This window comes from Caballeronia sp. BR00000012568055 (assembly GCF_029439455.1).
Lineage (GTDB): Bacteria > Pseudomonadota > Gammaproteobacteria > Burkholderiales > Burkholderiaceae > Caballeronia.
Genome location: NZ_JAQFVG010000237.1, coordinates 1 through 56,327, shown reverse-complemented (window position 1 = coordinate 56,327; position 56,327 = coordinate 1). Strand labels below are relative to the sequence as shown.

Annotated in this window: 55 protein-coding genes (1 of these 55 running past the window's edge); 36 read left to right on the top strand and 19 right to left on the bottom strand. The window is 61.0% G+C overall.

The annotated features are described in order from the left end of the window. Window positions 1-716, top strand: partial view of an AAA family ATPase gene (locus P7F28_RS10905; RefSeq protein WP_277184493.1) — the 3' portion only. Its footprint begins 292 nt before the window's first position; 716 of the gene's 1,008 nt are visible here — the last part of the coding sequence; the start codon falls outside the window, past its left edge; it ends in the stop codon at window positions 714-716. A gap of 119 nt (window positions 717-835) precedes the next feature. Then, window positions 836-1,411: a VWA domain-containing protein gene (locus P7F28_RS10900; RefSeq protein ID WP_277184492.1), complete on the top strand. Its 576-nt coding sequence runs from the start codon at window positions 836-838 to the stop codon at window positions 1,409-1,411. Here P7F28_RS10900 and cobJ read toward each other — a convergent pair. Genes cobJ through cobG form a run of 4 tightly spaced genes read right to left on the bottom strand, consistent with a single transcriptional unit; the run spans window position 1,387 to window position 5,579 of the window. Then, complete coding sequence (cobJ, locus tag P7F28_RS10895) at window positions 1,387-2,997, bottom strand: precorrin-3B C(17)-methyltransferase (protein ID WP_277184506.1); 1,611 nt, start codon at window positions 2,995-2,997, stop codon at window positions 1,387-1,389. The genes P7F28_RS10900 and cobJ overlap by 25 nt on opposite strands. Further along, window positions 2,994-3,722, bottom strand: coding sequence for a precorrin-2 C(20)-methyltransferase (locus P7F28_RS10890; RefSeq protein ID WP_277184491.1), 729 nt, complete (start codon window positions 3,720-3,722; stop codon window positions 2,994-2,996). Before P7F28_RS10890 ends, cobJ begins: the two co-directional genes overlap by 4 nt. Further along, window positions 3,719-4,345 carry a precorrin-8X methylmutase gene (locus P7F28_RS10885; RefSeq protein WP_277184490.1) on the bottom strand — a complete coding sequence of 209 codons (627 nt, stop codon included), beginning with the start codon at window positions 4,343-4,345 and terminating at the stop codon, window positions 3,719-3,721. Before P7F28_RS10885 ends, P7F28_RS10890 begins: the two co-directional genes overlap by 4 nt. Then, window positions 4,338-5,579: a precorrin-3B synthase gene (cobG, locus tag P7F28_RS10880; protein WP_277184489.1), complete on the bottom strand. Its 1,242-nt coding sequence runs from the start codon at window positions 5,577-5,579 to the stop codon at window positions 4,338-4,340. The genes P7F28_RS10885 and cobG overlap by 8 nt, the downstream gene beginning before the upstream one ends. A gap of 240 nt (window positions 5,580-5,819) precedes the next feature. On the opposite strand from cobG, the gene cbiE reads away from it, so the two are divergent. From cbiE to P7F28_RS10850, 6 genes are all read left to right on the top strand, one after another. Beyond that, a complete protein-coding gene (gene cbiE, locus P7F28_RS10875) occupies window positions 5,820-7,031 on the top strand; it encodes a precorrin-6y C5,15-methyltransferase (decarboxylating) subunit CbiE (RefSeq protein ID WP_277184488.1) in 1,212 nt (403 codons plus the stop codon). Next, the gene (locus P7F28_RS10870; RefSeq protein WP_277184487.1) at window positions 7,028-7,750 is read left to right on the top strand and encodes a cobalt-precorrin-6A reductase; all 723 of its coding nucleotides are present in this window, start codon (window positions 7,028-7,030) and stop codon (window positions 7,748-7,750) included. The genes cbiE and P7F28_RS10870 overlap by 4 nt, the downstream gene beginning before the upstream one ends. Further along, a complete protein-coding gene (cobM, locus tag P7F28_RS10865; protein ID WP_277184486.1) occupies window positions 7,747-8,505 on the top strand; it encodes a precorrin-4 C(11)-methyltransferase in 759 nt (252 codons plus the stop codon). Before P7F28_RS10870 ends, cobM begins: the two co-directional genes overlap by 4 nt. Window positions 8,506-8,627: 122 nt before the next feature. Then, window positions 8,628-9,755, top strand: coding sequence for an OpgC domain-containing protein (locus P7F28_RS10860; RefSeq protein ID WP_277184485.1), 1,128 nt, complete (start codon window positions 8,628-8,630; stop codon window positions 9,753-9,755). A 141-nt stretch (window positions 9,756-9,896) separates the two neighbouring features. Further along, entirely contained in the window at window positions 9,897-10,070 is a 174-nt protein-coding gene (locus tag P7F28_RS10855) for a DUF1328 domain-containing protein (protein WP_277184484.1), read from the top strand. Between the two features lie 149 nt (window positions 10,071-10,219). Next, window positions 10,220-12,049, top strand: coding sequence for a sigma-54-dependent Fis family transcriptional regulator (locus tag P7F28_RS10850; protein WP_277184483.1), 1,830 nt, complete (start codon window positions 10,220-10,222; stop codon window positions 12,047-12,049). A 5-nt stretch (window positions 12,050-12,054) separates the two neighbouring features. Here the strand turns inward: P7F28_RS10850 and eutC are convergent, their stop codons facing one another. Next, window positions 12,055-12,816: an ethanolamine ammonia-lyase subunit EutC gene (gene eutC, locus P7F28_RS10845; protein ID WP_277184482.1), complete on the bottom strand. Its 762-nt coding sequence runs from the start codon at window positions 12,814-12,816 to the stop codon at window positions 12,055-12,057. Continuing rightward, window positions 12,813-14,189 (bottom strand): ethanolamine ammonia-lyase subunit EutB, encoded by a 1,377-nt coding sequence (locus tag P7F28_RS10840; protein WP_277184481.1) that lies wholly within the window; start codon window positions 14,187-14,189, stop codon window positions 12,813-12,815. The genes eutC and P7F28_RS10840 overlap by 4 nt, the downstream gene beginning before the upstream one ends. A gap of 130 nt (window positions 14,190-14,319) precedes the next feature. Here P7F28_RS10840 and mnmH point away from each other — a divergent pair, with 130 nt between their 5' ends. Then, on the top strand, window positions 14,320-15,387 hold the full coding sequence (gene mnmH / locus P7F28_RS10835) for a tRNA 2-selenouridine(34) synthase MnmH (RefSeq protein WP_277184480.1): 1,068 nt from the start codon (window positions 14,320-14,322) through the stop codon (window positions 15,385-15,387). Between the two features lie 25 nt (window positions 15,388-15,412). Continuing rightward, window positions 15,413-16,465, top strand: coding sequence for a permease (locus tag P7F28_RS10830; RefSeq protein WP_277184479.1), 1,053 nt, complete (start codon window positions 15,413-15,415; stop codon window positions 16,463-16,465). Here the strand turns inward: P7F28_RS10830 and P7F28_RS10825 are convergent. From P7F28_RS10825 to P7F28_RS10815, 3 genes are read right to left on the bottom strand one after another with little or no spacing between them, the layout of a single operon-like run. Continuing rightward, window positions 16,462-16,599 (bottom strand): hypothetical protein, encoded by a 138-nt coding sequence (locus tag P7F28_RS10825; protein WP_277184478.1) that lies wholly within the window; start codon window positions 16,597-16,599, stop codon window positions 16,462-16,464. The genes P7F28_RS10830 and P7F28_RS10825 overlap by 4 nt on opposite strands. Continuing rightward, window positions 16,577-17,578, bottom strand: coding sequence for a cytochrome d ubiquinol oxidase subunit II (gene cydB, locus P7F28_RS10820; RefSeq protein ID WP_277184477.1), 1,002 nt, complete (start codon window positions 17,576-17,578; stop codon window positions 16,577-16,579). Before cydB ends, P7F28_RS10825 begins: the two co-directional genes overlap by 23 nt. Window positions 17,579-17,582: 4 nt before the next feature. After that, window positions 17,583-18,989 carry a cytochrome ubiquinol oxidase subunit I gene (locus tag P7F28_RS10815; protein WP_277184476.1) on the bottom strand — a complete coding sequence of 469 codons (1,407 nt, stop codon included), beginning with the start codon at window positions 18,987-18,989 and terminating at the stop codon, window positions 17,583-17,585. 364 nt (window positions 18,990-19,353) lie between these two features. On the opposite strand from P7F28_RS10815, the gene P7F28_RS10810 reads away from it, so the two are divergent. From P7F28_RS10810 to P7F28_RS10800, 3 genes are all read left to right on the top strand, one after another. Then, complete coding sequence (locus tag P7F28_RS10810) at window positions 19,354-20,229, top strand: neutral zinc metallopeptidase (RefSeq protein ID WP_277184475.1); 876 nt, start codon at window positions 19,354-19,356, stop codon at window positions 20,227-20,229. A 154-nt stretch (window positions 20,230-20,383) separates the two neighbouring features. After that, window positions 20,384-21,376, top strand: a complete 993-nt coding sequence (gene waaC, locus P7F28_RS10805; RefSeq protein WP_277184474.1) for a lipopolysaccharide heptosyltransferase I — start codon at window positions 20,384-20,386, stop codon at window positions 21,374-21,376. A 250-nt stretch (window positions 21,377-21,626) separates the two neighbouring features. Continuing rightward, entirely contained in the window at window positions 21,627-22,463 is an 837-nt protein-coding gene (locus tag P7F28_RS10800; protein WP_277184473.1) for a flagellar brake protein, read from the top strand. 16 nt (window positions 22,464-22,479) lie between these two features. On the opposite strand, the gene P7F28_RS10795 is transcribed toward P7F28_RS10800, so the two are convergent. Beyond that, entirely contained in the window at window positions 22,480-23,133 is a 654-nt protein-coding gene (locus tag P7F28_RS10795) for a DsbA family protein (protein WP_277184472.1), read from the bottom strand. A 320-nt stretch (window positions 23,134-23,453) separates the two neighbouring features. On the opposite strand from P7F28_RS10795, the gene P7F28_RS10790 reads away from it, so the two are divergent. Further along, window positions 23,454-23,885: an OsmC family protein gene (locus P7F28_RS10790; RefSeq protein WP_062255086.1), complete on the top strand. Its 432-nt coding sequence runs from the start codon at window positions 23,454-23,456 to the stop codon at window positions 23,883-23,885. A gap of 63 nt (window positions 23,886-23,948) precedes the next feature. On the opposite strand, the gene P7F28_RS10785 is transcribed toward P7F28_RS10790, so the two are convergent. After that, entirely contained in the window at window positions 23,949-24,929 is a 981-nt protein-coding gene (locus P7F28_RS10785; protein ID WP_277184471.1) for a sensor domain-containing diguanylate cyclase, read from the bottom strand. 263 nt (window positions 24,930-25,192) lie between these two features. On the opposite strand from P7F28_RS10785, the gene P7F28_RS10780 reads away from it, so the two are divergent. The 5 genes from P7F28_RS10780 (at window position 25,193) to P7F28_RS10760 (ending at window position 29,197) form a co-directional block, all read left to right on the top strand. Then, entirely contained in the window at window positions 25,193-26,293 is a 1,101-nt protein-coding gene (locus P7F28_RS10780) for a calcium:proton antiporter (protein ID WP_277184470.1), read from the top strand. Window positions 26,294-26,416: 123 nt separating this feature from the next. Beyond that, window positions 26,417-27,205, top strand: a complete 789-nt coding sequence (locus P7F28_RS10775; RefSeq protein WP_277184469.1) for an ABC transporter substrate-binding protein — start codon at window positions 26,417-26,419, stop codon at window positions 27,203-27,205. Between the two features lie 88 nt (window positions 27,206-27,293). Then, window positions 27,294-28,415, top strand: a complete 1,122-nt coding sequence (locus P7F28_RS10770) for a succinylglutamate desuccinylase/aspartoacylase family protein (RefSeq protein WP_277184468.1) — start codon at window positions 27,294-27,296, stop codon at window positions 28,413-28,415. 55 nt (window positions 28,416-28,470) lie between these two features. Next, window positions 28,471-28,938, top strand: a complete 468-nt coding sequence (locus P7F28_RS10765; RefSeq protein WP_277184467.1) for an RbsD/FucU family protein — start codon at window positions 28,471-28,473, stop codon at window positions 28,936-28,938. A 109-nt stretch (window positions 28,939-29,047) separates the two neighbouring features. Next, window positions 29,048-29,197: a hypothetical protein gene (locus tag P7F28_RS10760; RefSeq protein ID WP_277184466.1), complete on the top strand. Its 150-nt coding sequence runs from the start codon at window positions 29,048-29,050 to the stop codon at window positions 29,195-29,197. A 91-nt stretch (window positions 29,198-29,288) separates the two neighbouring features. Here the strand turns inward: P7F28_RS10760 and P7F28_RS10755 are convergent, their stop codons facing one another. Beyond that, entirely contained in the window at window positions 29,289-30,704 is a 1,416-nt protein-coding gene (locus tag P7F28_RS10755; RefSeq protein WP_277184465.1) for a hypothetical protein, read from the bottom strand. 512 nt (window positions 30,705-31,216) lie between these two features. On the opposite strand from P7F28_RS10755, the gene P7F28_RS10750 reads away from it, so the two are divergent. Then, entirely contained in the window at window positions 31,217-31,555 is a 339-nt protein-coding gene (locus P7F28_RS10750) for a helix-turn-helix transcriptional regulator (protein WP_277184464.1), read from the top strand. Next, entirely contained in the window at window positions 31,548-31,985 is a 438-nt protein-coding gene (locus P7F28_RS10745; protein WP_277184463.1) for an SRPBCC family protein, read from the top strand. The genes P7F28_RS10750 and P7F28_RS10745 overlap by 8 nt, the downstream gene beginning before the upstream one ends. Window positions 31,986-32,047: 62 nt before the next feature. On the opposite strand, the gene P7F28_RS10740 is transcribed toward P7F28_RS10745, so the two are convergent. Both P7F28_RS10740 and ggt read right to left on the bottom strand, forming a co-directional pair. Further along, window positions 32,048-33,421: an NCS2 family permease gene (locus tag P7F28_RS10740; protein WP_370467292.1), complete on the bottom strand. Its 1,374-nt coding sequence runs from the start codon at window positions 33,419-33,421 to the stop codon at window positions 32,048-32,050. Window positions 33,422-33,801: 380 nt separating this feature from the next. Then, window positions 33,802-35,469 carry a gamma-glutamyltransferase gene (gene ggt, locus P7F28_RS10735; protein ID WP_370467291.1) on the bottom strand — a complete coding sequence of 556 codons (1,668 nt, stop codon included), beginning with the start codon at window positions 35,467-35,469 and terminating at the stop codon, window positions 33,802-33,804. Between the two features lie 265 nt (window positions 35,470-35,734). On the opposite strand from ggt, the gene P7F28_RS10730 reads away from it, so the two are divergent. Next, window positions 35,735-36,202, top strand: coding sequence for a VOC family protein (locus P7F28_RS10730; protein ID WP_277184460.1), 468 nt, complete (start codon window positions 35,735-35,737; stop codon window positions 36,200-36,202). A gap of 8 nt (window positions 36,203-36,210) precedes the next feature. Here P7F28_RS10730 and P7F28_RS10725 read toward each other — a convergent pair whose 3' ends face one another. Then, a complete protein-coding gene (locus tag P7F28_RS10725; protein ID WP_277184459.1) occupies window positions 36,211-37,113 on the bottom strand; it encodes a LysR substrate-binding domain-containing protein in 903 nt (300 codons plus the stop codon). A gap of 429 nt (window positions 37,114-37,542) precedes the next feature. Between P7F28_RS10725 and P7F28_RS10720 the strand changes: the two genes are divergently transcribed. From P7F28_RS10720 to P7F28_RS10695, 6 genes are all read left to right on the top strand, one after another. Beyond that, window positions 37,543-39,210 carry a peptide ABC transporter substrate-binding protein gene (locus P7F28_RS10720; protein ID WP_277184458.1) on the top strand — a complete coding sequence of 556 codons (1,668 nt, stop codon included), beginning with the start codon at window positions 37,543-37,545 and terminating at the stop codon, window positions 39,208-39,210. Between the two features lie 21 nt (window positions 39,211-39,231). Beyond that, a complete protein-coding gene (gene oppB / locus P7F28_RS10715; RefSeq protein ID WP_277184457.1) occupies window positions 39,232-40,152 on the top strand; it encodes an oligopeptide ABC transporter permease OppB in 921 nt (306 codons plus the stop codon). A gap of 12 nt (window positions 40,153-40,164) precedes the next feature. Further along, entirely contained in the window at window positions 40,165-41,055 is an 891-nt protein-coding gene (locus P7F28_RS10710) for an ABC transporter permease subunit (RefSeq protein ID WP_370467290.1), read from the top strand. A gap of 1 nt (window position 41,056) precedes the next feature. Beyond that, window positions 41,057-42,061, top strand: coding sequence for an ABC transporter ATP-binding protein (locus P7F28_RS10705; protein ID WP_277184456.1), 1,005 nt, complete (start codon window positions 41,057-41,059; stop codon window positions 42,059-42,061). Beyond that, complete coding sequence (oppF, locus tag P7F28_RS10700; protein ID WP_277184455.1) at window positions 42,054-43,037, top strand: murein tripeptide/oligopeptide ABC transporter ATP binding protein OppF; 984 nt, start codon at window positions 42,054-42,056, stop codon at window positions 43,035-43,037. Before P7F28_RS10705 ends, oppF begins: the two co-directional genes overlap by 8 nt. Before the next feature lie 205 nt (window positions 43,038-43,242). Next, window positions 43,243-44,688: an OprD family outer membrane porin gene (locus tag P7F28_RS10695; protein WP_277184454.1), complete on the top strand. Its 1,446-nt coding sequence runs from the start codon at window positions 43,243-43,245 to the stop codon at window positions 44,686-44,688. 397 nt (window positions 44,689-45,085) lie between these two features. Here the strand turns inward: P7F28_RS10695 and P7F28_RS10690 are convergent, their stop codons facing one another. The 4 genes from P7F28_RS10690 to hmpA form a co-directional block, all read right to left on the bottom strand. Beyond that, entirely contained in the window at window positions 45,086-45,226 is a 141-nt protein-coding gene (locus tag P7F28_RS10690) for a hypothetical protein (RefSeq protein ID WP_277184453.1), read from the bottom strand. 74 nt (window positions 45,227-45,300) lie between these two features. Then, window positions 45,301-45,687, bottom strand: a complete 387-nt coding sequence (locus P7F28_RS10685) for a cupin domain-containing protein (protein ID WP_370467288.1) — start codon at window positions 45,685-45,687, stop codon at window positions 45,301-45,303. A 10-nt stretch (window positions 45,688-45,697) separates the two neighbouring features. Continuing rightward, entirely contained in the window at window positions 45,698-46,135 is a 438-nt protein-coding gene (locus tag P7F28_RS10680) for a carboxymuconolactone decarboxylase family protein (protein WP_277184452.1), read from the bottom strand. Window positions 46,136-46,282: 147 nt separating this feature from the next. Then, entirely contained in the window at window positions 46,283-47,470 is a 1,188-nt protein-coding gene (gene hmpA / locus P7F28_RS10675) for an NO-inducible flavohemoprotein (RefSeq protein ID WP_277184451.1), read from the bottom strand. Window positions 47,471-47,584: 114 nt separating this feature from the next. On the opposite strand from hmpA, the gene norR reads away from it, so the two are divergent. From norR to P7F28_RS10635, 8 genes are all read left to right on the top strand, one after another. Next, complete coding sequence (gene norR / locus P7F28_RS10670) at window positions 47,585-49,162, top strand: nitric oxide reductase transcriptional regulator NorR (protein ID WP_277184450.1); 1,578 nt, start codon at window positions 47,585-47,587, stop codon at window positions 49,160-49,162. Window positions 49,163-49,615: 453 nt separating this feature from the next. Continuing rightward, window positions 49,616-50,227 (top strand): c-type cytochrome, encoded by a 612-nt coding sequence (locus P7F28_RS10665; protein WP_277184503.1) that lies wholly within the window; start codon window positions 49,616-49,618, stop codon window positions 50,225-50,227. Between the two features lie 59 nt (window positions 50,228-50,286). Then, on the top strand, window positions 50,287-51,510 hold the full coding sequence (locus P7F28_RS10660; RefSeq protein WP_277184502.1) for a cytochrome c: 1,224 nt from the start codon (window positions 50,287-50,289) through the stop codon (window positions 51,508-51,510). A gap of 14 nt (window positions 51,511-51,524) precedes the next feature. Continuing rightward, on the top strand, window positions 51,525-51,683 hold the full coding sequence (locus P7F28_RS10655; RefSeq protein WP_277184449.1) for a hypothetical protein: 159 nt from the start codon (window positions 51,525-51,527) through the stop codon (window positions 51,681-51,683). 6 nt (window positions 51,684-51,689) lie between these two features. Beyond that, entirely contained in the window at window positions 51,690-52,256 is a 567-nt protein-coding gene (locus P7F28_RS10650; RefSeq protein ID WP_277184448.1) for a cytochrome C oxidase subunit II, read from the top strand. Continuing rightward, entirely contained in the window at window positions 52,246-53,871 is a 1,626-nt protein-coding gene (locus tag P7F28_RS10645) for a b(o/a)3-type cytochrome-c oxidase subunit 1 (protein ID WP_277184447.1), read from the top strand. Before P7F28_RS10650 ends, P7F28_RS10645 begins: the two co-directional genes overlap by 11 nt. Beyond that, on the top strand, window positions 53,868-54,674 hold the full coding sequence (locus P7F28_RS10640; protein ID WP_277184446.1) for a cytochrome c: 807 nt from the start codon (window positions 53,868-53,870) through the stop codon (window positions 54,672-54,674). The genes P7F28_RS10645 and P7F28_RS10640 overlap by 4 nt, the downstream gene beginning before the upstream one ends. 74 nt (window positions 54,675-54,748) lie before the next feature. Beyond that, complete coding sequence (locus P7F28_RS10635) at window positions 54,749-55,771, top strand: NAD(P)/FAD-dependent oxidoreductase (protein ID WP_277184501.1); 1,023 nt, start codon at window positions 54,749-54,751, stop codon at window positions 55,769-55,771. Window positions 55,772-56,327: the final 556 nt, after the last annotated feature.

The following is a 56,327-nucleotide window of genomic DNA, read 5'->3' as shown; positions in this document are numbered from 1 at the left end:
CCAAGGCGCATCTCGGCGTGCTGTATGTCGATGAAGTGAATCTGCTTCCCAATCCGCTCGTCGATCAATTACTCGATGTGGCGGCGAGTGGCGTGAATATCGTCGAACGTGATGGCATTTCGCATCGGCATGAAGCGCGATTTGTGTTGATCGGCACGATGAATCCCGAGGAAGGGGAGTTGCGTCCGCAATTGCTGGACCGCTTCGGGTTGGCGGTCGAGATCAGCAATTGTTTCGAAGCAAACGTGCGGCAGCGGATCGTGAAGGCGCGGCTTGCATTCGATACGGATGCCTTAGCATTTTGTATGCAGCATGCCACGCAGCAGCACGCGCTCGAGCAGCGTATTCATGCTGCGCGCACCTTGCTCCGAACACTCGATTTCGACGATGCCGTGCATGCACGCGTCAGCGAGCTTTGCATCGCCGCACATGTCGATGGCTTGCGCGCCGACCTCGTGATGCTGCGGGCGGCGCGTGCGCTGGCTGCGTTGGAGGCAGCTTCACGGATCGATGTATCGCATGTCGAGCGCGTGGCGGATGCGGTTTTGCTGCATCGCAGACGCGAGCATGAAGCCTCTGCGCCGCCGCATCGGGAACCGGAGAAAGAACCGCAGAAAGCAAGCCCTAACGAATCCGATTGGGGTTATCTGCCACCCGAGCCGACCGGCACCGTAAAGGTCAAACAAGTCAGGCCACTCGCCGCAAAAAAAGCCTGAACCATCGAAGAGAAAGCGCCGATGCTCAGTCAAGCGGGCATCGTCTTCGATGGAACGAAGCGCGGGCAAAGGGCCGTTTCGCTGAACGCGATGGCGAAGAAAGCACGGCCATCGACTGGATGGGTACGTTGCGTGCAAAACGCAATATGCCATTCGATGCCAAGCATCTTCGCTTTCGACGCACGCACGCAGACGCCGCAGCATTGCATTGCTTCGTGCTCGATTGCTCCGGCTCCATGCTGGCGCGCGAACGCTTGGCCCGTGCAAAAGGCCTGCTCGTTGCCTTGTTCGATCGCGCCTATCGTGAGCGTGCGGAAGTGGCGCTGGTGTGTTTCGGCGGCGGGCGCGCGGAAGTGCGACGTCAGCCGGGCGCGGCGCATTGGTGGAACGAGCGCTGGATTGCGCCGATCGGCGGCGGTGGGGGCACGCCAATTAGTTTGGGACTCCAAAGCGCGACGAATGTGCTGGAACGTGCTGCACGCCGCAAGCCCGCGCAGAAGCGCTGGCTCTGGTTATTGACCGATGGACGCACCAACGAGACGCCCGCCGTGCCGCATGGCGCGGATCGTATCGTCGTGGTGGATTTCGATGAAGGCTTCGCGCACGCAGGACGTTGTGAGACGTTCGCGCGCGCGTGGCGAGCCGAGTACGTTCACTCGAACGCACTCGCTCATTCGTACCAGCGCGGCGTATAAACCCACTCGCCGACACGCCGCGTCGTCGATGAACCGACGATCACCATCGTGCGCATATCCACGAGTTCGCTGCTCAATTCGCCGAGCGTGATGATGCGCAAGGTCTCGCCCGGACGCCCGATATCGCGGCCTAAAACCACGGGCGTGTTGGCATCGCGATGTTGCCGTACGGCTTCGATGGCGCGATCGAATTGCCACGGCCGTGCCTTCGAAAGCGGGTTATAAAAGGCCATCACCAGATCGGACTGACCCGCCAGCGCGATCCGTTTTTCGATCACGTCCCACGGCTTCAGATTGTCCGATAACGACAGCACGCAGAAGTCGTGACCCAGCGGCGCACCCGCACGCGCCGCCGTTGCCAGCGAAGCGGAAACGCCGGGGACCACCGCGAGTTTTACTGCATGCCATTCCGGATTCGATTCGAGCGCTTCGAGCACGGCGGCGGCCATCGCAAAGACGCCCGGATCGCCCGACGATACGACCACCACGCGTCGTCCCTCGCTTGCCAGTTCGAACGCATGACGCGCGCGTTGTAACTCTTCGCGATTGTCCGTCATATGCGCGCGCTGATCGGCGCGCAAGGGACCGGCCATGCGCACATAAGTCTCGTAGCCGAGGACGTCTTGCGCATCGGCGAGTGCGGCTTTTGCGGCGGGCGTCATGAGTTCCGCGCTGCCGGGACCGAGGCCGATCACGGTCAGCGTGCCGCGCGCGTGGCCGATCGTTTCGATATCGACCGGCGCATCCGATACATGTAGCGCGACACCGTGGGCATTCAAGGCCTGCGTGGTATCGAACGGTATGTTGTGTGCAAAACGCAACGGCACATTGAATACTCGCGCGGCCGTTTCCAATGATTCCGTCGATGCACGCGCCACGATTCCCGCCAGCGCAAGCGGCGCAAGTTCGAACGATCGCAACGCATCGCGCAGGCGTTCGATTACATCGGATGACGAAGCATCTTCGATCCATGCCACGATGCAGCGAGGATGAATCACGAGTCCTTCGGCATTCGCTCGCGGCGTCACGCGCACCACGCGATCGGCGTCTTCAGAGCGTGGCAAATCAGCATGATCGAGCCACGGCGCATGACCTTCTATCCGCACCGATTCACCGCTCAGCAAATCCGACACAAAACGCTTGCCGTGCTCGATATCGGCCAGTGCGTAACCTTGCGGCGGCGCAAGCAGGCACGTACCGAAGCGTAACTCACCGCTGGTTGTAATCGCAGGCGCAACATCCAGCGTTTCGCCGATTTCGCGCGCGAGTACGTTCACGCCACTCATTCCGCCGAGCAGGGGCACGACCGCGCTGCCGTCTTGCGCAACCGCGAGCACCGGCGGTTCAGCGCTCTTATCCGCCAGCGACACAGCCAAGGCGCGAATCACGATGCCCGCCGAACACAACGCAACGATAGGCGTCCCTGTGGCATAAAGCTCACGCACATGCGCGCCAAACTCTTCATACGCGATATCCGCCTGCACGCGGCTGGCAAGCGCATGCACGAGCGCTTCGGGATAGCGCGCCTGAATACGGCGCGCAGTATCGAGCGCCGCGCTTCCCAGAATGACGATCGCCAGCTTCATGCCTGCCATTTGGTCCCCGGTACGACGAGCAGCGAGAAATAGGGCGATGCCATCGGATCGACTTCATCGAGCGGCACGATACGCTGATTCGCCATCGTCGCGCGTTCCACGTAATGCGCGCGTGTGTCGAGGCCGAGTTCGGCAAGCACGCGCCGCACTTTTTCGAAGTTTCGTCCGAGTTTCATGATGACGGCGGCATCTGCAGTTTGAAGTCGCGTCTTTAGTTCGGTTTCCGAAAGAACGCCAGACAACACCGACAAACTTTGATTGCGATACACCAGCGGCAAGCCCAATACCGCGACGCCGCCCAGCATCGAACATACGCCGGGTACGACATGCGCGTCGAATTGCGTGGCAAGCCGGTCGTGCAGATACATGTACGAGCCGTAGAAGAACGGATCGCCTTCGCAGATCACGGCGACGTCGCGGCCCGCTTCCAGGTGACCGGAAAGCGTGAGCGCGGATTCATCGTAGAAATTGCTGACGATCGTCTCGTAACACAGCGGCGGTTCGAGCGCTTCGGTGGTCACGGGATAGACCAGCGGCAAGCGCGTCTGCGACTCGTCCAGATGCGATTCGATGATGCCGAACGCGTTGCCTTTCTTGCCCTTCGCAACGAAATAAGCGACCACGGGCGCGGCTTTCAGCAAGCGCAGCGCTTTTACCGTGATGAGTTCCGGATCGCCGGGGCCGACGCCGAGGCCATAGAGCCGTCCCTTGGTCATTCGGCCTCCGAAGCAAGTGCGTTCACTGCGGCAGCGGCCATCGCGCTGCCGCCGCGCCGTCCGAGCAGCGCGACGAAGGGCACGCCACGGCTATCCGCTGCGAGCATTGCTTTCGACTCCGCCGCGCCGATGAAACCGACCGGAAAGCCCAGAATCAGCGCGGGTTTCGGTGCGCCCGCGTCGAGCATATCGAGCAGATGAAACAGCGCAGTCGGTGCATTGCCGATGGACACGATCGCGCCTTCCATGTGCGGTCGCCATAGTTCGAGCGCGGCAGCGGAGCGCGTATTGTTCATGGCGCGGGCGCGTTCGGGAACGGTGGCATCGCTGAGGGTGCAGATGACGCGATTATCGGCGGGCAGGCGCGCACGCGTGATGCCTTCGGCGACCATGCGTGCATCGCACAGAATCGGCGCGCCGTGGGCGAGCGCCGCGCGACCCGCTTTTCCCGCGCCCGGCGAGAAGCGCAGATCGCCGACGATATCGACCATGCCGCACGCATGAATCAGGCGCACGGCGAGCTTTTCCAGATCGTCAGGAATACTGGATAGATCGGCTTCGGCGCGAATGGTCGCGAACGACTGGCGGTAGATTTCCGCGCCGTCGCGGATATAGTCAAGCATCGGCATGGCTCCGGGCGAGCCGTGCGGCCGCCTCTTCAATGGTGAGCGCGCGTGCTTCGAGCCGCGCGTGTTGATACAGGTCGTAACGGCCGGGCGCGACTGTGAGCAGCGTGGTTTCGACTGGGCGTGCCGCCGCGCAGGAGCGTTCGCAACCGGTTAGATGAACTTCGCAATTGTCGGGCAAAAGCGCAGCGAGTCGTTCGGCGTCAGCTTTGGTATCGGCGTGGCTTTTGATGCAGCCCGATGAACCCGCGCATGCAATGATGCGCGCGAAGGGCGCGTGCGGATCGGTGGCGAGGCCGAGTGCGTTTAGACGCGCGAGCGTGTCTTCTGAGCCTGAAGGAATAAGCACGCTCTGCCACGGCGTGACGATGATTCGATCGAAGAGACTCGCGAGCGCTTCGAGCGTGGCTGCATCGATACGGCCCAGCGGTAACTGCGCGCCGACATAGCCGTCATGCGCGCCAAGCCTGAGCGATGCATCGACAGGCGCACGCCGCCATTCGGGCGCTAGCGTGATCGAAAAAGCCAACGCTTCGACAAAAGATGTGGTGCCGATGCGTCCAAGCACATCGCGCATACGCTTTTCTTCGGGCAATGCAAAGCGAAGAAACGCATGCAGCACAGCCACGACGAACGGCACGATATCAGCCGAATCAATCACGCCCGCAGCGGGCGAATCATCGGCGCGATGCGGCATCGAGCCTGCAAAACCGAACGCGTAACGCGCGCCGTCATCCAACGATGAAAGCCACAGATCTTGCGGATGATCGAGCATCGCAAGGCGCTCGCCGCTATCGAGTTGCAACGCGAATTTCGGCGATAAGGCTTGCAATGCGATGTCGCGCTGCAATGCATCCAAGATGCAAAATGCAAGCGCGCGTGTCGTGTCGCTGGCAAGCGGACTCAGCATGAGATTGCGCAGATCATCGCCATTGACGTGCGCCGGTCCGAGGCCGGCATCGAAGGCAAGTTGAATCAGATGCGCGTGCGCATCGTCACTAATGCCGCGCAATTGCAGATTCGCGCGATTGGTCACCTCGATCACGCCCGAGCCGCATTCACGCGCCGCACGCGCCACTGCACGCGCCTGTTGCGCCGACATCTCGCCGCCCACAAGCCGCAGGCGTGCAAGACCGCCATCGCGCGCGGGCACGATACGCATCAGGCCCGGACACGCGGACGGGCGCGATGTCGTAACAGGCGAACTCGGAGCGGATGAAGTCAAAAGCATGACCCGTGGGCCGGTCGAAATCAGTGGCAGTGGAGCGAGGAATCGCTGCGTACAATTGCGGGGCAGGCACGGATTTCCGTGTTCCCTTTTAAGCGCTTGCTAGCATGTTTTCATGCCGCGAAAAGCATGAAGGGCACTGATGATCGGCTGTATTATGCCCGCTTTTATGGACCTTCAGACCGCTTCGCGTATCACGCAAATCACGCAAGCGTCCCGCAACATGTTGAAAGGAGATGGCGCATGTCCCCTTGGCTGACGGTAGTGGGAATCGGCGAGGACGGTTGGCACGGGCTTTCGCGCGAATCGCGCCGCGCGCTGCTCGACGCCCGCGCCATTCACGGCGGCGAGCGTCATCTCGCCTTGCTGCCCGCGCGTGTGGCCGCACGCCGCGTGCCGTGGCCCAAACCCTTTTCTATCGATGCCGTGCTCGCCGAACACGCGAACGGCGTCGAATCGGTCTGCGTGCTCGCAAGCGGCGACCCGATGTGCTTCGGCGTCGGCGCGACGCTCGCGCGTGAAGTCACCGCCGATGAAATGCGCGTGATTCCCGCGCCTTCTTCACTGTCGCTGGCTGCGGCGCGCTTGCATTGGGCCTTGCAGGATGCGGCGTGTGTATCGCTGGTTGGAAGGCCGGTGGCGTCGCTGTTGGCGCATATGTTTCGCGGCGCGCGGCTGCTCGTATTGAGCGCGGATGGCGGCACGCCCGCCGCGATTGCATCGATTCTGATGGCGCACGGATTCGGGCCGAGCCGCATGACCGTGTTCGAGCATCTGGGCGGCGCGAACGAACGGCGTATCGATGAACGGGCGGACGATTGGCGCGAGCCGATGGTCGCCGCGCTCAATCTGGTGGCGATCGAATGCCGCACGCATGCGGGGCACGCGGGTCCGCCGCTGACGCCCGGTTTGCCCGACGATGCGTATCGGCATGACGGTCAGTTGACCAAGCGCGATGTGCGCGCCGTGACGCTCGCGCATCTCGCGCCGCAACCGGGCGAATTGCTGTGGGACGTGGGCGCGGGATGCGGTTCCATCGGCATTGAATGGATGCGGGCGCATGTGGCGTGCCGCGCGATTGCGATCGAATCGAACGGCAGCAGGCAGCGTCTGATCGAACATAATCGCGACGCGCTCGGCGTGCCTGCATTGCAACTCGTCCGAGGTGAAGCGCCGGATGCGCTCGATGGTTTGCCCGCGCCGGACGCGGTGTTTATCGGCGGCGGCGTGACCGCGCCCGGCGTGCTCGATGCGTGCTGGTCGCGCTTGCGGCAAGGCGGCCGGCTGGTGGCGAACGCAGTGACGCTGCAAAGCGAAATGGCGCTGGTGCAATGGCGCGCGACGCATGGCGGCGAGTTGACGCGCATTGGCATTGCGCAGGCCGAACCGCTCGGCAGTTTCGATACCTGGCGTCAGGCGCTTCCGATCACGCTGCTGCACGCGAGCAAAGCGTGATGCGCATGCTCTTGCTCGGCGGCACCGGCGATGCGCTTGCCATCGCGCGCACGCTCGATATGCCGCACGTTTATAGCCTCGCGGGCCTTGCACGCGTGCCAACCGATTTGAAATGTGCGGTACATGTCGGTGGTTTCGGCGGCGTGGCGGGACTCGTGACGTATCTGCGCGAAGAAAACATCGACATCGTGATCGATGCGACGCATCCGTACGCGGCGCAAATGAGCCGCCACGCGCGTGAGGCGTGCACGATTGCATCGACAAAATTGTGGGCGGTGCGGCGTCCGGCGTGGCAGCAACAAAAGGGCGATGATTGGCGTGACGCGGCGGATTGGCACGGCATCATTGAGCAGATCAAAGCGTTTGAACGGCCGTTGTGGACGCTCGGACGCGAGCCGCTTACGCATCTGCACGAGATTCCCGAATCGCAATTCTGGACGATCCGCTGTCTCGATCCACAGCCAGGCAACGCGCGCGCGAAGATTATCGATGCGCGCGGCCCGTTCGATATCGACGGCGAACGCGCCTTATTCGATGCGGCGCGTATCGATATCGTCATCAGCAAAAACAGCGGCGGGCGCGCGACGGAAGCGAAACTCGCGGTGGCGCGCGAACGCGGCTTGCCTGTCGTGATGCTGAAACGTCCCGCATTGCCCGCCGCCGACCGCGAATTCGACGATGCCGCCAGCCTCGTCGCTCATCTTCACTCGATCTTATGACCATCTATTTCATCGGCGCCGGACCGGGCGATCCCGAACTCATCACGGTCAAAGGACAACGGCTGATTCGCACTTGTCCCGTGATTCTGTACGCCGGTTCGCTCGTGCCGGAGCAAGTGCTCGACGGACATCGCGCGCATAGCGTGGTGAACACCGCTGAACTCGATCTCGATGCAATCGTCGCGCTGTTACAGCAAGCGCATGCAAAAGGCGAAGACGTCGCGCGCGTGCATTCCGGCGGTCCGTCGCTTTACGGTGCGATCGGCGAGCAGATTCGGCGTCTGAATATGCTTGGGATTCCGTATGAAATCGTTCCCGGCGTGACGGCGACAGCGGCGTGCGCGGCCACGCTTGGGCGCGAACTGACGCTGCCGGGCATTTCGCAGACCGTCATTCTCACGCGCTACGCCACCAAAACGTCGATGCCGGAAGGCGAAGCGCTCGCGGATCTGGCGCGTCATCGCGCGACCATGGCGATTCACCTCGGCGTGCGTCATATCGAGCGGATCGTCGCGGATCTCACGCCGCATTACGGCGCGGATTGTCCGGTGGCGGTGGTGTTTCGCGCGAGTTGGCCGGATGAGGAGCGTGTGACGGGGACGCTTGAGGATATCGCCGGGAAAGTGCAGGCGTCGGGAATGGAGCGGACCGCACTGATTCTGGTCGGCACAGTGCTCGATGCTGCCGATTTCGCAGATTCGACGCTTTATGCGCCTGAGGAAACTTTACCAACCATCACCAAACCCCCGATTTGAAACGGTTATTTGCATCTTTTCAGATGCTGCAATGCGGCGATTGCGGGTAAACTCTCATTCCTCAGAGTGGTTCCCTTTTATCGTCCTGCGCGTCGCCGCCGCAGGCTTTTACCGCACGCTGCATGTCGGAAAAATCACAACGTCTCGTCGAGCTGGACTTCTTTCGTGGGCTGGTGTTGCTCATCATCGTCGTCGATCACATCGGCGGGAGCATGGTTTCGCGCTTTACGCTGCACGCGTTCGCGCTGAACGACGCAGCGGAAGTCTTCGTGTTTCTCGGCGGATTCGCCACCGCGACCGCATATCTGTCGATGGCGCGCCGCCGTTCCGAAAGCGCCGCGCGCGTGCGATTCCTGAAACGATCGTTCGAAATTTATCGTGCTTTTCTCGTCACCGCCGCGCTGATGCTGGCCGCGAGCTTCCTGCTGCGTCCGCTGTTCGGCCACGCGCCGAATCTCGCGCTCCACGATCTCGACAGTCTGATTTCCGAGCCGGTTGCGTCCATCGCGCAAATTCTGACCTTCGAGCGCCAGCCGTATCTCGCCGCCGTTCTGCCGATGTACGCGCTGTTCGCGTTGTTCGTGCCGCTGATCTTGCCGCTGGCCCGCAGCAAACCGTGGTTGCTGCTAGGCCTGAGTCTCGCGTTGTGGGCGTTCGCGCCGGGAATCGGCGAATATATGCCTTCCGTCGATGACAACCTCTGGGACTTCAACCCCGCCGCCTGGCAACTGATGTTCGTGCTCGGCGTGCTGGCCCGCGCGCAGCCGATTTATCAGCGTGTCAGTGCGCACAAGCTCGGCTGGGCAGTAAGCGCGGGTGCGGTCGCGCTGATCGCCGGGATGGCGTATTACAAGCTGCTGGTGCTGCCGCCGGCGCTGGACAGCGCGTTCAAGCGCGATCTCGCCGGCGTGCGCGTCATCAATTTTCTGGCGATTGCGTGGATCGCGACGAATCTGGCGCGCTATGGCGTGATCAAACGAATTGCATCGCGCCTGCCGTGGGTCGGCGCGGTGGGGCGCGACGGCATGGCGTGCTTCGTGATGGGAACCGTGATTTCGCTGACCGTCGATTCGATTCTGTTCACGCTGACGGACGGCCTCGTCAACGTCCCTGCGGGCCTCGCAGGTGACGCCATCGCGATTTCGCTGCTGCTCGCCGTACCGCAAGTGCGTCAACCGATGATGGGGTGGTTCGCATCGAAATGGCGTGCGCCTGCGCCGAGAGCGGTGGCTATCACGGACAACCGATAAAGACTGGCGAGAGCGATCTCGCCGTTTTTATTTCTTGAAATCGCAACTAACGGTCTGAAATTTCGGCACCGGTAAATTCGAGGCACAAAGCTTGCAATAAGCAGGGCCGGATAAGCAAAAACCAACCAAAACGGACCTGCCATGCTCAAACTTGCCATTCTTTTCGCCATTATTTCCGTCGTTGCCGGTCTGTTCGGCTTCACGCGCGTCTCGTCGGGCGCAGCGGGCATCGCGAAAATTTGCTTTGTAATCTTCCTGATTCTGTTCGTCGTGTTCCTGGTGCTCGCGATTACAGCCGGTTCGCTGGTCTTGTAACTGACTGGCAAAGCAGCCGAAACCGCGCGCTTTCTCGCATCGACCGGGATAGGCCGACGGTGCTACATTCGCAGACGGAGACGCTCACGCGACCGCCCGCCGACCGGCGCGGCGGCGCATGAGCCAAAAGTAGCGAACAGGAGAGCGCGATGCAGCATGCCATCGGCGCGGCTTTGCGGCCGGCACAGCACGACGTCATTCACGCGTCGCACGAGCGCTCGGCCACCTTTGGCCTTTTTTCGACGATGCGTCCCGATTACGCCGTCCTGAGCGGCGCGGAACTCGCCACCAAGCTCGACGAAAGCCATGCGCTGTTCGCCCACGCGCGACCGGTGATGGAAACGCTCTACGCGCAGATCGCCAATACGCACAGCATGATCGCGCTCACGGATGCGAGCGGCCTGATCCTCCATTCGCTCGGCGATGACGATTTTCTGGCGCGCGCGCAAAAAGTCGCACTGCGCGCGGGCGCGGTGTGGAGCGAGGAACATCAAGGGACGAACGCCATCGGTACGACCATCGCGGCGCGTGAAGCGGTCACCGTGCACGGCGATCAGCACTATCTGCGCGCCAATCATTTTCTGACCTGCTCGAGCGTGCCGATCCTCGATCCGCGCGGCAATCTGAGCGGCGTTATCGACGTGACGGGCGATCGGCGCGGCTATCACCAGCACACGATGGCGCTCGTGAAAATGTCCGGCCAGATGATCGAAAACCGGCTGATCGCCGCCACGTTCAGCGATGGCGTGCGCATCCACTTTCATAGTCGTCCGGAGTTTATCGGCACGTTGATGGAAGGCATCGCCGTATTCGATCTCGACGGGCGTTTGCTGTGCGCGAATCGCAGCGCGCAGTTTCAGCTTGGCGTCGAACTCGGGCCGCTGCGCGGACAAACGCTCGGCTCGCTGTTCGGCGTGAATATCGACGAGATGATTGCGCGCGCGGGCGAACCGGCGGCGCGGCTGGAATTGCATAGCGGCGTCGGCGTATTTGCGACCGTGGAATATCACGCGCGACCGGTTTTCAGCACGCCAAAACCGGCCGTCAAATCCAGTCTCGCCGAACTCTGCACCGGCGACGCGCAGATGCAGGATATCGTCGATCGTGTGCGCAAGATCATCGGCAAGAACATTCCGATTCTGATCGGCGGGGAGACGGGCGCGGGCAAGGAAATGCTCGCGCGCGCCATTCATCGCGACTCGCTGCGGCGCGCGGGGCCGTTTATCGCGGTGAATTGCGCGTCCTTGCCGGAGACGCTGATCGAATCGGAATTGTTCGGCTATGCGCAGGGCGCGTTCACGGGCGCGGCGCGGCGCGGTGCGGCGGGCAAGATCGCGCAGGCGAACGGCGGCACCTTGTTTCTCGATGAAATCGGCGATATGCCGCTCGCGCTGCAAAGCCGTCTGCTGCGTGTATTGCAGGAACGCGTGGTCGAACCGCTCGGCGGTGCGCGCGCGGTGCCGGTGGATTTCACGCTGATTTGCGCGAGCAATCGGCGGCTGCGCGATCTGGTGACGCGCGGGGAGTTTCGCGAGGATTTGTATTACCGCGTGAACGGGCTGTCGGTGACGTTGCCGCCGCTGCGCGAACGCTCGGATTTGCGCGCGGCGGTGCTCAATATGCTGCGCACCGAATGTTGCGATGAACGCGCGGTCGGTATCGACGAAGAAGTGTTTGCGCTGTTCGAGCGGCATCGCTGGCCGGGCAATTTCCGGCAGTTGAGCAACGTGCTGCGCACGGCAAGCGCGATGCTCGACGATCACGAAGCGCGTATCCGCATCGAACATTTGCCGCGTGATTTCGTGGAGGAGATGGACCACGAGGACGCATTGATGCCGATGAAACCCGACGCGCGCCTCGCCGATATCGAAGCCGATGCCGTCGCCGCCGCGATCGAAACGCATGGCGGCAACGTATCGGCGGCGGCGCGGGCGTTGGGCGTGTCGCGCACGACGATATATCGAAAGTTGCGCGTTTAGGGCAGTTAAGGCAGTTCAGGCGCGCGCGATGTCTCGTCCGGCAACGCGCCACTGTGATCTTTCAGCGCCACGCCCGTCAGCTTCACGCGACGCGCTTCGTTCAAGAGCCAATGCAGTTTGAACGCGGCCGCGTCGTAAGGCAGTCCTTCGGGCCGCACGTTCGATATGCAATTGCGCTCTGCATCGCTTCTGCCGGTGCGCGGCGCGTACGTCACGTAAAGCCCGAGACTGTCGGGCGAACTCAGGCCCGGCCGCTCGCCGATCATCACCACGACCATCTTCGCCCGCATCAATTCGCCGATGCAGTCGCCCAGCGCGACCCGCGCCTGCGTCGCGATTACGATCGGCGCGATATTCCAGCCATCGAGCTTCGTGCGCAGGCCTTTTAAAAGCGGCACCGCATGACGTTGCGCAGCGAACGCGGACAGGCCATCGGCGATAACGAAAACAACGTCTGGATCGCTGGCGTGTTGCGCCAAATGCGCGGCGCTTTCATCGCTCAGACGACGTCCCAGATCCGGGCGACGCAAGTAATGATCGCGATCCGGCGCGGCGCTCGCGGCTTGCAGCGTGTCGAAGCCCGCGTGCTTGAGCGCTTCCGACAAGGCTTGCGTATCGAGCGGTTCATGCACGGCGTCGCGCGCCTGCGCATGCGCGAGTTGGAACGCCAAAAGCGGCGCGGTCGGCAAGCTGTTGCCCGCGCGTCCGAGCGCAATGCGCGCGTTCGTGAAGCGCCTGAGCGCGTCCCACGGGTCGGCGTTCGTCATGCTTCGATCCATTCGAGCAAAGGTTGACGCGACGCGCTCAGCAGCGCGCCTTGATCGTTCGTCACGCGCATTTTTTGCAGCCACGCTTCGAATTCCGGCGCGCGTTTCAGATTCAGCACGCGGCGGATATAGAGCGCATCGTGAAAGGACGTGCTTTGGTAGTTGAGCATCACATCGTCCGCGCCGGGAATGCCCATGATGAAGTTCACGTTGGCCGCGCCCAATAGCGTGAGCAGCGTGTCCATATCGTCCTGATCGGCTTCGGCGTGATTCGTGTAGCAAATATCGCAGCCCATCGGCACGCCGAGCAGCTTGCCGCAGAAATGATCTTCGAGTCCGGCGCGAATGATTTGCCGGCCATCGTATAAATATTCCGGGCCGATAAAACCGACCACCGTATTCGTCAGCAGCGGCTTGAATCGCCGCGCGACCGCGTAGGCGCGCGCCTCGCAAGTCTGCTGATCGACACTGTGATGCGCGTTTGCCGATAGTGCGCTGCCTTGCCCCGTTTCGAAGTACATGACGTTGTCGCCGACCGTGCCGCGTTTGAGCGATTGCGCCGCGTCGTGCGCTTCTTCGAGCAGCTTGAGCGTGACGCCGAAGCTCGCGTTCGCCGCTTCCGTGCCCGCAATCGACTGAAACACCAGATCGACCGGCGCGCCCTGTTCGATGGCCGTGAGCGTATTGGTCACGTGTGTCAGTACGCAGGACTGCATCGGCACGTCGTAGCGCTGGCGGAAGTCGTCCATCATCGCCAGCAATTTGCCGATGGCGGCGGGCGAATCCGTGGCGGGATTGATGCCGATGACCGCATCGCCGCAGCCGTAGAGCAGGCCGTCGAGCATCGATGCGGCGATGCCTTTGACATCGTCGGTCGGATGATTCGGTTGCAGGCGCACGGAAAGGTGGCCGGGCAGGCCGACCGTGGTGCGAAACCGCGTGATAACCGGCCGCTTTTTGGCAGCGAGAATCAAATCCTGATTGCGCATCAGCTTGGAAACGGCGGCGGCCATTTCCGGCGTGATGCCCGAGGTCGCGGCTTCGAGCGCGGCGGTATCGGTGGTATCGGCGAGCAGCCATTCGCGGAATTCGCCGACCGTCAGATGCGCGATGGGCGCGAAGGCTTGGGCGTCGTGGGTATCGAAAATCAGGCGCGTGACTTCGTCGCTTTCGTAGGGAATGAGCGCATCGTCGAGAAAGCTGCGCAGCGGCAGGTTCGCGAGCGCCATTTTTGCGGCCACGCGCTCTTCTTCCGTCGATGCCGCCACGCCCGCGAGTTCATCGCCCGAGCGTCGCGGGCTGGCGCGTGCGAGCAAAGTCTTCAGATCATCGAAGCGGTAACGGCGCGCGCCGATCGTCTCGAACCAGGACATCGCCATTTCTCCCGTTGCGGGTCACGATTCTCATACTGTAGCCGTTTCGCCCGCGCGCCAAAAAAAGCCCGCCCACGCCGATTGACGCGCCCATGCGATAATTTTTGGCCTCTTTTGCTTCCCGCCGCCCGTGAAAAGCCTGCTCGTTTCCCTCGACCGATTGCGCGATTTCGACGATATCGTCGATGTCCGCACGCCGCTCGAATTCGCCGAAGACCACGTGCCCGGCGCAATCAATGCGCCTGTGCTCAGCAACGAGGAACGCGTGATCGTCGGCACGATGTACGCGCAGGTTTCGCCGTTCGAAGCGACGCGCGTGGGCGCGGCGATGGCGGCGCGCAATATCGCGCATCACATGGACACGATTTTTGCGGGCAAGCCGCGCAACTGGCGTCCGCTGATTTATTGCTGGCGCGGCGGCAAGCGCTCCGGTTCCATGACGGCCATGTTCAATATGGTCGGCTGGCAGGCGCGGCAGCTCGAAGGCGGCTACAAGACGTATCGGAGGGAGGTGCTGGATCGGCTGACGACTTTGCCGGCGCGTTTTCGTTATGTCGTGTTGATCGGGCATACGGGCAGCGGCAAGACGCGTTTGCTTCATGCGCTGAACGAAGCGGGCGCGCAAGTGCTCGATCTCGAAGGCATCGCGGCGCATCGCGGTTCGCTGCTGGGCGGCTTGCCGGGGCACGCGCAGCCGTCGCAGAAAGCGTTCGATTCTGCCTTGATCGGCGCGTTGAGCGCCTTCGATCCGGCCTTGCCCGTGTTCGCGGAAGCGGAAGGGCGGCGTATCGGTTCCATCACCATGCCGGATGCGATGCTCGCGAGTCTGCACGCGGCTTCGTGCGTGGAAGTGTCGGCGCGGCGTGAAGATCGCATCGCGTTTCTGTTGCAGGATTACGCGCATCTTTTCGATGACCGCGCGTTCCTCAAAGCGCAATTATCGAAGTTCATCGGGCTGCATAGCCGCGAGCGCGTGGCGCACTGGCATCGACTGATCGATGATGATGCGCGCGCCGAGCTGTCCGCTGAACTCATCGACCAACATTACGATCCGGCGTACGCTCGCAGCAGTCGCGCGCTGTACACGCATTTGCCGCACGCAAGCCGCATCCTGTTCCGCCCGAACGATGCCGACAGCATCGATCAGGCGAAAGCTTTGCTCGCGCAGCTTGCCGAGACCACGCCGGTACTGGGCTGACTTTTTTATCGACAATTCAAACGTTATGAATAACGCGCTCCCTCACTCTCGCGTCTCGCGCGGCTGGCTGGTGTTTTTGCTGATCGCCGTGGTCGGACTGTTCTACGTGAAGTGGTTTCCGTACTACAACCGCGCGTTCGTCGCGGCGAGCCAGCATTCCATCGGCAAGTCGATTCTGATGGGCACGTCTGCGACAGCGCCCGCGCCGTCGTGGCAGGCCGCGCTCGATTACGCGCTCGCCTACGGCAAGGCGATCTGGCAGGCGATGGTCTTAGGCCTTTTGCTCGGCTCGGCCGTGCAGGCGCTGATTCCGCCGCGCTGGGTCGCGCGGGCGCTGGGCGAGCACAACTTCGGCAGCGTCGTGAATGGCGGGCTGATGTCGCTGCCGGGCATGATGTGCACGTGTTGCGCGGCGCCGGTCGTTGCGGGTTTGCGTGCGCGCGAAGCTGCGCCGGGCGCGGCGATCGCGTTCTGGCTCGGCAATACGGTGCTCAATCCGGCCGCGCTGGTGTTTATGGGCTTCGTGCTCGGCTGGCAGTGGACTGGCTTGCGGCTGATTCTCGGCGCGCTGATGGTGTTCGGCCTCGGCTACGCGGTGAATCGGATGGTGGCGCCTGAGCAAGCGGCGAAATCGCGCGAGACACTTGCCAAGCTGGTCGATGAAGACGTGCCCGGCACCGCGTTCGCGCGCTGGCTGAAGATTCTCGGCCGCATGAGCGTGCGGCTGATTCCCGAATACATCGTGCTCGTGCTGTTGCTCGGCGCGGCGCGGGCGTGGCTGTTTCCGCATATCGGACCGGATATCGGCAATTCGGCGTTGTGGATCGTGGCGTTTGCCATCGCCGGCATGTTGTTCGTGATTCCGACCGCAGGCGAAGTGCCCATCATTCAGGCGATGCTGTCGCTCGGCATGGCCGCCGGTCCCGCGGGCGCGTTGCTGATGACCTTGCCACCCGTCAGTCTGCCATCGCTCGCGATGTTGGGGCGCTCGTTCTCGACGAAGGTGCTGACGTTCGTGGCGGTGTCGGTGGTGGGGTTAGGGATTGTTGCGGGCGCGCTGGCGGCCATGTTGTTCTAGTGAATCGAAGCCCCCAGCTTAATCAGCAACTTGAACGGCAGCGCGAGCAACATCGCGCCGCCGACGCCCGCCATCCACAACGCGACGAACCACGACAGCTTCCTGACTCGCTCAGTGATAGTGATGTTCACCATGTCGCACCTTCCCTCTGAAAACCCAATAGCCCAGCGTCGTATAAGCGATGATGACGGGCAATATCACCGCCGCACCGACGATCGTGAATAGCTGGCTGGAGCGCGGCGCGGCCACATCCCACAGCGAGACGCCGGGGAAAATCTCGTGCGGCGAAATGCTCAGCACCAGCCCCGTATAACCGAGGAACACGAAACCGAGCGCCATCGCGAACGGCCACGTTTCGTGCTTCGAATTGATCGATCGACGCATCAGGTAAGCACATGCGGCGACCAGAATCGGCACCGGCAACATGCGATAGAACCACGCTGTATCGAACCAGCGCGACGCGATGCCCGCGTCCTGCAACGGCGTCCAAATACTGACGACGGCAATCGTCGCGAGTTGCAGCAGCGTCAACGGCCACACCACGCGATACATCCGCCGCTGCAAATCGCCTTCGGTTTTGGCGATCAGCCAGCACGCGCCGAGCAGCGCATACGTGATGACCAGCGCCGCGCCCGTGAAGATCGCGAAGGGCGAGAACCAGCCGAAGGCATCGCCGGAAAAGCGGCCATCGGCGACGGGAATGCCATCGAGAAACGCGCCGAGCCCCACGCCCTGAAAGAACGTCGCGCCCGCCGATCCGCCGATAAAGGCAAGGTCCCACATGTGTTTCGTGCGCTGCGCCTTCGCGCGAATCTCGAACGACACGCCCCGAAAAATCAAGCACACGAGCATCAAAATGAGCGGCAGATACAGCGCGGACAGCACGGTCGAATAGACCATCGGGAACGCGGCGAACAATGCCGCGCCGCCGAGCACGAGCCACGTTTCATTGCCATCCCAGACGGGCGCGACGGTGTTCATCATCACGTCGCGGTCGTGTTGATCGGGGAAGAACGGAAACAGAATGCCGATGCCGAGATCGAAGCCATCGAGCACGACGTACATAAACAGGCCCAACGCGATGATCGCGGCCCACGCAACGGTGAGATCCATAAACTCAAGCTCCTTCGATGGATTGATGCGGCAAGCTCAGCGGACGACGCGCGTTGCCATCGTGCGAACCAGGCACTTCGGTTTGCGATCCCGGCAACGCGGGACCATGACGCAGCAGCTTCAGCAAGTAGTAGATGCCGGTGCCGAAGACGATCGAATAGACGATCACAAACGCCAGCAGCGACACGCCGACTTGTTGCGCGGTGACGGGCGAGACGGCATCGGCGGTGCGCATCACGCCGTAGACGACCCACGGCTGACGGCCCGCTTCGGTGGTGATCCAGCCCGCCAGCAGCGTAATGAAGCCGCTCGGTCCCATGAACAACACGAAGCGATGGAAACAGCGCGCATCGAATAATTTGCGTTTTCGATGCAGCAGCCACGCGGCGATCGACATCAGAATCATCAGCACGCCAAGACCCGCCATCACGCGGAAGGTCCAGAAAATCAGCGTCGAATTCGGGCGATCTTCCTTCGGGAACGTCTTCAGGCCACGTATTTCGCCATCCCAACTATGGGTGAGGATCAGGCTGCCGAGATGTGGAATTTGTACGGCATACTTAGTAGTTTCCGCTTCCATATCCGGAATGCCGAAGAGGTTCAGCGCGGTGCCGCCTTTCTCCGTTTCCCAGATACCTTCGATCGCCGCGATCTTCGCGGGCTGATACTTACGCGTGTTGAGACCGTGCGCGTCGCCGACTACAGCTTGAATGGGCGTCAGTACGAGCAGCAGCCAGAGCGCCATCGAAAAAGTCTTCTTGATGGCCGGATCGCGGCGGCCTTTCAGCAGATGCCACGCGCCGGTCGCAGCCACCACCAGCGCCGCGACGATAAACGCCGCAATTGCCATATGCGCCAGTCGATACGGAAACGACGGATTGAAGATGATCGCGAACCAGTCCACCGGCACGACATGATCGCCTTCGATGCGAAAGCCCTGCGGCGTCTGCATCCAGCTATTCGAGGCGAGAATCCAGAACGTCGAAATAAGTGTGCCGATGGCGACCATCAACGTCGCGCCGAAGTGTGCTTTCGGGCCGACTTTGTTCCAGCCGAACAGCATGATGCCGAGGAAGCCTGCTTCGAGAAAGAACGCGGTCATGACTTCGTATGTGAGCAGCGGGCCGGTGATCGGACCGGCGAAGCTGGAGAAGCCGCCCCAGTTGGTGCCGAATTCGTAGGCCATCACGACGCCCGACACTACGCCCATGCCGAACGCGACCGCGAATACTTTCGACCAGAACAGACACAGTTCCTTGTAGACGGGTTTGACGGTCTTGAGCCACGCGCCTTCGAGCACGGCAATGAAACTCGCCAGACCGATGCTCAAAGCAGGAAAGATGATATGAAACGAGACGGTGAACGCGAACTGGATGCGCGCCAGATCGAGTGCTTCGGGAGTGGAGTGCATGATGGTTTTCGATGCGTAAAACGGGCTTTGACGAGGCGCAGATTAGTCCTATTTCGAGAGATGTGTTGCGATGCGTCAGACAATGCGCAGCGCGCGAAAATGCCGCAGTTTCAGGCGGTTCTGTGCGTATCCGATTGATTGGTTTATGTTTTTGAGATTGGCGCGGAGATCTGCGCGACGATCGAGGCGCGTTTTTTGCGACAATCGACCGCACTGCGTCATGACAAGTTGCCGCACTTGGAAAGCCGGTGCGCAGAGGCAGTGAAACGAACTTTGACGCGCGATCGAGATAAGCCCATCGTCGCGCGCGAGTACCATAATGGGTTTTGTGCGCGAGCATCGCGCGAGCGGGACGGAGAACACTATGCGCCTCGATGACGAAGCAGAAAGTCAGAACGTAGAAGACCGGCGCGGCGGAGGCGGAGGCTTCCGAATGGGCGGCGGATCGATCGGTATCGGCACGATCGTGGTGGCGCTGGCAGCCTCGTATTTTTTCGGCATCAATCCGATGACCATCATCAACGGCGCGCAGGTCTTGCAGCAGAGCGCGCCTCAGCAGCAAGCGCGTCCATCGAACGCGCCGCCTGCGAACGATGCCGGCGCGGTGTTCGTGCGCCGCGTGCTCGGCAACACCGAACGCACGTGGCAGCACATTTTTCGCACGCAGTTCAATCAGGACTATCCGGCGCCCAAGCTCGTGATGTTCACGGGCGGCACGCAGACCGCCTGCGGGCGCGGCGAAACCGCGATGGGTCCGTTCTACTGTCCGGCGGATCGCAAGGTGTATATCGATCTTTCGTTCTACCGCGAATTGCGCGACCGCTTCGGCGCGAGCGGCGATTTCGCGCAGGCGTATGTGATCGCGCATGAAGTCGGGCATCACGTGCAGAACGTGCTCGGCATCATGAACAAGGTCGATGGCGCGAAGTCGCGCATGTCCGCTGCGCAGGCGAACGCGCTGTCGGTGCGCGTCGAGTTGCAGGCCGATTGCTTCGCGGGCGTGTGGGCGAATGTCGCTCAACAGGACAATGCCAAGCTGATCGAACCGGGCGATTTCGAGCAGGGTTTGAATGCGGCAGGCGCGATCGGCGATGACCGTTTGCAGCAGCAATCGCAAGGGCGCGTGGTGCCTGAAGCGTTCACGCACGGCACGAGCGCGCAGCGTCAGCGCTGGCTGCGTCGCGGTTTATCGACCGGTGATGTGCGTCAGTGCGATACCTTCTCGGCGCAATCGCTTTAAGTGCATTGAATACGCGGCGACGGATTTTCATCGACTTATTCAGCGACTTACAATCGCTGACAGCCCGTTCGCCGCGAATTCTTTAGAATCGCGGGTTTTCCGGCGCGTTGTTCGAAACATAGCGACGGCTTAACGGAGCATTCAAGCACCTTCCATGAAGCGCATTCTGATCGTCAAAGTCACGTCGCTCGGCGATATCGTCGAGACGCTGCCGGTCGTGTCCGACCTGCGGCGCGCTTTTCCCTCCGCGAAAATCGACTGGGCCGCCGACGCTGCCTTCGCCGATATCATCCGCTGGAATCCGGGCGTCGATCGCGTGCTGAGCGCGCCTTTGCGCAAGTTCAAGAAGGCGCGCAACTGGAACGATCTGAAGGATATCGCGGCGTCGATCGGCGAATTGCGCGCGGAAAAGTACGACGTCATTGTCGATATTCACGGCGTGTACAAGAGCGCGATCATCGCGTTCATTGCGCGCGGGGCGGAGCGCTTTGGTTACCTCAACAAGGATCTCGGTGAGCGCGGCGCGGCCTTCGCCTACAACCGCCGATTCGGTCCGCGTCCGCTGACGGATGCGTGGCGCGGCATGCGCGTGAGCGTCGCGGATGCGCTCGGCTATCGTTTCGATGAAACGCCCGACTACAACATTCGTTTGCCCGCGCTCGACCACGATCTGAATATCCCGCGCGGCAAACCGATCGCCATGCTGTTCCACGCGACATCGGCCGATGTGAAGAAGTGGCCGAAGGACCATTGGGCTGAAGTGGGGCGCTGGCTTGTCGAACGCGGCTATACGATCGCGCTGCCGTGGGGCACGGAATCGGAGCAGGGCGAAGCGCAGGCAATCGCCGCGCTCGTGCCTGGAGCGCTCGTGCTGCCGAAACTGACAGTCGAAGAATGCGCGAACTGGATTCAGGCGGCGGAACTCGTCGTCGGCACGGATACGGGTTTGGTGCATCTCGCGCATGCCTTGCAGCGACGCACGGTGATGCTGTTCGCGGCGACGTCGCGCGAGCATTTCGGCATCAGCGCGCCGGGGCGTTCGGTGTCGGTCGGCGATCACGATGCATCGCCGAATGTGGCGCAAGTGCTCGCGGCTATCGAACGCGTTGCGCAGACTCAGTCGGAGTCGGGCGCGATCGTTCGCTAACATCGGCTATCGCCCGATGTTTATGCGCATAAAACTTTTTATGAGATAACGCAATCGCGGGCTGAGTAAGAACGACTGTTCGCGTGAATAAAAAGGGACACTATCGTAAAAGTTGCCGTGGGGCTCTTGACGAAATTTTGTCTTTTCAGGACGATTGCAAAAAACGCTTAAAACCAAAACGCAAATGTCCGAAGATAACGTCGCTCCAGCAGGGCCGGCGCTTGTTCGCCTCGGTCCGTCAGATGTGCCCGTGAATTCACCCCTGGATTGGCCGATCCAGGCAGCAGATGGGGCACTCCTTTTCGAAGTGGGAACCGTCGTGCCCGACGAGGGTGCGCGATCGTTCCTCTTTCAGCAATTCGAGCTATATCGCCCCGCAGACGAACCTCCGCCGGCGGCGGCAAAGGACGACGGTTCGAAGGACGAGCCGATCGGACTCGATGGGATCGGCTTGATGATTGGCGGGCGCGTCGGCCTGCGCGGCACGGGCACGACCGGCTCCGCGATGTACGCGAGCCGCGTGATCGGCTTTTCGAATCCGCGCCGCAACGGCGAGCGATCACTCTTCATCACGCAACCGACAATGGCTGGCTTCGGCCCGCTCAATCTGTCGCGCGGCGAGCAGGTGGAACTGGTCGCGCTGACGGGCAAGGGCGTGTTCCGCTTCACCTGCACCGTCGATGCCACCAGCCGCGAGCCGTTCAATTACGTCGTGCTCTCCGCGCCCGGCACGATTCGCCGCTTGCGCGCCCGCAAATTCGCGCGTATGCCGACGCGGCTGGCCGCGCGCTTCGCTCCGGAAGGCGCGGCGGAAAGCGACTGGCAACTGGCACGCGTGAGCGACATCAGCCCGTACGGCATGTCGCTGACCGTCATGACCGTGACCGCGCGCGTGGGCGATCGCCTTCAGGTGTCGTTCCACTTCAACACGGACGGCATGGACGTACTCGTCGATGCTGTCGCTGTCGTGCGGCACGTCGGCGAGCCGGAGGCGGCCACGGGTTTCGTGGCCTACGGGCTGGAATTCGAAGCGCTGGAGCCGTCGCAGCGCATCGCGTTGAAGTCGTTCATGGCGGAGCACAGCTAAACGCGCAGGTTTAGATTCAGCCTTCCGGAAAGCCGTCAGGGAACAGCCGCTGAATGGCCGATTCGAAATGCTGAATCGGCGCAGCGCCGCGTAGCGCGATGGGCGGCGGCGGCTCCTGGCTGGGCGCGCCATCGCGCGAAAGTACGGCGAACGGCACGCCGCTTACGCCGAGCTTTTTCGCGAACTCTTCGTCTTCGATGACGAGATCGGTGTACGTGCCGTCATCGAGCGATTCTTCCAGCAGTTCCGGATCGATGCCGCACGTCGCAGCGATATCGAGCAGCGCGTCCGCGTCGCCGATATCGATACCTTCCTCGAAGTACGCCTTGAAGATCGCGCGATGCACGACGTCGTATCGCCCGGATTCGCGCGCGAACATGGCGGTTTCGAAGGCTTTGCGGCTGCGCGGCGCGACCGGCGGCATGCGCATCAGCAGACCGCGCTCGTCAGCGAGCGGCACCACCGAATTTTCCCAACTCGTCACGATGGACTCGCTGTTCGGATCGGGCAGCGGCGTGGGTTCCGGGCGCAGTTCGAACGCGTGCCAGCGGATTTCCACGGCTTCACCGTAGGCGTTGCGCAGTTGGTCGAGCACGGGCGTTTCGAGATAGCAGAAAGGACACGTGAAGTCGGACCAGACGTCGATGAAGAGTGTGGGGGTGGATGCCATGAAAGCCTCGGAAAACAGATGATTTGACGCGCGAAGCTATAGCCAGTGCGACTTGTGCTTGCTGCGAAAACCGATATGTTATCGCGCGCCGTTTTGTACCGCTCCGTTGAGGTCCTGCAAAATCGAAAGCGTCGCCAATGCACGCGCCCGCTGCACACCCCCGCTGCACCCCGCGACCGCTTCCGCTAGGATCTGACACGATGCGTCGCAAATCGCATCCGACAACACCATCGATCACCGCGCGCCGGCCGGCTAAAAGCAGGCACGCCGCGTGCGAAAACATTTATCGCAATTCCACTTCCCAGCTTTGGAGAACTCTCGTGCAAAAGACTGCATCGGCAAAATGGAGCGGCGGTATCAAGGACGGCAAAGGTTTTATTTCGACGCAAACCGGCGTGCTAAACGAAGCGCCGTATGGCTTCAAATCGCGCTTCGAGGAAGGTCCGGGAACGAATCCGGAAGAGTTGATCGGCGCGGCGCACGCGGGCTGTTTCACCATGGCGCTGTCGCTGCAACTGGAGATGGCCGGCATGAAGGCCGAAAGCCTGGAAACGAAATCGACCGTCACGCTCGACAAGGACGGCGAAGGCTTCACGATCACCGCCTGCCAACTCGACCTGAAGGCGAAGATTCCCGGCGCCGACAAAGCCGCGTTCGATAAAGCCGCGCAAGCCGCGAAGGAAGGCTGCCCGGTATCGAAACTGTTCGCGGGCAATGCAAAGATTACGTTGAACGCTGAATTGGTCTCTTAATCACGACAAGAGACGAAGCACAAACGCGGACGCGCATTCCACGCCGTCCGCGTTTTTTATCGCCTACGCGCCGCCCGTCCGCGTTTTCTGCGCGGCCTTGTGCGCGTACATGCCGACATCGCTTTCCACCAGCAGGTCGATCACCGTTTCGTGCCGCGTCGGATCGAATTGCGTCTGCCCGACGCTGAAGCGGATCTCATAACCACGCTGCTCGCGCGCATTGATCGATGCCAGCACATCGCGCAGCCGCTCGATCACGCGGCGGGTTTCGTCGTCGCCAGCATCGTCCAGCAGGGCGACGAATTCGTCGCCACCTAGCCGGCCGATCACATCGCTGTCGCGTAGCAGCGCGCCGCGCAAAGCTTCCGCAAACGCGGCAAGCGCGCGATCGCCTTCGGCGTGACCGAATCGATCGTTGATCTGCTTGAAGCCGTCGAGATCGAAAAACAGCAGCGATGCCTGCCGCCCGAGCCGCTTGCACACATTCAGGCCGTGCTGCGCGAGTGCTTCGAAACCGCGTCGGTTCGCCAGCAGCGTCAGTTCGTCGATGGTCGCGAGTTCGATCGCCGCGATTTCCTGCTCCGCGATCTGCGCGAGATCGCGCAACAGGCCGCGCTCTTCGGCGTCGAATTCGCGCGGGCGGGTATCGATCAGGCAAAGCGTGCCGAGCTTGCTGCCGTTCGGCACGGTGAGCGGCTGGCCCGCGTAGAAGCGAATGCCCGGCTCGCCGGTGACGAGCGGATTGTCATGAAAACGCGAATCGGCGCGCGCGTCGGGAATCATGAACACGTCGTCGTGCATGATTGCGTGGCCGCAGAAGGAAATGTCGCGCGAGGTTTGGGATACGCCCAGCCCCGCACATGATTTGAACCACTGACGGTTTTCGTCGATCAGGCTGACGAGCGCGATGGGGACATCGAACAGGCGGCGCGCGAGGCGGGTGAGCCGGTCGAAGCGCTCCTCGGCGGGGGTATCGAGCAATTTGAGCGTGCGCAGCGTGGCGATGCGTACGGGTTCATTGACGGGGATCGGTGCAGCTAGCATATATTTCCGGTTTCCTGAACGTGTCGGCGGCGACGGAACATTTCCTTATTTTGCGACAAATACGCGAATCGTTCAGCCGTTTTCCGCGTGCATCATTTAGTTGCCCGCGCGCAGCGGTTTCGACACGCTGTTTTCGCTATCATGCCGATGACTCCGCGTCCTATGCGTCTTTAAGTCACGCCGGTCTGATCGCACTCCCGGCGCGCGTCCGGGTCCGACCAACTCGACTCTCTGATCTTCAACAGCCAATAAAAGGAGCGCCGATGAAACTCAAGCTGGACTGGACCCTCATCACGCCGATCATCGCGCTCGTCGTGCTCGCCGCCACCGCGATGCTCCACAGCAATCTAATGCTGGTGCTATCCGCCGTGGCGCTGGCGTTTTCGGTGTTCGCCGCCGTGCATCACGCGGAAGTGGTCGCGCATCGCGTGGGCGAGCCGTTCGGCACGCTGGTGCTGGCAATTGCGGTGACGGTGATCGAAGTGGCGCTGATCGTCTCGGTGATGCTTTCGGGCGGACCCGAAAAAGCCGGTCTGCCGCGCGATACCGTGTTCGCCGCGATCATGATCTGTAGCGGCGCGATCGTCGGCTTATGCCTTTTGGTGGGTGGTTTGCGGCATCACGTGCAGGCGTTTCAATTGCAGGGCGCGAGCGCCGCGCTCGCCATTCTCTGCGCGCTTTCCGTGCTGACGATGGTCCTGCCGAACTTCACCAGCACGATCGAAGGGCCGACGCTTTCCACGTCGCAGCTTATTTTCGTGGGCGTCGTATCGCTCGTGCTGTACGTGACTTTCGTGTTCGTGCAGACCATCCGGCATCGCGATTATTTTTTGCCGCTCGAACCGGAGTCACTGGCCGAAGCGCGCGAAGGCGAAGACGAAAACGCCCCGCACGCGCCGCCGCCCAGCAATGGCGAAGCGTGGCTCGCGCTCGGCTTTCTGATGCTGTCTCTCGTCGCGGTCGTGGGTCTGGCGAAACTGTTGTCGCCAGCGGTGGAAGCGGGCGTGGAGGCTGCGGGTGCGCCGGAAGCGGTCGTCGGCGTGGTGATCGCGGCGCTCGTGCTGCTGCCCGAGGGACTTGCCGCCTTGCGTGCGGCGCGCATGAACCGCTTGCAGACGAGCCTGAATCTGGCGCTCGGCTCGGCGTTGGCGAGTATCGGCCTGACGATTCCGACCGTGGCCGTGGTGTCCATCGTCATTGGTCAGCCGATCAATCTCGGCCTCGCGCCGAAGGAAATCACCATGCTCGCGCTGACGCTGCTGGTGTCGGTCATTACGCTCGGCACGGGACGTTCGACCGTGCTGCAAGGCGTCTTGCATCTGGTGATTTTCGCGTCGTTCCTGTTCCTGACGGTCGTGCCCTGAGGCGGACGCGTTCCCGCAATTTGTTACCATTCGAGGCTTTCTCACGCGCGGCGTTTTCGGCTTTCAACTGGCTGAACGCGCCGCGCGGCATCAACCGTAAGTCGAAAGTCTCGAAGGAATGGCATGTCACTGAAGAAGTCCGCATCGTTCGCGATGCTCGCCGTACTCTCCGCCGCAGCGTTTTCCGCGCACGCAAAAGAAATCACCCAGATCCGCTTCGCCGTCGATCCCTCTTATCCGCCGTTCGAATCCAAACAGGCCGATGGCAAGCTCGCCGGCTTCGATATCGACCTGGGCAACGCGCTGTGCCAGCAGATGAAGGTCAAATGCGTGTGGGTCGAAAATAATTTCGACGGCATGATTCCCGGCCTCAAAGCCCGTAAATTCGATGCCGTGTTGTCCGATATGGGCATCACCGAAGAGCGTCTGAAACAGATCGATTTCACCGTGCCTTTGTACGACACGCACGCGCAGCTGGTCGCGCGCGCCGGTTCGGGCATTCTGCCGACGCCGCAAGGGCTGAAGGGCAAACGCGTGGGCGTCGAGCAGGGCACAGTGCAGGAGCGCTACGCGAAGGCGAAGTGGGAGCCGCAAGGCGTGGCCGTGGTCGCGTACGCCGATCAGGAGCAGGTCGAATCCGACCTCGTCGCAGGCCGGATCGACGCGATTTTTACCGATGCCGCGCAAGCCGCCATCGGCTTTCTGAAGAAGCCGCAGGGCAAGCCGTTCGCGCTGGTCGGTCCGATCGTCGAAGACAAGGCGATCATTGGTCCGGGAACTGCTATCGGATTGCGCAAGGGCGACACGGACTTGCAGAACGGCCTGAATCAGGCGTTCGCCGAGATCAAGAAGAACGGCACGTTCAAGCAGATCATGGCGAAGTATTTCCAGACCGATATCTCCATCCAGTGAGCGTCGGCTGACGCCCGAGCTTCGCACGCATCGCACGAAAAGGCATCGCACGCGGTGCCTTTCGCATTTTGACGAGGGAGTTTCGAAGATGCAGACACGCCACCATCCGCTGGTCGGCGCATCGCTCGGCACGGGCCGCGCGATCACGAGCTACCGTTTCGGCCCCGGCGATGAATCGCTGCCGTCGGTCTACATTCAGGCGTCGCTTCACGCCGATGAAGTGCCCGGCATGGTCGTCGCGTGGTATCTGAAGCAGTTTTTCGCGGAACTGGAGGACGAAGGGCGGCTGCGCGCGCGGATCACGCTGGTGCCGGCCGCCAATCCCGCCGGTCTGAACCAGCACTGGTTCGGCGTGCATATGGGCCGCTTCGAGATGGCGTCCGGTCACGATTTCAACCGGCGCTTTCCCTCGCTCGGCCCCGACCTGGCGATGCGCCTGCGCGACCTCCTCACCGATGACGCCGCGCACAACGCCCGCCTCATCCGCGCCGCGATGCGCGATGCGCTGGCGGCGCGCAAGCCATCGACGGAACTGGAGTCGCAGCGCGTCGAATTGATGAAACTCGCGTGCGATGCCGATCTGGTCATCGATCTGCATTGCGACTGGGAAGCCGTCGCGCATCTCTACACCACGCCCGACGCGTGGCCCGCGATCGAACCGCTTGCGCGGCTGCTCGGCAGCGACGCGCACCTGCTCGCGGATGTCTCGGGCGGCGAGCCGTTCGATGAAGCGTGCGGCGCGACATGGCGTTACCTGCGCGATGCCTTCGCCGATTATCATCCGATTCCCGCTGGCCCGACCGCGGTCACGCTCGAATTGCGCGGCGTGCGCGATGTATCGCACGAACTGGCGGCACTGGATGCGCAGGCGATCGTCGATTATCTGGCGCATTGCGGCCTGATCGACGACGAAGCGCCCGCGCTGCCCGCGTTGCGCGCGCCCGCAACGCCACTGGCTGGCTGCGGCTACGTGTACGCGCCGCATTCGGGCGTGATTCTGCATAAGCGCGAGATTGGCGAACGCGTGCGCGCGGGCGAAGTCATCGCCGAAATTCTTGATCCGTTCGAGGACCGGTTGACGCCGCTGTTCGCGGGTACGGACGGTTTGCTCTACGCGCGTCACTGGACGCGGTTTGCGACGGCGGGAATGCTGGTCGCGCGGATTGCGGGCGAAGGTGTAGCGCGCAGCGGTGATTTGCTGGTGCCCTAAGCATCGACTTGAGGCGATACTGCTCGCTCAACCAAAGGCGAAGGAGAACGAAAACATGCTGAAGAACATCGATCCGCTGCTCAACGCTGACATCCTGCACGCGCTGGCGGCCATGGGCCACGGCGACGAAGTCGTGATCTGCGACGCCAATTTCCCCGCCGATTCCGTCGCGCGCCAGACCGTGCGCGGGCACGTGCTGCGCATGGACGGCGTCGGTGCGCCGCGCGCGGTGCGGGCCGTGCTGTCGGTATTGCCGCTCGATACCTTCGTCGATGATCCCGCGTCGCGCATGGAAGTGGTCGGCGATGCATCGGCGCTGCCGGCGGTTCAGCGCGAAGCCCAACGCGAAATCGACGATGCCGAAGGCCGCAGCGTGCCGTTGGCATCCGTCGAACGATTCGCTTTCTACGAGCGCGCCAAGCAAGCCTATTGCGTGATCGCGACCGGCGAAGCGCGCGGCTATGGCTGCTTCATCTTCAAAAAGGGCGTGCAATTGGCGCCGGATGCGCCCGAGCAAAAATGACCGAGCGCGCGTGTGGTTTGTGTGTTGGGATTTTGACAATTGGTTGCAATGCAGCATGAAAAGGGTATAGTTAGGGTTATCCCCTAGCTACTTACCCTGAGAGACGTTCATGAAGACCACTGCTCAACAATCTCTGCTCGTTTCGTTTGGTTCCTTCCTGCGCTCGGCCAAGGCCACGCTGCGCCGCGAATGGAATCGCGCGCTGCAATTGCACCTGCAGAACTGCGAAATGCTCGTCGAATCGTATCGCCGTAAGTAAGTAAGGCGGTCTGCGGGTCAGAAACCCGCTTGGTCACAGAGCACGTTAAAACGCCCCGGGAACTGAATCGGTTTCCGGGGCGTTTTGGTATTTACACGGCCTGCGTCAGCCATGTCGCGACGTCGCGCATCACCGGTTGCCAGTCGCCTTCCTGACGCTGTCTGAAGACCGTCGCATTGGCGATCCACGGCGAACTCGTGCCCGTAAGGCCCCAGCGCCAGTCGCCGGACGTGTTGACGGGCACGCACGTTAGCTTGCCGATCATCGCGGCGCAGTTGGAGACGCCCGAATCGACCGAAACCACGGCGTCGAGTTGTTCGATACACGCGGCGGTGTCATCGAAATGATAGATGCCGGGGGCATACACGCTAACGTTGCCCGCGGGCACGCCGGCTTGCGATTCCAGCAAAGGGTGATGCAGGTTGACGAAGTGCACGCGTTCGGACACGGATGGGTCCTGCGTCAGCAGGTCGATCTGCGCGAGCGGGATGCTGCGGCGCGCCGCCCAGCAGCGCATCTGGCTTCCCAATTCGACGTGATGCCGCTGCTCGCAATCCCAGAACAAGCCCACCAGTTTCTTGCCCGGATGCTTTGCCCTCAGTTGCTGCGACCAACGTGCGGCGATGTCACGTTTTTCTTCCGGCGACCGGAGGTACGGCACGAACGGGCGGCCGGGCGTTCCAGCGCTATTCGCAAGCAGCGGCGCGAATAGCAGCGGCGCATGCAAATCAGGTGCGAAATCTTCGATGTCCGCGAGAAGTTCGTCGGGAAGTGCGGCATTCGCCGCCAGCGGGCGTGGCGCACTCACGACGCGGCAGTCAGGCAAGGACGCCTGCATCAGCCGATGGATCTGCAAATCGCATGTCAACATGACGGCCGCGCCTGCCGCCAGCCATTGCGCCATACACGCGCCGAGCAAAAACTGGTCACCAAAGCCGAGTTGATGCGTGATGAGCACGCGCTTGCCGCGCACATCCGATTGACCGTCCCACTGCGGTATATGTGCTGGTCGATAGCTTCCGCCTGCGCCTTCTGATTGATTGCGCCAGGTCCAATGCGCAAAGCCGCCGCCATCACCGGCTTTGAGCCAGGCTTCGCCGTAGTACTGCGTCGCGGTTGCGACGAGCGCCGCGTGCGATTGCGTCGCAAGGCGTCGTGCTTCGTCGAGTTGCGGAATGGCCCGCGCGAGGTCGCCTGCCATCATCAGGCTGTAGCCAAGCGTCAGCGCATAGAACGCGGGATGCCACGGCCGTGCCGGGAGCCGCAGCAGCGATTCGACTGCTTCCGCGTGTGCTCCAACGAGATTCAAAGCTGCGTGCCGCTGCAGCAACAGCAATTGATCGTGCGGACTGAGCGCAAGCCCGCGGGTGGCCCACGGCAGTACGGCTTCCTCGTGTTCAAGGGCAATCAGCGTTTCGCAAATGTCGCGAATTGCCGCGAGGTCGTTCGGGTCGCCTTCATAGCGGAACTGCGCTTGATGGAGCCGGTTCAGGAGTTCGTCGCTCATCGATGGATCTCAGATTCCCATGGTTGCGCGACAGATGCCAAAGCAATACATGAGTAATTGCATCATTTCGCTCGAAGTGAAAGTGCGAACATCGAGTTCGTGGATTATTTGCATAGCAGTTTTATCGTCAATATGGCTCCAGAGATGGCGCGCGCTGTGGAAACCGAAGGTAGGCTGGTCCGGAAGTTCATATTCGTAAGCGAACCGTCGCGCCACGTCAGGCGGCGCAAAACGAATGCCGAATTCCGATTCGAGCGTGGGTCGATATACACGAATCCGCCGTGCGTACCGAAACTTTTCGAAGGTCTGCGATTGACTCCGCATTACTCGGCATAACTTGACTTCTAACTTTCTTTGAAAGCGATTTTCGTCATTATCGTTGATCTATTGCGCGCGAAACGGGCTATTCGAAAAACACTTCAAACTGCCATACCGGAGCGCATTGAGCTTCTGGCTGATCTTTGCGACTCGAATAGCCTTGACATGCAACCAAATGGTTGCATAATGTCTCCATGGACGACAACGATTCGGTGTTCCGCGCATTGGCCGATGCCAGCCGCAGACAACTGCTCGATCGGCTACGCGAAGTAAATGGTCAGACGCTCGGTGATCTGTGCGAAGGACTCGGCATGACGCGGCAGGCGGTATCGAAACATCTGGGCATTCTCGAAGCCGCGAATCTGGTTTCGACGCAGCGTCACGGTCGCGAAAAATGCCACTTTCTGAACGCCGTGCCCATCCATGAAATCGCGGAACGCTGGATCAGCCAGTTCGAACGTCCACGGCTCGACGCATTGTCCGACCTCAAACGCAGGCTCGAAACAGAAGGAGATGCAGACGATCATGGCTAGCGAAACTTTTATCTATGTGACGTATATCCGCACGACGCCGGACAAGCTCTGGTCCGCGCTGACCACGCCGGAATTCCAGCGTCAGTATTGGTTCGGCATTCATCAGGAATCCGAATGGCGAGCGGGTTCATCGTGGAAAATGCTGTTCACGGATGGCCGCGTCGCGGATTCGGGTGAAGTGCTGGAAGCGGATGCGCCGCGTCGGCTCGTGCTGAAGTGGCGCAACGAGTTCCGCGAGGATTTGAAAGATGCCGGCTATTCGCGCTGCACTTACGAACTCGAGCCGCACGAAGAAGCGGTGAAACTCACGGTTACGCATGTGAGCGAAAGCCGCGCGTTTATCGAAGCCGTATCGGGCGGATGGCCGAAGATTCTGTCGAATCTCAAGTCCATGCTGGAAACGGGGCAAGTGGCGTTCGTCAACAAATAAACGCAAAAACGGCGCGCATCCGTTGAAGATGCGCGCCGTTTCTTATCGAGCGATGCAACCGATCAGATCGCCCAACCGCCGAGATAGAACACGGCGAGTACCAGCGCAATCGCCACGGTCCCGACATTCAGCTTGCGATACTCGCCAGCGATCAAACGTCCCACGACCAGCGTGCAGAACCCAAGCATAATGCCCGTCACGATATTCGCCGACAACACGATATAGACCGCGCAAACGAGGCCCGACATCGTATCGACGGTATCGTCCATGTGGAGCTTGCTGACGTTGCTGAGCATCAAGAGACCGACGTACATCAGCGCAGGCGCAGTCGCATACGAAGGCACCAGTCCCGCGAGCGGCGACATGAACATCACCACGAGGAACAGCACGCCGACCACGCTTGCTGCCAGCCCCGTCTTCGCGCCTGCCGCCACGCCCACCGACGATTCGATATACGCCGCCGCCGGCGCACCGCCGAAGCATGCCGAGAAAATCGAGCTGAGCGAATCGGCGGTCAGGGCGCGGCCGCCGTTGACGATGCGCCCGTTCTGATCGATCTGGCCTGCCTGACCGGCGACGGCGCGGATCGTGCCGGTGGCATCGAACACGGCGGTCATCACCAAGGCGAGCACGCTCGGCAACACGGCCATCGACAATGCGCCTTTGATGTCCATCGCGCCGATCAGCGATGCGTGGCCCGGCGCCGACAGCGAAGGCAACGCGAACACACCATGAAAGCGCACGGACGGATCGAAGATCAGACCGATGGCCGACAGCGCGATCACCACGAGCAGAATGCCGCCCGGCACACGACGCCGCTCAAGACCGAAGATTGCGGCAAGACCCAGCACCGACATTAGCACCGGAAACGCGGTGATATGCCCCAGCGATACCGGCATGCCCGGCGCCGGATTCTTGACGATAAGTCCGACATCGTTGGACGCAATCAGCAGCAGAAACAAGCCGATGCCGATCCCCGTGCCATGCGCCACGCCCGTCGGCAGATTGCGCAGAATCCACGAGCGCACGCCGGTGACGGAGATCGCGGTGAACACGAGGCCCATCAGGAACACCGCGCCCAAGGCAACCGCAGGCGACAATCCTTTACCGAGCACCAGACCGAAGGCCGTGAAAGCCGTCAGCGAAATCGCGCAGCCAATCGCGATCGGCAAACGTGCCCATACGCCCATCAACAACGAGCCGAACGCCGTCGTCAGACACACGGCAACGAAAACCGCGCTGGTATCGAAACCTGCTTTGCCGAGCATGCCCGGCACCACGAACACGGAATACACCATCGCGAGGAACGTCGTCACGCCCGCGATGATTTCGGTCTTCGTCGTACTGCCTGTTTTGGAAATGCCGAAGTATCGATCGAGCAGGCCGCCGCTTGCGGGCTGAACGTGCTCTTCTTGCTCGGCGGGGGAAAGGTCGATGTCGCCGATCTGTCTGGCGGAAGAATCCAACATGAGCTGCTCCTTTATCAGCACGCTGAAACGGCATTCCGTGAACGCTTTATCTGCGAAGCGCACTGCGGGTCCGTCTTCAGGGTCGTCTCGAATGTAATTCTGGTAGATGCCAGGTGTCGGCTTTCCGCGCAGTGGGTTGGCGCGTTTAGCTGCACTCGGTCAGGACAGAGACTAGGGGAACAGAGCGCATGGACCAATCCCATGAAAAACATGCCGGTCATGCCGATGTGCTTATAAGCTGCGAATCCCGCATGGGACGGGCGTCGCGCGAGGAGGCAAAAAGGCCGGACTAGGGCAAACGCCTAGGCCGGCCGACGTGCCTTCAACGTGATCAAATCATCTAAACATCACTGAATCACGCGCGATACACCGCGTCCGCGCGGATCGGACATCGGTTCAGGCTTGTCGCCGTCGATGCGAATGGCCTGGATATCGCCATTGAAACCTTGCATCGTGAATTTGTAGCCCTTTGCTTCGAGCGCCTTCACGACTTCCGGATCGAGCTGATGATACGGCTCCTGGAAGATCGTATTCGGCGGCAGCAACTGATGATGGAATCGCGTAGCTCCAACCGCTTCGGGCAGCGGCATATTGAAGTCGTACACGTTCGAAATCACCTGAAAAATCGACGTGAAAATGCGCGAGCCGCCCGGCGTGCCGATCACCATCGCTACCTTGTCGTCCTTGGTGAGAATGGTCGGCGTCATGGAAGAAAGCGGGCGCTTTTTCGGGGCGATGGCGTTGGCGTCGCTGCCGACCACGCCGAACATATTCGGCACGCCCGGCTTCGACGCGAAGTCGTCCATTTCGTCGTTGAGCACCACGCCCGTGCCTTCCGCGATCACGCCCGAACCGAAATAACCGTTGATCGTGTATGTGTTCGATACCGCGTTGCCCCACTTATCGACCACGGAGTAGTGCGTGGTCTCCGCCTTCTCGGGCATCGATGTACCGAGACCCGGCTGCACGCTCTTGGTATCCGACGGCTCGTTCGGATTGACCTCTTGCGCGCGCTTCAGGATGTAGTCGTCGTTGGTGAGCTGCGCGACCGGCACCTTGTAGAAGTCGGGATCGCCGAGATACTGCGCGCGATCCGCGAACACGCGCTTTTCGATTTCCGCGACCAGATGGATGTACTGCGCGGAGTCGAGCGGCACGCCGTCGAACTTGTCCTTCAGATCGGCCTTCATCTTCAGCAACTGCACGAGGCCGACGCCGCCCGAACTCGGCGGCGGCGCGGTAATCACGCGATAGCCGTTCCAGCTTGCGGTGATCGGCTGACGCCACACGGCCTTGTAGTCCTTCAGATCGCGCGCGGTGATGAGGCCGTGGCCTTCCATGCCCTTGGCGATCATGTCGGCGGTATCGCCTTCGTAGAAGCCTTTCGCGCCTTTATCGGAAATGCGTTGCAGCGTCTTGGCGAGGTCCGGCTGCTTGAACACTTCGCCCGACTTCATGCTGCCGAAATAGAGATCGAAATTGGTCTTGCCGCCAAACTCCTTGGCGGCGTCGTCGCGGCGCTTGACGAGTTGATCATCGACGACAAAGCCATCTTGCGCATACTTGATCGCGGGCGCGAGCACTTGCTTCCACTTGAGTTTGCCGAAGCGTTTCTGCGCTTCCCACATACCCGATACCGTGCCCGGCACGCCGACCGCGCGATAGCCATACAGACTCATACCCTTGATGACTTCGCCTTTATCGTCGAGGTACATATTGCGCGTGGCGGACATCGGCGCGCGCTCGCGATAATCCAGAAAGTACGGACGATGATCGACGTAAAGCGTCATGAATCCGCCACCGCCGATATTCCCCGCTTCCGGATACGTCACTGCCAGCGAAAACGCGATAGCAACGGCTGCATCGACGGCATTGCCGCCGAGCTTGAAGATTTGCTCGGCGGTATCGGCGGCGTATTGGTCGGCGACTGCAACGGCTGAACTGGTCAGCACTTGCGGCTGCGTGTCGGAGGTTTTGGCAAACGCGGGCGCGGTGGCGACGAAACCCGCTGCCATGAGCGCCGAAGTCAGCACGGCGTTCAGCGCGAAGCCACGGATGCGCTGCTGTTTTTTCATCGACATCGTTCTCCTCTTTCTGGTGCGAATTGGTGCGATTAAGTTAGCGCTTATACCACGAAGGCCATGCGGCGACGCAGCACGAGAAATAATTCGGCGCATTGATGCGTTGGTTCGTGCCAGCAATTTTTTGGCCACGTGCGTGTCGCGGATACGCCTTGAAAGAAGGCGCAAAATGCATGAATCGCACAATCAGGAGAGCAACATGAACGCGAAGGTCGATCCCATTCCGAAGGACCGTCAGGGCGTGATTCCGTATATCGCGGTGGCGGGCTGCGCAAGCGCCATCGAGTTCTATACGAGGGTGTTCGGCGCAACGGAGACGTTTCGCATGGAGCAGCCGGACGGGCGCGTGGGGCACGCGGAGTTGTCGATCGGCGGCAACGTGATTTATCTGTGCGATGAGTTTCCCGATTACGGCACGACTGGTCCGCTGACCGTTGGCGGCACGCCCGTGATGCTGCATCTCTACGTCACTGATGTCGATGCCGTCGCCCAACGCGCAGTGGATGAAGGCGCGACCATTCTGCGTCCCGTCGAAGACCAGTTTTACGGCGATCGCGGCGGCAAGCTGCGCGATCCGTTCGGTCATGTATGGTGGATCGGGACGCACATTGAAGATGTATCGCCCGAAGAGATGCGGGCGAGGGCGCAGAAGCTGTTTGGCGGATAAACGCTGTTTCAGTCTTCGAACGAGTAATGCTCGACCACGCGCCGCACCGACTCGCGGAACGAAGCAATCAGGTCCGAACGAATCCCGCTCGACGGATACGACAGCGCGTATTCGTATTCGATATCCGTCTCGAACTCGCGCACCACCACGCCGTGCGCGCGCCACACTTTGGCCGCGAACGGCTCGACGATCGACAAGCCAAGACCGCCCGCGACCATCGCGTAGCGCGTGTGGGCGGTATCGGTGAGCACGGTGTAACGCGGCCTTTCTTCCGTCGATGAAATCAGCGATTGCTCGGCCTCATAAGGCTGACGCGAATTCGGCAGCCAGCCGATCAACTTCTCGCCGCGCAAATCATCCGGCCTGACGATCTTCTTCTTCGCGAGCTTGTGCGTGGCGGGCATCGCGCAGCGGGCGCGCGCCTTCAGCAGCGTTTCCACTTCGATGCCTGCCACCGCGGGAAACGCCTGACTCAATGCAACATCGGCCTTGTGATTCTGCAAATTCACGAGCACTTCCGGCACCTTCACCGAATCGACCTTGATTGGCACGGTGGGATGACGCGCGGTGAAATCGGCGAGGACGGGCGGCAGCAGCGTGGTCGCGAGCACCGGCATGCACGCGATGGTCAGCGCATCGGACGCTTCGTCGCGAATCATTTCGGCGACCTGCTTGAGGCGTTCGAGCCCGAGAAAGTTTTCCTCGACCGATTTGAAGAAACGCAAGCCGGCCGTGGTCGGATTCAGGCGTCCACCGATGCGGCTGAACAGACTGAAACCGAGATCGGCTTCCAAATCGGCGATCAGACGGCTGATGGCGGGTTGAGTGACATGCAGCTTGCGTGCTGCGCCGACGCTGGTGCCGGTCATGATGAGGCTGCGAAAAGCCTCGATTTGGCGAAAACGGATCATCGTACGAGCGGCTTGGATAAAGCCTGAAAATAGCAGCCGTTTTTGGCGGCAGGGAGCCGAATCTTATAGGAAACAAGCGCTTGCCGCCGCTTTGTTTGGTTCTGTTGCAATCGCGAGTTCCTGCCAAAGTGTGGGAAATGCACGACTATTCGAAAAATTTAGTCACTATAACGACATGTGAGTGGCATCCGAATTATTGATGCGAAATACTCGCCGCCAGCCTGAAGCGTGAATGAAAGCAATCGATCACGCGAAGGGTGTTGCCAAGCGTCGACAATGCAGCGCAATGCCCGTTTAAGAAAGCCTGTCGTTAGGTTTGCTGAGTTTCGTTCGATTGCTGTTTAGCTCAACTGCGCTAAAACTTTGATCGACGACGACGCGTCCAGCGGCATGCAACAACGAACACACAAGTCGAGACAAGAGGTCCCCATGCAGTTCTTTTCCGCATCTGCTTCAAATTCGTCCGTTCTTCGTCGTGCGCCGAGTGCGCGTGGTTTGTTTCTCGCGGTGAGTGCCGCTTGTGCGTTCGGTGCGACGGCGCTGAATGCGTCGGCGGCGAATGTGCCTGCGGGCGTGACGCTGGCGGCGAAGCAGGAGTTGGTGCGGAACAATGGTTCCGAAGTGGAAACGCTCGATCCCGCGCTGGTCGAAACGGTCGTCGCAGCGAATGTCGCGCGCGACCTGTTCGAAAGCCTGACGATGACCAATGCCGACGGCTTGGTCGTGCCCGGCGTCGCGCAGAAGTGGGAACAGAAAGATGCGACGACGTGGGTTTTCCATCTGCGCAAGGACGCCCGCTGGTCCAACGGCCAGAACGTGACGGCAAACGATTTCGTCTACGGCTTCCAACGCTTTATCGATCCGAAAACGGCGTCTTCCTATGCCAGCGTGTTCGGCGCGTTCCTGCTGAATGGCCCGGACATCGTCGCAGGCAAAAAGCCGGTGAACACGCTCGGCGTGCGCGCGATCGATGCTTACACGGTCGAGGTCAAAACCGCAGGACCGGTGCCGTTCCTGCCTGAATTGATGTCGAACCAGAACTTCGCGCCGATCCATCGCGCGACGGTCGAGAAGTTTGGCAAGGAGTGGACCAAGCCGGGCAATATCGTATCGAACGGCGCGTTCAGTCTGAAGGACTGGCAGGTCAACAGCAAACTCGTGCTGACGAAGAACGCGAACTACTGGAACAAGCAGTACGTGCAACTGACGCAGGTCACGTATCTGCCGGTGGAAGACGAGAACACCGACGTCAAGCTGTTCCAGTCGGGCGAAAACGACATGACGTATCAACTGCCCACGGGCACGTACGCCAAATATCGTCAGCAATTGCCGAGCGACACGCGCAACTCGCTGATTCTTGGCACGCGCTACTACAACTTCAATAATCGCGATCCGCTGTTGAAAGACGTGCGCGTGCGCAAGGCTTTGTCGATGGTGATCGACCGCGATCTGCTCGCGCAGCGCGTCACCGCCGATGGCCAGACGCCGATGTACGGTCTGATGCCCAAGGGCGTGAACGGCGCGGATGTATCGAACTACGAATGGTCGACGTGGCCGATGGCCAAACGCGTGGAAGAAGCGAAGAAGCTGCTCGATCAGGCTGGCGTGAAGCCCGGCACGAAGCTGCGTTTCGCGACCAACACCAGCGATTACAACAAGAAGATGGCGCTGTTCATGGCATCGGAATGGAAGACGAAACTCGGTCTCTCCATGGACATCGAAGCGATGGAATTCAAGGTGCTGCTGAAGAAGCGTCACGAAGGCGATTATCAGATCGCGCGTAACGGCTGGGTCGCGGACTACAACGACGCCACCACTTTCCTCACGCTCGTGCAGTGCAATTCGGAGCAGAACGATAACTTCAACTGCAATCCGAAGGCCGACGCGCTGATCAAGGAAGCCGGTCAAACCACCGATCAGGCCAAGCGCACGCAACTGCAGACCGAAGCCGCGAAAATCATCATGGACGATTATCCGATGCTGCCGCTGCTGCAATACGGCCTGCCGCGTCTCGTGAAGAGCTACGTGGGCGGCTACTCGCTGAAGAATCCGATGGATCACTACGGCAGCAAGGATCTCTACATCGTCAAGCACTGACGCACACACGGAGATAAACCCATGTGGTCCTACGCTCTGCGCCGCGTGCTGCTCACGCTGCCGACGCTCCTGATCGTCGTGACGGTCTGCTATCTGCTGCTGCATGCCACGCCTGGCGGCCCGTTCGACGGTGAACGCAAGGTGTCGGCGGAAGTGCTGGCGAACCTGCAAGCCAAGTATCACTTAGGCGAGCCGCTGTGGAAGCAGTATCTGCTGTATCTTGACAGCCTCGTCCACGGCGATCTCGGCGCGTCGTTTCGATACGCCGACTGGAGCGTCAACGACCTCGTGCTGCGCGCGCTGCCGGTGTCGCTCGCGGTCGGCGGCGGCTCGCTGGTGATCGCACTGATCGTGGGCGTGGTGCTCGGGATCGCGGCGGCGTTGCGGCGTAACAGCATGGTCGATTACGTGCTGATGTTCATCAGCAATTCGGGCAGCGCGTTTCCGTCGTTCGTGATCGGGCCGGTGCTGATCCTCGTGTTTGCCATCGGCCTGAAATGGTTGCCCGCAGGCGGCTGGAACGACTTCCAGCTCCGCTATATGGTCCTGCCGATGCTCTTGCTCGTCATGATCAACGTGGCCACCGTCGGACGCGTCACGCGCGCGAGTCTGATCGAAGTGATGAACACGCCGTATATCCGCACCGCGCGCGCCAAGGGCTTGCCGATGCGCGCCATCGTGATGCGTCACGCGATGAAACCGACGCTGATTCCCGTGGTGTCCGTGATCGGCCCGCTGGCGATTTCATCGATCACGGCGGCGGTCGTCACGGAGTCCGTGTTCGGCCTGCCGGGCATCGGCAAGCTGATCGTGAACGGCGCGGCCAATCGCGACTACACGCTGGTGCTCGGACTGGTCGTGCTCGTCACCGTGGTCGCAGTGCTGCTCAATTTGCTGGTCGATCTCGCCTACGCGTGGCTCGATCCGAAAATCCGTTACTAAAAGAGGCGCACGATGAAAACTGCATCCCTGGCGCCCATGCTGGAGCAAGCCGTCGCGGGCCGCAGCCCGTGGCAGGACGCGCGTCTGCGCTTCTTGCGCAACAAGGCGGCGGTCGTGAGTCTGGTGCTGCTCGTGTTGATTACGCTCGCGTGCATCGTCGGACCGTGGCTGCTGCCGAACGAATTCGATTCCGCCGACTGGAACGCCATGAGCGTCGCGCCCACGTTCGAAAACTGGCACCTCTTCGGCACCGATGAAACCGGCCGCGATCTGCTGGTGCGCTGCCTGATCGGCGGCCGCGTCTCGCTGATGATCGGCGCGCTCGCCACGCTCACGTCAGTGGCGCTGGGCATTGCGTGGGGCGCGGTTGCGGGCTTCGTCGGCGGGCGCATCGATAACGCGATGATGCGTTTCGTCGACATGATGTACGCCATTCCGTATCTGCTGATCGCCATTCTGATGGTGACGTTGCTCGGCCGCGAGTTCTACCTCGTCGTTATCACCATCACGATTTTTTCGTGGATGGACATGGCGCGCGTGGTGCGCGGCCAGACACTGTCGATCCGTTCGAAGGAATACGTCGAAGCTGCACGCGCGATCGGTGTGCCGACGCGCCGAATCATCACGCGGCATGTGGTGCCGAATCTGCTCGGCATCGTCGCGATTTATACGACGGTCACCGTGCCGGGCGTGATTCTCACGGAGTCCGTACTATCTTTTCTCGGACTCGGCGTGCAGGAGCCCATGACGAGCTGGGGCGTGCTGATTCAGGACGGCGTCGGCGTGATGGAAGCCGCGCCGTGGATTCTGCTGTTTCCGGCGGCGCTGTTGTCGGTGACGCTCTATTGCATCAACTTCGTCGGCGATGGTCTGCGCGACGCGCTCGATCCGAAGGACAGGTGACATGCCGCTACTCGAAGTCAATGACCTTCAGGTCGAATTCAAAACGCCCGATGCCACCGTGCGCGCGGTCGGCGGCGTGAGCTTCGCGCTGGAAGCGGGCGAGACGCTCGGTATCGTCGGCGAATCGGGGTCGGGGAAAAGCCAGAGCGTGCTGGCCATGTTGGGGCTGCTGGCATCGAACGGGCGCGCGCAGGGGCAGGCGCTGTATCGCGGTGAGAATCTGCTCGGGATGTCCGCGAAGGCGCTGAACCGGATTCGCGGCAATCGCTTGTCGATGATTTTTCAGGACCCGATGAGCTCGCTCAATCCGTATCTGACCATCGAACGGCAGATGACGGAAGTGCTGGAACTGCACAAGAACATGACGCGGCGCGCGGCGAAGAAGCGCGCCATCGACATGTTGGAAGCGGTGCGGATTCCGGAGGCGGCACATCGGATCGGGCAGTATCCGCACGAGTTGTCGGGCGGCATGCGTCAGCGCGTGATGATCGCCATGGCCTTGCTGTGCGAACCCGAAGTGCTGTTCGCCGATGAACCGACCACCGCGCTTGACGTCACCGTGCAGGCGCAAGTGCTGCAACTGCTGCGCGACCTCCAACGCGATTTCGGCACGGCAATCGTGTTGATTACGCACGATCTCGGCGTCGTCGCGGGCCTGTGCGAGAAGGTCATGGTGATGTACGGCGGCCGCGTGATGGAACAGTGCGATGCGCCGACGCTGTTCGCCAAGCCATCGCATCCGTACACCATCGGCTTGCTGCGTGCGTTGCCGCGTCTGGATCACGATGGCGCGGACCTCACCGGCATTCCCGGCAATCCGCCGAATATGGCGCATCCGCCGGCGGGCTGTCCGTTTCACGAGCGTTGCGCGGATGCCAGCGCGGAATGCGCGGCGAGCGCGCCAGCGTTGCAATCGGTTGATGGCACGCACTGGCTGCGCGCCTGCCATCGCCCCATTCACGCGATGAAAACGCGCTATCTCAATCAGGAGACGACCCATGTCTGACACGACGATCCTCTCCGTGCGCGACATGCGCGTGCATTTTCAGGTGAAGCCGAAGAACCGCTTGCCGTGGGCCGCGCGCCGCACGCTCAAAGCCGTCGATGGCGTGAGCTTCGATCTGAAGGCGGGCGAAACGCTTGGTGTCGTCGGTGAATCGGGATGCGGGAAGTCCACGTTGTCGCGCGCCATCCTCAATCTGATTCCTGCGACGCATGGCGAAATCGTGTGGATGGGTTCGGATATGACGCGTGCGAATGCGCGCGACTGGCACGCCGTGCGCAGCGACGTGCAGATGATTTTTCAGGACCCGCTGGCATCGCTCGATCCGCGTATGACGGTCGGGCAGATTATCGCGGAGCCGTTGATCGAGCATCGGCCGGGCATCGGCAAGAGCGAAATTCAGACGCGGGTGCGCGCGATGATGGCGCGCGTCGGTCTGCGCGAGCAGATGATCAATCGCTATCCTCACGAATTTTCGGGCGGGCAGTGCCAGCGGATCGGCATTGCGCGCGCGTTGATCGTCGAGCCGAAGCTCGTCATTTGCGATGAACCCGTTTCCGCGCTCGATGTATCGATTCAGGCGCAGATCGTCAATCTGCTGAAGTCTCTGCAAGCGGAGATGAAGCTGTCGCTGATCTTTATCGCGCACGATCTGGCCGTGGTGCGTCATATCTCCGATCGCGTGATGGTGATGTACCTCGGCCGCGTAATGGAACTCGCCGATAAACACGCGCTCTACGGCACCCCTCGCCATCCTTATACGCGCGCGCTGCTGTCGGCGGTGCCGGTGCCCGATCCATCCGTCGAACGCGGCAAACGCGTGCAGATTTTGTCGGGCGATATCCCCAGTCCGATCGATCCGCCTTCCGGCTGCGTCTTCCACACGCGTTGTCCGATGGCCGAGCCGCGTTGCTCGCAAGAAATCCCCGTATTGCGCCCGCTCGAAGACGGCGCGATGGCCGCATGTTGGTTCGCATGACGATCCCGTAATCGAGCACACGCAACGGAGCAGGTTCCCCCGCAGTCCATAAGCGGTCTTACTCGCTTCGCTATCCGAACGATTCGTTCGCCCCGACATGGCTGTGTCGAAGGGCGCGGACGCTTGCATCTTGTCGTTTGGGTATCGACGTGAAGTTTTCCTGAAAGCAGCACGAAGGTTGAGTCAGTAGTTGGAGATCCTTTTAATGAAAAAACAAAAAGTTTCGGTCGCATTGTCCATCTTGTTGTTCTCTGGCGCGATGGCTGCACAATTTCCGGCGTATGCGCAGCAATCGCCGCAATCCGTCGCTCAGGCCGCGCCTCAACCGGACGAGCAGCCGCTTTCGCGTCACACCGAAACCGTGCCGGATTCGCCGCCGAACACGGAAGCGGATGCGCCCGTGAGCAACCAGGCGAAGTCGAAGGGGTTTATCGAAGATTCGCATTTGAACTTGCTGTTCCGGTCGTTTGCGGAGCATGACACGTTCAATACGGTCAAGAAGAAGGACGCGTGGGTGCTTGGCGCGCAAGCTGTGTTCGAGTCCGGCTATACGAAAGGGCTGATTGGTCTCGGCGGCGATATCTCGCTGTTCGGTGCGCTGAAGCTCAACGGCGGACGGAGCGGTGCGGTCGGAAGCAACAACAATCAAGTGCACGTGGCCACCGACGGCGGCGGTTATAACCAGCTCGCGTGGGCGTATCCGGGTGTGTGGGATGTGAAAGCGCGTGTCTCGAATACGGTCGTGAAGTACGGCCAGCAATTGTTCGACGATCCTTTCCTCTCGCCGCACGACAATCGCGCGCTCCCGCCGACTTATCGCGGCTGGTCGCTCGTCAGCAATGAAATCAAGGATCTGACATTGAAGGGCGGCACGGTCGATGGCGTGCTCGCGCGCGGCATGACGACGGTGACGGGCCTCACGACCGAATACGGCGGCACGCACGTTTCGCAATTCTCGTACTTCGGCGGCGACTGGACGCGCGGTGACGATACGGCCGTATCGCTCTATGGCAGCGTCGCGAACAACGTGTGGCAGCAGTACTACCTGACGGCGACGCAAAGCATCGGCGATCCGAAGGCGATTCGCTGGACCGGCTCGTTGAACTACTACTACACGGGCGCAATCGGCGACAAACGGCAGGGCGCGATCAACAATAACGCCTACAGTTTGGCGCTCGCGGGCACGCACGGCGCACATACGCTTCAGTTCGCGTTCCAGCAGATTGTCAGCGATCAGACCTTCGACTACATGGGGCAGTCGGCTGGCGATTTCCTCTCGAACTCGCTCGACGTTGACTACAACCAGCCGCACGAAAAGTCGGTCAGCCTGTCGTATTCGCTGAATTTGAAGAATTACGGCGTGCCGGGCGCGAAGGTGACGATGTGGTCGGCGTACGGCTGGGGCGCGGACGGCAGCAATATGGCTTATGGCGGATCGGCGCAGGCGGGCAATTATCTGGTGAACGGTCAGGCGCTTCACGGCTCGCACTACGAACTCGGCATTATCCCGAGCTACACAATTCCGGAAGGCAAGTTCAAGAACACGTCGATCAAGTTCTACTACATGTACCACCACGGCAGCACTTACTATCCCGACACGACAAGCAATGTCTATCGTCTGATGGTCAACGTGCCAGTCAACGTGTTTTAAGCTTCAAAGCAAAAACAGGACGGGCGACCCGGCGGTGTCGCCCGTTTTCTTTTTATCGAGCGCGCGCTGTCTGCACTGGCCCCATGCGATGCGCGTCTGATGGTTCGCCGGCGGATGGTCTCCTCGCTCGCTTATCCGAAGCGACGCCTTACGGCGATATCCGTCGCGCGATCCTTGGGCATCTGTCGATCGCCTGAAGTATCAGCGTGGAGGTAAGGAGCAGGGAGAACACAGCCATTCCGACGTAAGCATCCATTCGACTCTCCGATTCACCCGGCGATGTGCCGATGAATTCAGTATCGTCGAACGATCGTGCGAAGAATACCCGGCACGCGCGGGGAAAACCGCTGAAGTAAGAGACTGCCGAATCGATTCCCCCGGAAGGAGGGAATGGAGATCAGAAGCGCGTCCCGAAGCCGCATCCGCCGAAACCGCCGCCGTTGGTGGCAAAGCCGCTGCATCCGAACAGCCCGCAGCCGCCGAGCGTCAGCGTCGCGCTGATGAGAAGTGTGGTGATGAGAAGGCGAAGGTGTTTCATCGGGAGACCAATGCGCAATAACGACCGCGATTCTCCCGGAACGCGGTCGTGCGTATGTCACAAATCTTGGCGCATCAATGTTGCGGAATCGGCAACTTCAACTCCTGGCCTTCCCCGGCAATAGCGAACACCAGCAGCTTCGCGGGCTGCGTCGCGCTGGCATTTTTCGATACCACGTGATGCGCGCCCGGCGCTTCGTACCACGATTCGCCCGGCCCATACGTCTTCGGCGGCGACCCTTCGAGTTGCGACGTGATATGCCCCTGCAGCACGTACGCGAAGATCGAACCGGGATGCATATGCGCTTCGGATGCCTGTCCCGGCTTGTACGACACGGTTGCGATCAGCACGTTCTTGCCGGGCGCTTCGGGAATCGACTGCTTCATCACGGGCGCGATGGTTTCCGCGTGGGCGGCCAGGCTCGAGAGCGCCAGCATCGAAATCAAAATGAGCTTTTTCATGACGATGTCCTCACGCGGGCAGCTTGCGGAACGCGATCGCGAAGCGGTTCCAGGCGTTGATCGCGGAGACGAGCAGCGTGAGTTCGACGATTTCCTCATCGCTGAAATGCGGCTTGACGGCTTGCCATACGGAGTCGGGCACGTGGTCGTGCGAGACGAGCGTGAGCGCTTCGGTCCATTCGAGCGCGGCGCGTTCGCGGTCGGTGAAGAACGGCGTTTCGCGCCACACGACGACCGTGGCCAGACGGCGCTCCGTTTCGCCGCCCTTGCGTGCGTCGCTGGTGTGCATATCGACGCAGAACGCGCAGCCGTTGATCTGCGAGGCGCGCAGCCGCACCAGTTCGGTCAGCGACTTTTCCAATCCGGATTTAGCGATGCGTTCTTCCACGCCCATCAGCGCTTTGATGGCGGCGGGGCTGGCTTTGTAGAAGTCGAGACGGCTTTCCATGAGGTTCCTCTTCGCTTTAAAAGTGCGCCGCGTGGCGCGATGTAAGAAGAGTAGGCCTCGATGTGGCTGTTTGGAATGACCGGTTTTTGGGATTTTCAGGTGACCAGTGCGGGCCAAAAAAAGCCCGCATCGCGAGCTTCACAGCGATTAATCCAGTGCCGAAGCCGGCCCGAAGAACTCATACCGGCTCTGCGCCTCTGGCACGCCGAGCGCCTTCAAATGCCGCTTCATCGCCCTCATAAACGGCTTCGGGCCGAGAAAATAGACATCGACGTCGCGGTTTGTCGGTAGCCACTGATCGAGCAGTTTTTCATCGACGAAACCGATGCCATGCGCCGCCTGATCGCCGTCGCGCTCGTTCTCGTAGCAATAGAAACGCTGAAGCTGCGGATGCTTCGCGGCCAGTTCCTCCACGGCGTCGCGGAACGCGTGTACGCCGCCGTGCCGCGCCGCGTGGATGAAATGCACCGGCCGCGTCGCGCCCGAGGAAAGCGCCGCGTTCAACATCGCCAGCGTCGGCGTGATGCCGACACCGCCGCTGATCAGCACCAGCGGCTTCTCGTTATGTTCGAGGCTGAAATCGCCAGCGGGCGGATACAGATCGAGCGCATCGCCCGCCTGCACATGCGCATGCAGATATTCCGATACCACGCCGCCCGGCTCGCGCTTCACGCTGATCCGATACTCGCGCCCGTTCGCCGCCGCCGATAGCGAATAATTGCGCCGCGTCTCCACGCCATCAATCACGACGCGCAAGCCGATGTACTGTCCCGGCTGAAAATCCAGCAACGCGCCGCCGTCCTCCGGCACGAGATAGAACGACGTAATCTCATCGCTCTCGACGACCTTCCGCTGAACCACGAAGCGCCGCGTGCCGCGCCATCCACCGGTCGCGTTTTCGCGCTCGCTGTAGATGCCTTCCTCCAGCCCGATCAGCAGATCCGCAAGCTGTTGATAGGCTGCCGCCCATGCGTCGATCACGGCATCGGTGGCGATCTCCGGCCCGAGCACTTCGCGGATGGATTGCAGCAGGCAGCCGCCGACGATCGGATAGTGTTCCGGCTGAATATTCAGCGCGACATGCTTGTTGATGATCTGCCCGACCAGCCCGCCGAGTTTCTCTAGTTCATCGATATGCCGCGCGTACATCAGCACGCCGTTGGCGAGCGCGCGCGGTTGCGCGCCGTCGGCTTGATGCGCCTGATTGAACATCGGCCGCACTTCAGGATACTCGGCGAGCATCTTGTTATAAAAGTGCGTGGTGAGCGCCTCGCCGCCGCTTTCGAGCAGCGGAACGGTGGCTTTGACAATGGCGCGATGTTCGGCGGATAGCATGTGAAATCTCCTTGCGTTGAAAGGGCGAAGCGGGTTGCTTCGTTGATGCGGCATAGACATACACATTCCGTGCCACGATAGAATGCTATGTAAATCAACGTATTGAGCCATATCATGGTCGAATCGACTCTGGTCAAAAAGACTGCTGAAGTAGTCGCAATGACCTCGCGCGTGCTGCTTGACGCGCTGGTTCCGCTGATCGAAGACCTGTCGCGCGACATGCCGGAGACGGAGCGCTATCGGCGTCTTTTGCGCACCCTGCGCGCGCTCTTTCCCGGCGATGCTGCCGCGCTCCTGCGTCTGGACGGTGACACGCTGGTGCCGCTCGCCATCGACGGTTTATCGGGCGATACGCTCGGGCGGCGCTTTCGCGTGGCCGAGCATCCGCGGTTCGCGCGCATTCTGGAGCGCGCCGAGCCGACGCGTTTTCCCGCGCATTCCGACCTGCCCGATCCCTACGATGGTCTCGTCAAAGGCGTGGCCGCCAAGCTCGAAGTACACGATTGCCTTGGCTGCCCGCTCGTCATTCAGGATCGTCCGTGGGGGCTTTTGACGCTGGATGCGCTCGATCCCGCCCAGTTCGACGATATCGATACCGCGTCGCTTCAGGCGTTTCTCAGCCTGACGGCGGCGACCGTCAGCGTGGCCGAACGTATCGATACCTTGGCGCGCACCGGCGAAGCGGAGCGGCAGCGCGCGGAGCTTTATCGGCAAGTGAGCAGCGCGCGCGAGATTATCGGCAGCAGCGAACGGCACAAGCGTCTGATGGAAGAGATCGCCATCGTCGCGTCCAGCGATCTGACCGTGCTCATCACCGGCGAAACGGGCGTTGGCAAGGAACTGGTGGCGAGCGAGATTCACGCGCTGTCGTCGCGCGCGGATCGGCCGATGGTCAGCCTGAATTGCGCGGCGTTACCGGATACGCTGGTCGAAAGCGAGTTGTTCGGGCATGTGCGCGGCGCGTTTTCGGGCGCGTCGTCGGATCGGCGTGGAAAGTTCGAACTGGCCGATGGCGGCACGCTGTTTCTCGATGAAGTCGGCGAACTGCCGCTCGCCGTGCAGGCCAAGCTGCTGCGCGTGTTGCAGAACGGACAGTTGCAGCGCATCGGCTCGGACAGCGAACATCGCGTCGATGTGCGTCTGATCGCCGCGACCAATCGCGATCTCGCCGAGGAGGTGCGCGCGGGGCGGTTTCGCGCGGACTTTTATCATCGGCTGTCGGTTTATCCGCTGGTGGTGCCGCCGCTGCGTGAGCGTGGGCGTGACGTGCTGCTGCTCGCGGGCTTCTTTCTCGAGGAAAATCGCTCGCGCCTCGGTTTGCTGAGTCTGCGTCTTTCCGCCGATGCGCAAGCCGCGCTGCTCGCGTATCGCTGGCCGGGAAATGTGCGCGAGCTCGAACATCTGATCGGACGAAGCGCGTTGAAAGCGCTCGCCGCGCTGCGCGAACGGCCGCGCATTCTCACATTGACCGCCGCCGATCTTGCGCTTGGCGCAAACCTCAAATCCGCCGAGCAAGCGCCGCCATCGATCGCGCCGGGCACGGATTTCCGCGAGGCCGTGACCGCGTACGAACGCTCGCTCATTCAGGACGCACTTGCGCGTCATGAGCAGAACTGGGCATCGGTGGCGCGCGAGTTGGGCATCGATCGCGCCAATCTGAATCGTCTGGCCAGACGGCTCGGTCTGAAGTAAGCGCACATCGACAGTTTCACACACGCCGCTTGACGCGCTTTTCTCAAAAAGATATCGCTAGACGAGAAAAGCGCTTCTGCGATGCATTCATTCGCCCGCGAAGCGATCGTTGCTTATCTCAAAATAATGCGTTTGTTTGATCGAACGCAAAAAACGCACAGCTTCGTCGCACGCAGCGAACGCCTTCATTGGGACAATCTGAGTACTGGAGAAAACGGTGTCGCTCTCCTAACATCGGAAGAGCCAAAAGACCCGTCGGCAAGTGAAAGCAGCGTGCGCATCGCCCACAACGATGCGCGCGACATCGAACACGGCAATGACAACGGGGGTGACGTGAGAAACGTGGTCAAGCGCAGCGCCTGGGTTCTGTCCGCGCTATTCGCGTTTTTCAGCGCGTTTTTCTGCATCGACGTGAATGCGGCCGATGCACCGCTCGAACGCGCGCCCGATACCATGCAGGCGCGCGTGCTCGGCTGTGCGGCGTGTCACGGCGCGCATGGCGAAGGCACCGATAGCGACTACTTCCCGCGTCTGTCAGGCAAGCCTGCAGGTTATCTGTACAACCAACTATTGGCGTTTCGCGACGGGCGGCGCAAGTATCCGCCGATGAACTATCTGCTGGCGTATCTTCCCGACGCGTATCTGAAGCAGATTGCCGATTATTTCGCGGGCGAGCGTCCGCCGTTCCCGCCGCCGTCCGCCGTCACCGTCGATACGAAAACGCTCGATCTCGGCAAATCGCTCGTCACAAAAGGCGATGCCGCGCGCAAGATTCCTGCATGCGTAAGCTGTCACGGCCCGCTGATGACCGGCATGGAACCGGCGATTCCCGGCTTGCTTGGCTTGCATTCCGACTACATCAGCGCGCAGTTGGGCGCATGGCGATACGGCACGCGCACGACCATTGCGCCGGACTGCATGGCGCATGTGTCGCGGCTCTTGTCCGACCGCGATATCACTGCGATTGCCGCGTATCTGGCTTCGGTTCCCGCGCCGACGGATGCCAATCCGATTCCCGCCGGCTCGCTGAAAATGCCGCTTGCATGCGGCAGCGTCCAACCTTGACGAGGACCCGACACGTGCGCCGCTTTCACTCACTCAAAGCGCTGACCGTCGCGGTCTTCATGGCGGCGTGCATCGCGCCGTTTTCGCCTTTCTCGCAGGCGCAAGCACAAGCTCAGAGCGATGTCATCAAGCGTGGTGAATACCTTGCGCGCGCGGGCGATTGCATCGCTTGTCATACGCTGCCGGCGGGCAAAACATTCGGCGGCGGCCGTCCGATGGAAACGCCGTTCGGCACGCTCTACACGCCGAATATTTCATCGGACAAGGACACGGGCATCGGTAGCTGGAGCGCCGACGAGTTCTACACGATGATGCATACCGGCAAGTCGCGCGACGGTTCGCTGCTCTATCCGGCGATGCCATATACGTCGTACACCAAAGTATCTCGCGCCGATTCCGACGCCATCTATGCGTTTCTGATGTCCACGCCCGCCGTGCATCAACCTAATCGTCCGCATGAATTGCGCTTTCCCTTCAACAAGCGGCAATTGCTGCTCGGCTGGCGCTCGCTGTTTTTCAGGGAAGGCGAGTATCAGCCGGACCCGAAACAATCGGCGGAATGGAATCGTGGTGCGTATCTCGTCGAAGGACTCGGACATTGCTCGATGTGCCATACCGCGATCAACGCGCTGGGCGGGAATGTATCGTCGAAAGCGTTCGAGGGCGGGCTGATCCCGATTCAGAACTGGTACGCGCCATCGCTCACATCGAACAAGGAAGCGGGTCTTGGCGACTGGAATATCGATGAAATCGTCGGCTTGCTGCACGCGGGGGTATCGAATAAGGGCGCGGTGTATGGTCCGATGGCCGAGGTGGTCTACGACAGCCTGCAATACCTGAGCGAAGACGATGTGCACGCGATGTCCGTCTACCTGAAAGCCTTGCCTGCGCGCTCCGGTGACAAGTCCGCGCCGCCTTCGCAAGCGGTGGTCGAACAGAAGACCAGCTTATCGCCGCTCGGCAAGAAGATCTACGACGCCCAATGCGCCGAATGCCACGCGACGCAAGGTCAGGGCAAGCCGCCCGATTTTCCGCCGCTCGCCAACAATCAGTCGATCGTGATGAGCAGCGCGGTGAATCCGATCCGCATGGTGCTGAATGGTGGCTATCCACCGGGAACATTCAAGAATCCTAAACCTTATGGCATGCCGCCGTTTGCGCAGTCTTTATCGGATGTGGAAGTGGCGGCGGTGGTCACGTATATCCGCACCGCGTGGGGCAATCATGGCGCGCCAGTGACGGTGAAGGAAGTCAACGAGTTGCGTTCCGCGCCGCTTTATTGAGTATCGGATACATCATGAATGAAGACACCGAAGATGACTCGAAGCTCGACGAGATCGTGCGCAGCGGGCCGGGCGGGGCGATCGTGCTTGCGGGCATTGCGACTGCCATCGTGATCGGCATCTGGTTCGTGTTCTATTTCACCGTGTTCCTGCCTCGCGGCGTGATTCAGTGAGCGTTTATGGCCATTCAACCTGCTTCGCATGAAGTCGCTGAACGCGTCGAACGACGTTGGGCGATGGTCGTGCTCATCATCGTCACCGTGCTGGTGGCGATGGTGGTCTACACCGGCCTGCACTGGGCGATGATGCCGCCTTCGCGCGTCGAAACCGTTCGCCCTGAAACGCTGCATATTTCCGGCGAATTCGTCGAAAGTAATCTGGGCAGCGCGGTGGAACCAGATGGTTCGGTAACCGTACGAATTGTCGCGCAGCAGTACTCGTTCACGCCGCAATGTCTGGTGGTCCCGGCAGGCGTGCCAGTCACGTTTCGCGCCACGAGTTCGGATGTGATCCACGGCTTTCTTATCACCGATACCAACATCAATTCGATGCTCGAACCAGGCTACGTATCCACCTTCAAGACGACGTTCAACGCGCCGGGCGATCACACCATGCCGTGCCACGAATACTGTGGCACGGGGCATCAGAACATGTGGGCGCATGTGAAGGTGATCGATCGCGCCGAGTTCATGCAGATGGCCGATCAACTGCCAGCCAATTCGCGGAGATTGTCCTGTGTTCATTAGCAAGCGACTCGTACTGGCGCATTTCTGGCTCGCGTTCATTGCCTTCGGTGTCGCGCTGTTGCTCGGCGCATGGCAAATGCTGGTGCGTAGCCCTTTGCATCCGTGGTTGCAGAATCCGGAGTTGTACTATCGATCGGTGACGGAGCATGGCACCGTAATGGGCTACGCGTTTCCTACTTTGATCGCGATGGGCTTTGGTTATGCCGTCTGCGAATTGGCCTTGAAAAAGCCGCTCGTTGGCTTGCGCTGGGCATGGGCCGGTTTTGCGCTCGTCGCGATAGGCGCGGTCACAGCAAGCGTGCCGGTTGCAATGGGCCTCGCCTCCGTGCTCTACACTTTTTATCCGCCGATGATCGGTCATGCGGCGTATTACATCGGCGTGGTGTTCGTGGTGGTCGGCTCGTGGGTATGGGTCGCGCTGATGTCGGTGAACCTGGCTTCGTGGAAGCGTCAGAATCGCGGCAAGACCGTGCCGCTTGCAATGTACGCTACGGTTGCAGGCGCGTATCTTTGGGGCTGGACCGCAGTGGGCGCGGCCATCGAAGTGCTGTTTCTTATCTTGCCCGTTGCGCTCGGTTTCAAATCGACTATCGATGCTGGACTCGCACGCGTGTTCTTCTCGTGGACACTGCACGCGGTCGTCTATTTCTGGCTGATGCCCGCGTATATCGCCTATTACACGATCGTTCCACGCGCGATCGGCGGCCGCCTGTATAGCGATGCCATGGCGCGCATCTCCTTCATCCTGTTCCTCGTTGTGTCGATGCCCATCGGCATTCACCACTTGTTCGCCGACCCGCAAGTCGGCTCCGGCTTCAAGTTCATGCACTCGGTGTTCACCGCGCTCGTTGCCGTGCCGACGTTGCTGACCGTGTTCACCATCTGCGCATCGGTGGAAATCGCGGCGCGGCTGCGCGGCGGCAAGGGCGCGCTCGGCTGGATCAAGGCGCTGCCCTGGTCCAATCCCATGATGCTCGCGCTCGCATTTTCGTTCGTTATGCTTGGCTTCGGCGGCGCGGGCGGGCTGATCAATATGAGTTATCAGCTCGATTCGACCGTGCATAACACGCAATGGGTCACGGGGCATTTTCATCTGATCTTCGGTGGCGCAATCGTCATCATGTACTTTGCAATTGCCTATGATTTGTGGCCGCATCTGACCGGGCGCGCGTTGCAGAGTTTGAAGCTGATGCGCTGGCAATTGTGGCTGTGGCTGATCGGCATGATCGTGCTGACATTTCCGTGGCACTTCGTCGGCATACTCGGCATGCCGCGCCGCATGGCCTTCTACGATTACAACGATCCGGCGCTCGCGGAGCAGGCCATTTCCGTCATCATCAGTGTGTTCGGCGGCTTGATATTAGTGGTATCGGCGATACTGTTCTTCGTCGTGGTGATTAAAGGTCATCGCGCGCCGGAGGTCGCAGTGGAAGCGTTCACGTTCAGCCGCGCAGTGCATGAACCGCACACCATGCCGGTGGCGCTCAACACGTTTGCGTTATGGCTCGTATTGATGATTGGCCTCACGCTCGTCAACTACGGCTATCCGATCGCGCAACTCGTCTCGCGCGGCGATACATCGGTGCCCGCGGTTCCAATCGGAGCGCAGCGATGAGCGACGAACGTCTCTTCAGTCTCCGCAATCGCTGGTTCACGATCAGCGTGTTCGGCACGATTGCACTTGCTGTCATCTCCGCGTTAATCGGCTTCGTATGGCTGCCCTCCGCTCAGCGCGACTCGCAGTTCACTGGCATTTGGAACGCGATTTGTAGCGCGGCGGGCGTGCCGCGAGAGTGGTATTCGGGTGACGAAGTGATTATCGGACCAAAGGTCAAATTGTCGAGCGTGCAGGTCACGCCGCAATTGCTCGCGTCAGCAAGCGCGAATTCGGTCGGACGCGGCGCAACGCTCGCATTACGCTGCACGATGTGCCACGGCGAGCGCGGCATGAGCGATGCGAATTCGCCGAATCTCGCGGGACAATATGCGTCCGTGATCTACAAGCAACTGATCGACTTTCAGACCGGCGCGCGCAGCAACGCGGTCATGTCGCCGATGGCCGTCAACCTCAGCGATCAGGACATGCGCGATCTCGCCGCGTACTACGCGAGCCTGCCGCGTCCGCCTGCACAGCGCAAGGTGAGCGCATCGCTTGCGCCGCCGATCGTCGCCCATGGCGCGCCAATGCGCAATATCGCGCCGTGTGCGGCTTGTCATGGTGGCATCGACAATAAAGCGGGCAGTCCGTGGCTCGATGGTTTGCCGGCCGCTTACACGAAGGCGCAACTCACTGCGTTCCACGATGGCACGCGCACCAACGATATCAACGAAGTCATGCGCAACGTGGCGCGCAATATGACGCCCGAGGAAATCGACGCAGCCGCCGCCTACTACGCGCGCCAAATGAACGGACAGTAAAAAGGGGCTTCGTTGCTTCATCGATTCGCTTTCTGTATCGTGGTTCGAAATGTCGTACGAACCGGATACACGTAATGGAAGCGATAAAAACCGATGTATTGATCGTAGGCGCTGGGCCGGTCGGCCTGTTCGCCGCATTCGAGGCGGGCGTGATCGGCTTAACCTGTCATATCGTCGATGGACTCGATCGCGTAGGCGGGCAGTGCATCGAACTGTATCCAGACAAGCCCATTTACGATATTCCCGCGATTACCTCATGCACGGCGCGCGAACTGGTCGAGCGTCTGATGGAGCAGATTCGCCCGTTCGATGTGCCGATTTCGCTTGGTGAGCGCGTGCAGTCTGTCGAGCAGCGAGAGGACCATCGCTGGACGGTGTGCACTGAAAAAGGCACCACGTTCGATGTCGCCGCTATTCTTATCGCAGCGGGTAATGGCGCGTTCGTGCCGCAACGCTTGCAGGTTCCGCAAGCCGACGCGCTCGAAGGCAAGTCGGTGCATTACAGCGTGGCGCGGCTTGCTGATTTTGCTGACCGCGAAGTGCTTGTTGCGGGCGGTGGCGATTCAGCTCTTGATTGGGCGCTTGCTTTGAAGGATGTCGCGAAGAAGCTCACGCTGGTGCATCGGCGCAATGGGTTTTCTGCGGCGGCAGCTTCCGTTGCGGCGATGAAACGTGCGGTGGAAGCGGGCGAAATGAACTTCGTGGTCGGCATGATCGATTCGCTCGATGCACCGGATGATGTGCTGCGTTCTGTGCGCGTTAAGCATGTCGATGGCACGACGGATCTTGTGGCGGATGAGCTTGTCGTTTTGTATGGACTGGTTGCGGACCTTGGGCCGATTGCACAATGGAATCTTGATGTGCGTGGCGGGCGGATCGAAGTGGATACTTCGAATTACGAATCATCGCGGCCAGGGATTTTTGCGGTGGGGGATATTGCTAATTATCCTAATAAGCAGAAGCTGATTTTGTCGGGGTTTCATGAGGCTTCTCTGGCCTTGCGGCGGGCGTTTGCTTATGCTTATCCTGAGAAGAAGCGGGTGCATGTGCATTCTAGTTATGATGCTAAGTTGGCTGAGAAGGTTCGGAGCGCTTAGTTTTCTTGCTGCTGTTTCTTGTTGTGCTGTTTAGGCAGTAGCCGCCTCCCCGGCGGGGGGTAACTTTCTTTGCTGCTGCAAAGAAAGTCACCAAAGAAAGCAGCTTTTTCAACCAGACACTGCACGTTGAAAGGGCAAGTGGATTAATGTTTTCGCTTGGTGACAATAGCCCGCCGCCACGGAGGCCTGCCCGGCCTGTCAAGTGCTCGGTACGCGCCATTTAAGCACCTCTATTTCCTTAACCAAGCGGCACGCGCTCATCCGCGCGGCGTGTTCGGCGCTCACGCGCCATCGCCGTAGGGGTTCGCCAGGGAAACACAGAGAATGCGTAGTATCACGAACTTTAAAGCGTCATCGCTTGAACGCTATTCGGCCCTACCGTTACTTTGAGGTTTGCGGGAATTGAAGCGCAAAACGACGTTGGGCCGAATAACGTTATCGCGATGTGATTTGCTTTGGCGTTGTCTCGGCACTCTGCCGGGTTCCCTCGAATAACGCCCGGCGGCGCGCAAGGCGCGCACGCTGGAAGCATGAGCGCGATCCGCTTTGCTAAGGA

Excerpts from the sequence above, each read along its gene's own strand:
- P7F28_RS10900 (WP_277184492.1), top strand. The coding sequence starts at position 836 with ATGGGTACGTTGCGTGCAAAACGCAATATGCCATTCGATGCCAAGCAT.
- cobJ (WP_277184506.1), bottom strand. The coding sequence starts at position 2,997 with ATGAAGCTGGCGATCGTCATTCTGGGAAGCGCGGCGCTCGATACTGCG.
- P7F28_RS10890 (WP_277184491.1), bottom strand. The coding sequence starts at position 3,722 with ATGACCAAGGGACGGCTCTATGGCCTCGGCGTCGGCCCCGGCGATCCG.
- P7F28_RS10885 (WP_277184490.1), bottom strand. The coding sequence starts at position 4,345 with ATGCTTGACTATATCCGCGACGGCGCGGAAATCTACCGCCAGTCGTTC.
- cobG (WP_277184489.1), bottom strand. The coding sequence starts at position 5,579 with ATGCTTTTGACTTCATCCGCTCCGAGTTCGCCTGTTACGACATCGCGC.
- cbiE (WP_277184488.1), top strand. The coding sequence starts at position 5,820 with ATGTCCCCTTGGCTGACGGTAGTGGGAATCGGCGAGGACGGTTGGCAC.
- cobM (WP_277184486.1), top strand. The coding sequence starts at position 7,747 with ATGACCATCTATTTCATCGGCGCCGGACCGGGCGATCCCGAACTCATC.
- P7F28_RS10860 (WP_277184485.1), top strand. The coding sequence starts at position 8,628 with ATGTCGGAAAAATCACAACGTCTCGTCGAGCTGGACTTCTTTCGTGGG.
- P7F28_RS10855 (WP_277184484.1), top strand. The coding sequence starts at position 9,897 with ATGCTCAAACTTGCCATTCTTTTCGCCATTATTTCCGTCGTTGCCGGT.
- P7F28_RS10850 (WP_277184483.1), top strand. The coding sequence starts at position 10,220 with ATGCAGCATGCCATCGGCGCGGCTTTGCGGCCGGCACAGCACGACGTC.
- eutC (WP_277184482.1), bottom strand. The coding sequence starts at position 12,816 with ATGACGAACGCCGACCCGTGGGACGCGCTCAGGCGCTTCACGAACGCG.
- P7F28_RS10840 (WP_277184481.1), bottom strand. The coding sequence starts at position 14,189 with ATGTCCTGGTTCGAGACGATCGGCGCGCGCCGTTACCGCTTCGATGAT.
- P7F28_RS10830 (WP_277184479.1), top strand. The coding sequence starts at position 15,413 with ATGAATAACGCGCTCCCTCACTCTCGCGTCTCGCGCGGCTGGCTGGTG.
- P7F28_RS10825 (WP_277184478.1), bottom strand. The coding sequence starts at position 16,599 with ATGGTGAACATCACTATCACTGAGCGAGTCAGGAAGCTGTCGTGGTTC.
- cydB (WP_277184477.1), bottom strand. The coding sequence starts at position 17,578 with ATGGATCTCACCGTTGCGTGGGCCGCGATCATCGCGTTGGGCCTGTTT.
- P7F28_RS10815 (WP_277184476.1), bottom strand. The coding sequence starts at position 18,989 with ATGCACTCCACTCCCGAAGCACTCGATCTGGCGCGCATCCAGTTCGCG.
- P7F28_RS10810 (WP_277184475.1), top strand. The coding sequence starts at position 19,354 with ATGCGCCTCGATGACGAAGCAGAAAGTCAGAACGTAGAAGACCGGCGC.
- waaC (WP_277184474.1), top strand. The coding sequence starts at position 20,384 with ATGAAGCGCATTCTGATCGTCAAAGTCACGTCGCTCGGCGATATCGTC.
- P7F28_RS10795 (WP_277184472.1), bottom strand. The coding sequence starts at position 23,133 with ATGGCATCCACCCCCACACTCTTCATCGACGTCTGGTCCGACTTCACG.
- P7F28_RS10785 (WP_277184471.1), bottom strand. The coding sequence starts at position 24,929 with ATGCTAGCTGCACCGATCCCCGTCAATGAACCCGTACGCATCGCCACG.
- P7F28_RS10780 (WP_277184470.1), top strand. The coding sequence starts at position 25,193 with ATGAAACTCAAGCTGGACTGGACCCTCATCACGCCGATCATCGCGCTC.
- P7F28_RS10775 (WP_277184469.1), top strand. The coding sequence starts at position 26,417 with ATGTCACTGAAGAAGTCCGCATCGTTCGCGATGCTCGCCGTACTCTCC.
- P7F28_RS10770 (WP_277184468.1), top strand. The coding sequence starts at position 27,294 with ATGCAGACACGCCACCATCCGCTGGTCGGCGCATCGCTCGGCACGGGC.
- P7F28_RS10765 (WP_277184467.1), top strand. The coding sequence starts at position 28,471 with ATGCTGAAGAACATCGATCCGCTGCTCAACGCTGACATCCTGCACGCG.
- P7F28_RS10760 (WP_277184466.1), top strand. The coding sequence starts at position 29,048 with ATGAAGACCACTGCTCAACAATCTCTGCTCGTTTCGTTTGGTTCCTTC.
- P7F28_RS10755 (WP_277184465.1), bottom strand. The coding sequence starts at position 30,704 with ATGAGCGACGAACTCCTGAACCGGCTCCATCAAGCGCAGTTCCGCTAT.
- P7F28_RS10750 (WP_277184464.1), top strand. The coding sequence starts at position 31,217 with ATGGACGACAACGATTCGGTGTTCCGCGCATTGGCCGATGCCAGCCGC.
- P7F28_RS10745 (WP_277184463.1), top strand. The coding sequence starts at position 31,548 with ATGGCTAGCGAAACTTTTATCTATGTGACGTATATCCGCACGACGCCG.
- ggt (WP_370467291.1), bottom strand. The coding sequence starts at position 35,469 with ATGGCAGCGGGTTTCGTCGCCACCGCGCCCGCGTTTGCCAAAACCTCC.
- P7F28_RS10730 (WP_277184460.1), top strand. The coding sequence starts at position 35,735 with ATGAACGCGAAGGTCGATCCCATTCCGAAGGACCGTCAGGGCGTGATT.
- P7F28_RS10725 (WP_277184459.1), bottom strand. The coding sequence starts at position 37,113 with ATGATCCGTTTTCGCCAAATCGAGGCTTTTCGCAGCCTCATCATGACC.
- P7F28_RS10720 (WP_277184458.1), top strand. The coding sequence starts at position 37,543 with ATGCAGTTCTTTTCCGCATCTGCTTCAAATTCGTCCGTTCTTCGTCGT.
- oppB (WP_277184457.1), top strand. The coding sequence starts at position 39,232 with ATGTGGTCCTACGCTCTGCGCCGCGTGCTGCTCACGCTGCCGACGCTC.
- P7F28_RS10710 (WP_370467290.1), top strand. The coding sequence starts at position 40,165 with ATGAAAACTGCATCCCTGGCGCCCATGCTGGAGCAAGCCGTCGCGGGC.
- P7F28_RS10705 (WP_277184456.1), top strand. The coding sequence starts at position 41,057 with ATGCCGCTACTCGAAGTCAATGACCTTCAGGTCGAATTCAAAACGCCC.
- oppF (WP_277184455.1), top strand. The coding sequence starts at position 42,054 with ATGTCTGACACGACGATCCTCTCCGTGCGCGACATGCGCGTGCATTTT.
- P7F28_RS10695 (WP_277184454.1), top strand. The coding sequence starts at position 43,243 with ATGAAAAAACAAAAAGTTTCGGTCGCATTGTCCATCTTGTTGTTCTCT.
- P7F28_RS10690 (WP_277184453.1), bottom strand. The coding sequence starts at position 45,226 with ATGAAACACCTTCGCCTTCTCATCACCACACTTCTCATCAGCGCGACG.
- P7F28_RS10685 (WP_370467288.1), bottom strand. The coding sequence starts at position 45,687 with ATGAAAAAGCTCATTTTGATTTCGATGCTGGCGCTCTCGAGCCTGGCC.
- P7F28_RS10680 (WP_277184452.1), bottom strand. The coding sequence starts at position 46,135 with ATGGAAAGCCGTCTCGACTTCTACAAAGCCAGCCCCGCCGCCATCAAA.
- hmpA (WP_277184451.1), bottom strand. The coding sequence starts at position 47,470 with ATGCTATCCGCCGAACATCGCGCCATTGTCAAAGCCACCGTTCCGCTG.
- norR (WP_277184450.1), top strand. The coding sequence starts at position 47,585 with ATGGTCGAATCGACTCTGGTCAAAAAGACTGCTGAAGTAGTCGCAATG.
- P7F28_RS10665 (WP_277184503.1), top strand. The coding sequence starts at position 49,616 with ATGCAGGCGCGCGTGCTCGGCTGTGCGGCGTGTCACGGCGCGCATGGC.
- P7F28_RS10660 (WP_277184502.1), top strand. The coding sequence starts at position 50,287 with ATGGCGGCGTGCATCGCGCCGTTTTCGCCTTTCTCGCAGGCGCAAGCA.
- P7F28_RS10655 (WP_277184449.1), top strand. The coding sequence starts at position 51,525 with ATGAATGAAGACACCGAAGATGACTCGAAGCTCGACGAGATCGTGCGC.
- P7F28_RS10650 (WP_277184448.1), top strand. The coding sequence starts at position 51,690 with ATGGCCATTCAACCTGCTTCGCATGAAGTCGCTGAACGCGTCGAACGA.
- P7F28_RS10640 (WP_277184446.1), top strand. The coding sequence starts at position 53,868 with ATGAGCGACGAACGTCTCTTCAGTCTCCGCAATCGCTGGTTCACGATC.
- P7F28_RS10635 (WP_277184501.1), top strand. The coding sequence starts at position 54,749 with ATGGAAGCGATAAAAACCGATGTATTGATCGTAGGCGCTGGGCCGGTC.